Source organism: Citrobacter sp. Cy070, from assembly GCF_030332245.1.
GTDB lineage: Bacteria > Pseudomonadota > Gammaproteobacteria > Enterobacterales > Enterobacteriaceae > Citrobacter > Citrobacter youngae.
This window is the reverse complement of sequence record NZ_JAOWIG010000043.1, coordinates 1-57,671: the sequence shown is the minus strand read 5'-3', so window position 1 is coordinate 57,671 and position 57,671 is coordinate 1. Positions and strand designations below refer to the sequence as shown.

Sequence of the window (57,671 nt, the reverse complement as noted above, 5' to 3'; positions counted from 1 at the left end):
CGACGGCGATCCATTTATCGGTCAGGTACAGCGCGTCCTGCACATACGCAGAATAGCTCTCTTGTTGAATAGTCTGATCGCTATCAGCGGCAGAAACGTTAGTACATTTATCCAACGTACCGTAGACAGGATTATAAATATTGAACCCTTTTACGTTCTTGCAGCGGATCATGTCGGTGCGTAGCAGATCGTAGTTCTCATAAGAGACACCGGTGAGGATCTCGTTATAAAAACCCGCGATATCGACGTTGCCCTGTAAATCGGCACGTGTGGCGTGCATGCGCTGGGTGGAGCCTTGAGTGGCATCGACACGGCGGGTCAGATTTCCGGTTGCAGAATCATACGCCATTACGCGAGCCTGATTATCGCTGTATTTATCCTGGCTAAAGCTGTAGTCGAATTTCGCTGTCCATTCGCTGTTGAAGCGGTATTCGGCATTCAACTGTGCCAGATCCGATTTGCCGTCGGTGATATTAAACGGCTCATCAAAGCGGGTTTTGCGATCCACATTCACCGCGTGTTTGGTGTTGAGATCGAAAATGGTGCCGCGATCGAATGGCGCTTTGTAGTCGCGGTGTGAATAGAGCACGCTGACGGTGGCGTTGTCGCCAAACCAGGTCAGAGAAGGGGAGATAAAGCTGCTCTGATTGGTGCCAAAGTTGCGCCAGTAGTCCTCGTGTTGGTACTCGCCAATCAGACGATACGCCAACGGCGTACCTTCAATCGGCCCTGTCACGTCAAACTGCCCCGTACCGCCGCCAAAACTGCTGGAGGTTGCTGAAATCGACCCGCCAAACTGCGTTTCCGGACGTTTGGTGACGACATTAATCAGGCCGCCGGGATCGAGAATCCCGTACAGGGTTGAGGCCGGGCCTTTCAGCACTTCCACGCGTGAGGTTGCGGCGTTAAAGCTGCGCGGCAACACGGTTTTCAGACCGTTGGTCATCACCGAGCCGTCACGGTTTGCGCCGAAGCCACGGCGGACAAACGCATCCTGTGTGCCACCTAATGTGTTGGTTTGCACAACGTTACTGACGTTATACAGCGCTTCGTCCAGCGTCGTGACATGCTGATCTTCCAGCACTTTATCGCTGACAGTGTTCACCACTTGTGGGATATCCAACAATGGCATGGATGTCAGCGTCGCGGTGGACGAGCTCAGCGGTTGATAACCCGATGTTACGGCCTGATCGGCAGACGACGCATCTGCCCGAACGGTGATGGTATCTTCCCCTTTAGGCGGAGTCGTCTCTTTCTCCGCTGCAAATACCGTAGGTGTTGTTGTTATGCCCAGAAAGAGAGCAGAGCACAATGCCCGCCCTTTCATCCCCGAAAAGTAAGTCGTTAACTCAGCCATTATTTTATTTATTCCGCAAAAGACCCTGCCAAAAATGGGCAGGGAAACAGGTTGATTCAATTCATTGCCCGGCTTGCCAGCCCTGCATTTATCCATCTGTAAGCCGGCGTTACTGGCATCAGATATGTAATTGAGAATCATTCAATCATGGGCGTTTGTAGTAGTAAACGTAAAAATGAAAAAGAAACTACAGGCGATTCGACACAACTTAACCGTCGTTTTTTTAAGGGTATTTAATTTCCAATGCATTGAAAAAGAATGGTTTTTATTGATTTTTCGGCATTTTTTATTTGTGCTTTGGTTGTTGGCAACAGGTGATGTAACTACAGGGTGTAATTGCTTGACTACTACAGCGCAAGCCAGCAAGATCACAAAGAGAATGAGTTTTATTTTTATTTAGAGAATTACGCATGCAGGCTTTGCCATGCGGCGGCGCAGGAGTGAACATGCCACAGCATGTGGAAAATACCGCCCACAGAACGGGCATTGAACTACAACAGCTTTCTGCGGGTTATCGCCATAACACCATTGTCCACGGTATCTGTCTCACTATTCCGCAAGGCAAAATGACGGTGCTGGTGGGGGCGAACGGCTCGGGTAAATCAACGTTGTTAAGCACCATGGCTCGGATGTTGAAACCGCACGGCGGCAGCGTATTGCTGGATGGCAAAGCCATTCATCAACAGCCCACCAAAGCGGTTTCACGCCAGCTCGGCATCCTGCCGCAATCCCCATTGGTGCCAGAAGGACTTACCGTTTTAGAACTGGTATCGCGTGGGCGTTTTCCCTGGCAGAACATGCTTTCGCAATGGACGGACGATGACGAACGCGCCGTGGAGCAGGCGCTCCGGTTAACCGGAACTGCTGATTTTGCGCATTTGCCGGTGGAGAGCCTTTCCGGTGGGCAACGTCAGCGCTGCTGGATTGCGATGGCGCTGGCACAGCAAACGCCGGTCATCTTGTTGGATGAGCCGACTACGTTTCTCGATCTGCGCTATCAGGTAGAGATCCTTGAACTGTTGCATTCACTGACTCGCCATCATGGTCGTACAGTGATCGTGGTCCTGCATGACCTGAATTTTGCCGTGAATTACGGGGACATGCTGGTGTTCCTCAAACAGGGGACGTTGCAGGGCGTCGTGCATGATGGCGAAAACTGCACGCCCGAGTTGATTAAGCACGTGTTTGACGTCGACGTGCAGATGTCGGTGAATCCTCTCACCGGCAAACCGTTCTTTATGCCGTTCCGCGCGCCGGGCGGGCAAGAGCAATGACGGTCATGACAAGCACACTGGCTCGTCGCCGTGGCCGGTTTATGCTGGCACTCCCCGTGTTAACGCTGCTGTTGTGTGTTCTGGCGGTGGTGCATCTGGGTGTTGGCGCACGCACTATCAGCCCGCAGACCGTCGTGCAGGCGCTGTTCCACTTTGACGCGAAAGATTTCGACCACCGGATTATTGTCTCCTTACGTCTGCTGCGCATGACGGCGGCGATGCTGGTCGGCGCAGCGTTAGGTGTGGCGGGTGTGCTGTTGCAGGCGTTGATTCGTAATCCGCTGGGAGAGCCGCATATTCTGGGACTGAACGCCGGGGCTGCTTTTGTCGTTGTGTTGTGCACCGCGCTTGGCGTGACGGGGGTAAGCCAGCCATTGCTGGCGGCTGGAGGCGCAGCGGCATTGTTCTCGTTGGTCATCGCGCTTTCTTCTGCCGGACGGGGGGGGTTAACGCCGCTGAAGGTTACGCTGTGCGGCGTGGCGCTGTCGGCCATGGTGTCATCGCTTACTGCGGCCATCCTGATTCTGGATGAACAAACCCTGTTGGCAATGCGCACCTGGCTGGTGGGCGATCTTTCTGGTCTGCACTGGGAAGCAGTCAAAAGCGCCGTTCCTCCGTCGCTAGCTGGTATGGTTTTGGCGCTCGCTATCGCGCCGGGCCTGAATATTCTGGCTCTCGGCGACCGTATGGCCTGTGGGTTAGGGGTGAACATTCTGCGCATACGCTTGCTGGCGATGGTAGCCATTGCGCTGTTGTGCGGTGCGGCAGTCTCTGTCGTGGGGCCGCTGGGGTTTATCGGTCTGTTAGTGCCTAACGTTACCCGCCGTCTGGTAACAGAAGATATTCGTCAGATGCTACCGACGTCGGCATTGCTGGGTGCGGCGCTGCTGCTGTTGGCGGATATTGCCGCCCGCACGGTGCTGGCTCCGCAGGAGCTGGCTACAGGGATCATGACCGCCCTGGTGGGCGCGCCGGCGTTTATTTTCATTGCGTCGAGGTTTTTGAAATGAACGATATGCTGCAGCGTGCAGGGCTTCGTGCATGGCGGGTGGGGGGATTTTCTCGTGTCATTCGTCCCAAAACCGTGCTGTACAGCCTCAGCCTGACGGTGCTGGCAATCGCATTACTGCTGTTCGGCGTGATGCAGGGTTCGCTCCCGGTTCCGGCTTCCGCTATCGGACGGGCGGTGTTTGACCCTCAGGCGTTGACGGCTCAGCAACAGTATGTCGTTTGGGATGTACGACTGCCGCGACTGCTGATGGCGCTTCTGTGCGGGGCGATGCTCGGATTGGCTGGGGCGGCGATGCAATCTATCACCCGCAACGGGTTGGCCGATCCCGGGCTTATCGGTGTCAAAGAAGGGAGTTGCGTGGTGGTGCTGGCCCTGGTGCTATTTTTCCCGTCCGCAAGTCTGGTCTGGCGGCCCCTGGTAGGAATGGCCGGTGGCGCACTGGTCGCTGCACTGGTGATGCTGCTGGCCCGTGATTTCTCCCGGCCTCGCTTCGTGTTGATAGGCATTGGCGTGTCGTGGTTCTTTGCCGCGGGAATGGGCGTATTTATGACCACCGCGGATGTCCGTGACGTTCAGACTGCACTGGTCTGGCTGGCGGGCAGCCTTCATGCCGCCACCTGGCCGCTACTGCTGGTGGCGCTGGTCTGGACGTTGCCTGCGGCCATCATCTTATTTGCCACGGCGAGAGCTTCAGATGTGGCGCTACTTGGCAATGCGACGGCAACGGGGCTGGGTGTACGTTTACCCCGGCTGGCGTTGTTGCGTTTTCTCGCGCCGGTTGTACTCACCGCCGCCAGTGTTGCCTGCGTGGGCAGCCTCGGTTTTGTCGGGTTAATGGCGCCACACATGGCACGATTCTGGCTGCGTGGCGGACAAACAGCGCTGCTGTGGGGAAGTGCGTTGATCGGTGCATTGCTGGTGCTGGTCACCGATACCGTGGGGCGTCTGGCGTTTGCCCCACTGCAAATCCCCGCCGGGATCGTCATTGCCCTGGTCGGTGGACCGTTCCTTTTACTGTTGCTCTGGCGTCGCCGGGATCGTTTGTAATTGTTAAGAGGGTATATGCGTTTAATCTTTTCATTGCTGCTGCTGGTCGGCTGCACCGCCCATGCGGCGGTGCCTGTTCAGTCATTTACTGACGATCTCGGTCGAGTGGTGAACGTGCCGCTACATCCGCAGCGCATTGTGTCATTGCACGATCTCGACATCACTATCCCGCTGATCGAACTGGGCGTGCCTCCGGTGGCCAGCCACGGCAGAACGCGTCCTGACGGCAGCCATTTTTTACGTTCCGGCGTGCTGCTGACCGGCGTGGATTTTGATAATTCGAACATGACGTATATCGGCACGGCGGATATTGATATTGAAGCCATTGTCGCGGCAAAACCGGATTTAATCATCACCGAACCCAGCCGTAACACGCCGATTGAGCAACTGGAAAAAATAGCGCCGACGGTCAGCATCGATCATCTTGATGGCGGTGCGCCGGAAATCTACCGCAAGCTGGCGCAGCTTACAGGTACGCAGAACCGGCTGGCATTGCTGGAACGGCGCTACCGTGAAGAAATTGCCCAGCTCAAGCGGACAGTAGATACGCAGCACATCTCTGTGGCGGTAATACAGGCTAATCAGGGAAAAATCAACGCGTTACACACCTATCACTCCCTGGGGCGAGTTTTACGCGATGCTGGCTTCACCTTCCCGAAGCTTATCGACAGTATTCCGCCGGGTGGGCGCATTGATGTCAGTGCGGAACGTCTGCCTGAACTGGATGCCGATTTTGTCTTCGCGACCTGGCGTGGCGATACCGGCGGTAAACCGCAGGATGAAATCGCGGCGATGGATGCGGTGATGCCTGGCTGGTGTGAGTTCCTGACCGCCTGCCAGCGCGGACATTACGTTTTACTCTCCCGTGAAGAGGCGATATCCAATTCCTATGCCTCGCTCAGTCTGATGGTGGCGCAGGTGCAAACGCATATCGCCGGACGATGGCTACCGGAGGCTAAATAACCATGCTGACGGCGAAAAAAGCCAAAAACCGTATTGATGTCTATGGTGACCGTTTTCGCGCCCGGGCGCATTTACTCTCGCCACGCATGCAGGCCGTGGCGCGTTATATCAACGAAAATCGCGAAGTGGTGCTGGAGTTTACGGCGATAGAAATCGCTGCCGCCACGCAAACCTCTGACGCGACGGTGGTCAGGGCAATCCAGGCGCTGGGGTTTGCCGGGTTGCGCGATTTAAAGCAGACCATTGAGCACTGGTTTGGTCCTGGCGTGACCTCAGAAGAGAAGATGACCACCACGGTGAATACGCTTTCTTGCGATGTGAACTCAAGCATTGACTTCGTCCTGCAGGGGCATCAGCGTACCTGCGAAGCGCTTTCTACACCGCAAAACCGCTATGCGATTGCCCAGGCGGTGGCGTTATTGGTAGAAGCCCGTCAGGTGGGGATTTTTGGTATTGGCGCATCCGGCGTATTGGCGGATTATACCGCTCGTCTGCTCAGCCGTATTGGCCTGCCTGCGGTAGCATTTAATCGCACCGGGATTAACCTCGCAGAGCAACTGATCGCATTGCAGCGGGGAGATGTGCTGATCATGATGGCGCAGAAATCACCGCATCGGGAAGGGCTGACGACCATTCGCGAGGCCAGGCGGTTGGGTGTCCCGGTTATTTTACTGACGAACGCGCTGGATTCCCGTTTTAGTAAAGAAGCGGATGTGGTGATTAACGTGCCACGCGGCGGCGAGAATGGGAAAATGCCGCTTCACGGTACGGTACTGGTGTGTCTGGAAATGATCGTCCTGTCCGTTGCTTCGACTGCGCCGCAACGTTCAATTAAGTCCGTGAAACGGATTAACGAACTGTATCGGGGCATTGGTAAATCCGGGGCGAAGAAATAAACCGGTTATACCCGATGTGTAGGCCGGGTAGTGGGACGTCGCCACCCGGCATAAAGGCAGACAATCAAACCATTAATGGCCGATCATTCTGGCCTTCGGGATCAGCTGGAAATACATATGATCTGGCACCGGCGTCTGCCAGACGTTGGCGTACACCGCATAACCTATGGTGGCAAACAGAATACCGAGCAGCAGTAGCGTCATTGTCCACCCTGATAACCTACCTTGTCGCCACCATGGTGTCGGCGCTGCGCTATGCCCTGATTGTGCGCCAGGCGGTGTCTTCAGTGACATAGTCAGCGTCGAGGCTACCGGACAGGATTCCACACAGGTCATACATCCTGTGCACTCAACGGTGCGTACCTGAATTAAGCGATCGACCGGAATATTCGACGGGCAGTTCTTTGCGCATTTGCCGCAATCGATGCAACTGTCGGCATTACGGCGGATCTTAAACGGCGACAGCAAAGAGAACAGGCCAAGCAGTGCGCCATAAGGGCACAGATAACGGCACCACGCATTGCGAATAAACAGGCTCATGATGCTGATAACCGCCACTACGATGAGCGTCGTCGTGCCGATATTACGAAAGAAATCGAGCATCTTAACGTCGATAATCATGCCGTAGGCTGACATCAGAAAATACTGAATCCCCTGTGCTGGCATCGACAGGGCGATATACAGAAAGAAACTCAGCAGCAGATATTTCAGGCTCAGCAAAGGGAGGTCCAGCCAGCGCGGCAGGGTGAAGTTGCGACCCGTTATTTTTTTGCCCAGATTCCCTATCAGCTCAGACAGCGTACCCACCGGGCACAACCACGAGCAGAACGCTTTTTTTAACAGCAGACTCATCAGGATAAAGGCAACAAGCAGCAGCATGGAAGCGGCGTGAATAGGGGGAAGAAAGCCGGTTTCCAGTGTGTATCTGATATTCATCAGACCGGCAATGGGAAGCCATCCCTCAATACCGCCGGGTCTTGATATATAAACGCTGGTACCGGCTGTTTCGAAATAGCGAACCCAATACCAGAACGTCACGCCAATATAGATATTGATAGCCAACAGGAGAAACTGGGTGGCTTTTCTCCAGCTACTGGCATTGCGCCAGTCATTCCACGGCAGTTTTCCTCCGACGGTACCAGGGCGGCGCTGCCAGCGCGTTTTCTTCTTCCCGTTCATGATCTTTTATTATCCCTCATATTTCCCCCTGCATTCAGGAAGACTCATCACCGGGATATGCTACCGCTATAAAGATATAGTGTATTTGATTTGCATCTTATTAATCGGCTGCCATTTTTATCACGCTAATGGGCATGTATAAAAATAACAGCACGATATTTATCACAGGTCAGATAAATACCCTGAACGGGGTATTTATTTATCTGTGGGGGACGACGGTCATTCCCGGTACGTTTCTACGCGGTTACGGCCATGGCTTTTCGCCAGATAGAGCGCGCGATCGGCTTTATCAACCAGTTGTTTGTAGTCGGGGTGATAGTCATATTCGGCAACGCCGATACTGACGGTAATAGAGAAGGATTCAGTCATGGAAGCGGCGATACGCAGCTCGGCAATTTTCTTGCGCAGTGTTTCCAGAATAATCGAGGCCTGCGATTCGTCTGATTCGACGAGCAGAATCATAAACTCTTCACCACCATAACGGAATACGTAATCGCTACTGCGGATGTGCTCATAAATAACGGCCGCGACGTTTTTCAGCGTCATATCGCCAGTGTTATGTCCGTAGCTGTCGTTGATCTGCTTAAAATAATCAATGTCCAGCATTGCCAGGGTAAAGGGTCTTCGTGAATGTAACGCCAGCGAGATTTCACGGCGCATAATCGTCGGAATAAAGCGGCGATTAAGCAACTGGGTCAGCGAGTCTTTGCCATTTTCCTGTTTGACCAGCGCTTCAAACATTGAGGCGAGGAGAAAATGGATTTTGGCCGAGAGCTGTCGGATATCCTGCAATAAGCTCATCCGTTCGGTTTCGCCAGGTTGTTGCTGATTCGAGAATGCCTGTGTCAGACGGTTATCGATTTCAGCGATCACGGATTCCATTTCTGCCAGCAGATTACCGCTGCCAAGAATGTGTTTTCCTTTATGGGAGAACCACATACCAAAATCTGAGTCCGCCAGGAACACCAGATCACCGGACGGTAAGCCGGTCGCAATGTTGTAGATAAACTGATTTTCCCAATCGGTAAACGAACGGATTTGCCGTTCGCGCTCGACGTTGACGTCGTCGTAAATGGTCTGCAGCCGATACTGCTCCTGCGTGTGCAGCGAGTTTTGATAGCTTGGAGAGTAGGAAACGGTCATGGCCTCCAGCGCGGTGTCCATCGCCAGACTGCTGAAACAGATAGCATCGCTCAACAGGCTGACAGAGTAGTCGGCCTTACTTTTCAGCAACTGATACAGCTCTTCTTTTAGCTTACGTGCACCGCGGTTAACCAGATCGATAGGCAGGCCGATACGGGCGTGTACCACACCAATTTCACGCTGTTTTGCCAGCAAGAGCGGGAGGTCTTCATATGCGCTGCCGAGCACGCTGCGCAACCAGTCAAACATACTGCCGCTCAGTCGCGTACTGACCTGCTCCGTATTCAGAAACAACGCGCTCTCCGCATGAGAGAGCATGTAGTCATAAAAAACGGTCACTAAATGGCGGATCTCATCGTCGCTTAACCCTGTGAGGATCGTATGAACGTCAGGGGATGTCTGGCGTATTAGCGCCCGCCATTCTGTAAGGAGTAATGTGTCGTTTACGGGATCAACCTGTTCCATCTCACAGCCACTCAAAATGTGATTGAAAAATTCAGGCGGTATTACGGACAATTACGTCACGATGGTCAAGTGAAACTCTCTTTACGCATTAACGATGGCGAATACCTTCATAAATCAGCCTTAAGGCGAAGACGCCGATAATGGCGCCAATTACCCGGCTGGCAACGCGCTGAATGCGACCATATGCACGGCGTACTGCAGGAAGAGAAAACGCCTGGCTGAGAAAAATACGCCAGATAACAGAAGAAAGCACAATGCCTGCCCATGCCATCAGCCTGGCCCAGGTCGGGGTTTCTGCGCTTAAGGTGACCGAGAAAATACTAATAAAAAACAATACGGTTTGCGGATTCGATAAATCCGTTAACAGCCCGCGACGAAAGAATACATACCAGGGGGCGGATATCGGCTGTTGTAACGTGGGCATTTGCGGTGTCGCCTGATGGCGAATGCTGTTCCAGGCAAACCACAGCAGATAGGTTCCGCCAACAATCTTAATCAACGAAAATATCTCTTCACACTGGGTAATAAGCGTTGCCATACCAAACAGGCCAAGGCCGGAGTAAAACGCGTCGCCCAGGGCCACGCCCAGACCGGTCATCACCCCCGCGCGCCGTCCTGATGCCAGGCTGGTTTGCACCACCACAAACAGGTTCGCCCCGGGGTTGAAAAAGGTTAAAACAAACAGGCTGACGGTGAGTACGACGGCGTGTAGCGGTTCCATAGACAACCATTCCTCAAATATTCATAAAGTTAACACTATAATTTCAACGAGCTGGCTGTTCTGAGGATTAACTCACACTGGCTATTGAAACTTTGAACCGGTTGAAGTGCGGATACGCGATGGCTGGTTTTTTCTGTGCCGCAAAATTTCTATATATTTCTGCTGAGTGTGGATTTTTTATCCAGGCTGGACTAGTTATTAATCATCCTTGAATCGCGTTATCTCATGTTCAGGGATCGATGATGGCGTCATAACAAAACCTGGAGCTGGTCTATGAAAACTGGAATTAAAGTACTTATTGGTGCATTAGCTTTTGTCGTGACCAACGCATATGCCGCGGAATTTATGACAAAACTTGAGTTTGAAAAGGTTGAGTCGCAGTACACAAAAATCGGTGATATCTCAACGAGTAATGAAGTTTCTGTCGCAGATGCTAAAGAAGAGCTGCTGAAGAAAGCCGAAGAGAAAGGCGCCGATGTTGTGGTATTAACTTCCGGTCAAACGGATAATAAAATCCATGGCACAGCCAATATCTACAAGAAAAAATAATACGCTGCATTGAAAGATAAAATACCCGCCAGCCTCTGTACTGGCGGGTTATTCTTTTAACCTGCGCCAAAACGTGGTTCGGCTGATACCGAGATATCGTGCCGCCGCTGTTTTATCACCATTGAATTGTGCCAGCACCTGCTGTGGCGTCAGTGATGATGATATCTGGGGTATTTCGGCGACAATCGCCAGTTCTGGCAATAATTGCTGCAAGAAATGGACGTTAAGTTCTGGTTGTGGCTCGACGCTTAAAAATAATGCCAGACGCTCCATCATATTGCGCAGCTCACGAATATTCCCCGGCCAGCCGTAATTCAGCAGCATATGTTGGCTGAGCCCTAGTCCTTTGCGCACAGGCTCAGAAAACGGCACATCTAATTCCGCCAGTGACTGTTTTAAAAAGCCTTCCGCCAGCGGTAAAATATCGGGCAGCCGTTCGCGTAGCGGGGGGAGCTTGAGGCGCAGAATGCTCAGGCGATAAAACAAATCGGTACGAAACTCGCCTTGTTTCATCTCCTGCTCCAGATTGCAGTGGGTGGCGCTAATCACCCGCACATCGACCGGAATCGGCTGGTGCCCACCGACCCGGGTAACCTCTTTTTCCTCCAGCACGCGTAGCAGTCGGGTTTGTAACGGCAGCGGCATTTCGCCTATCTCATCAAGAAACAGTGTTCCGCCGTGGGCGATTTCAAACAGACCCGCGCGTCCGCCGCGCCGTGAGCCGGTAAAAGCGCCATCTTCATAGCCAAACAACTCCGCTTCCAGTAAGGATTCGGTGATTGCCCCGCAGTTGACGGCGACAAACGGTGGTGAGGGTTTACCGCGTCGATTCTCCTGACGGGTGAAATATTCACGATGAATGGCCTGCGCCGCCAGCTCTTTACCCGTGCCCGTTTCGCCCTGAATCAACACCGGTGCGCGAGAACGGGCGTAGAGCATTATGGTGTGCCGCACCTGTTCCATCTGCGCAGAGTGACCGCGCATATCACCGAGCGCATAGCGGGTGCGCATCGTATCGCTAGAAGCGTATTGACCGTTTCGCCGTAGCGTCAGGCGCGTCATATCCAGCGCATCGACAAAGGCCTGGCGCACGGTAGCCGCTGAATAGATAAAGATGCCGGTCATACCCGCTTCTTCCGCCAGGTCGGTAATCAGCCCCGCGCCGACTACCGCTTGTGTACCGCTGGCCTTCAGTTCGTTGATTTGCCCACGAGCATCTTCTTCAGTGATATAGCTGCGCTGTTCAAGCTGCAAATTGAAGGTCTTTTGAAAGGCGAGAAGCGCAGGAATGGTTTCCTGATAGGTAATGACGCCAATCGATGATGTGAGTTTTCCCGCTTTCGCCAATGCCTGTAGCACATCGAAGCCGCTGGGTTTAATCAGAATAACCGGAATTGATAAGCGGCTTTTCAGATAGGCACCGTTGGAGCCCGCCGCAATGATCGCATCACAACGCTCGCTCGCCAGCTTCTTGCGGATATACGTCACCGCTTTTTCAAAACCCAACTGAATAGGGGTGATGGTCGCCAGGTGGTCGAACTCCAGGCTGATGTCGCGAAACAGTTCGAACAGGCGGGTGACCGAAACGGTCCAGATAACCGGTTTGTCGTCGTTCACCCGCGGCGGAAGATACGTATCAGCCATAGCCAACCCAAAAAGTAAGGAACCGAGTATTAGGGTTTAGTTGTGTTTCATAAATGTTGCAATGAAACGTTAAGGCCAGTTTCATGAAACGATAGCTGACACGCTTTTGTACAACAAAGATACAGAAATTGATTTTAATGCATTGTTTTTAAAGGTGAATATATAAATTGATGAAAAATTAAGGTCTTTGGCATACCCCTTGCTTTAGGTAAATCAACTAATGCTAACAAGTTGATAACAAGAGGACGGGATATGTCTCTACACTCCCCAGGGCTGGCGTTTCGCGCCGCGCTCAGCAAAGAAAACCCATTACAAATCGTGGGCACCATCAACGCCAATCACGCTCTGCTGGCCCAACGCGCCGGGTATCAGGCGATTTATCTCTCCGGCGGCGGCGTGGCGGCAGGGTCTCTGGGTCTGCCGGATCTTGGTATTTCTACCCTGGATGATGTGCTGACCGATATTCGTCGCATTACTGATGTTTGCCCGCTGCCCTTGCTGGTGGATGCGGATATCGGGTTTGGATCGTCAGCGTTCAACGTGGCGCGTACCGTGAAGTCGATTTCCAAAGCTGGGGCTGCCGCGCTGCATATTGAAGATCAGATCGGCGCCAAGCGCTGCGGTCATCGTCCGAACAAAGCGATCGTCTCTAAAGAAGAGATGGTCGACAGGATCCGCGCCGCGGTGGATGCGCGTACCGATCCCAATTTTGTCATTATGGCGCGAACCGATGCGTTGGCGGTGGAAGGGTTAGAGGCTGCCATCGATCGCGCCCAGGCGTACGTCGAAGCGGGCGCTGACATGCTGTTCCCGGAAGCCATTACCGAGCTTGCGATGTACCGCCAGTTTGCCGACGCGGTGCAGGTGCCGATCCTCGCCAACATTACTGAATTTGGCGCTACGCCGCTGTTCACCACCGATGAACTGCGCAGCGCAAACGTCGCGATGGCGCTGTATCCGCTGTCGGCTTTCCGCGCCATGAACCGCGCAGCGGAAAAGGTTTACAACGTGCTGCGTCAGGAAGGAACGCAAAAGAGCGTGATCGACATTATGCAGACGCGTAACGAACTGTACGAAAGCATCAATTACTACCAGTTCGAAGAGAAACTCGACGCGTTGTATAGCAAAAAGTAACCGTCGTAGGCCGGATAAGGCACAGCCGCCATCCGGCAATAAATTTGTACCCTACATATTATAAAAATGACGAGGACAACATGAGCGACACAACGATCCTGCAAAATAGTACCCATGTCATTAAACCTAAAAAATCGGTTGCGCTGTCAGGCGTTACCGCCGGAAATACCGCGCTGTGTACCGTCGGTAAAAGCGGTAACGATTTACACTATCGTGGCTACGATATTCTCGACCTGGCGCAGCAGTGCGAATTTGAAGAAGTCGCGCATCTGCTGATCCACGGGAAATTACCCACCCGCGATGAACTCACCGCCTATAAAAGCAAACTAAAAGCGCTGCGCGGACTGCCCGCTAATGTGCGCACCGTGCTGGAAGCGCTGCCTGCCGCCTCGCATCCGATGGACGTGATGCGCACCGGCGTCTCCGCGCTGGGCTGTACGCTGCCGGAAAAAGAAGGTCATACCGTCTCCGGCGCGCGCGATATTGCCGACAAGCTACTGGCGTCGCTCAGTTCAATCCTTTTGTACTGGTATCACTACAGCCATAACGGCGAGCGTATTCAGCCGGAAACTGACGATGATTCCATTGGCGGTCACTTCCTGCACCTGCTGCATGGCGAAAAACCGTCGCGAAGCTGGGAAAAAGCGATGCATATTTCGCTGGTGCTGTACGCCGAACACGAATTTAACGCCTCCACCTTTACCAGCCGCGTGATTGCCGGAACCGGCTCCGATATGTATTCCGCGATTATCGGCGCGATTGGCGCACTGCGTGGACCGAAACACGGCGGGGCGAATGAAGTGTCGCTGGAGATCCAACAGCGCTACGAAACGCCGGACGAAGCTGAAGCGGATATCCGTAAACGCGTGGAAAACAAAGAAGTGGTGATTGGCTTTGGTCATCCGGTTTACACCATCGCCGACCCGCGCCATCAGGTGATCAAACGCGTGGCAAAACAGCTTTCCCAGGAAGGTGGTTCGCTGAAAATGTACAACATTGCCGACCGTCTGGAAGACGTAATGTGGGAAACGAAAAAGATGTTCCCCAACCTCGACTGGTTCTCGGCGGTCTCCTACAACATGATGGGCGTCCCGACCGAAATGTTCACCCCGCTGTTTGTTATCGCCCGCGTCACCGGCTGGGCGGCGCACATCATCGAACAGCGCCAGGACAATAAAATTATCCGTCCTTCCGCCAATTACACCGGCCCGGAAGATCGCGAATTTGTCCCGATTGAAAAACGTTGCTAATTCAAAAACCTCTAAAGATAAAAAACAGGAAATGTACCCTATGTCCGCACATATTTCGAACGTCCGCCCGGAATTTGACCGTGAAATCGTTGATATCGTTGATTACGTCATGAACTACGAGGTCACCTCGAAGGTGGCGTATGACACCGCGCATTATTGCCTGCTTGATACCTTAGGCTGCGGCCTGGAAGCGCTGGAATATCCGGCCTGTAAAAAACTGCTGGGGCCGGTCGTCCCAGGTACAGTGGTACCGAACGGCGTGCGCGTACCTGGCACCCAGTTCCAGCTCGACCCGGTGCAGGCGGCGTTTAACATCGGTGCGATGATCCGCTGGCTGGACTTCAACGATACCTGGCTTGCCGCTGAGTGGGGTCATCCTTCTGATAACCTCGGCGGTATTCTGGCCACGGCTGACTGGCTGTCACGCAATGCGGTGGCGGCGGGGAAAGCGCCGTTGACCATGAAAAAAGTGCTGACCGGTATGATTAAAGCTCATGAGATTCAGGGCTGTATCGCGCTGGAAAACTCCTTTAACCGTGTTGGTCTCGATCACGTCCTGCTGGTAAAAGTGGCCTCCACGGCGGTGGTCGCTGAGATGCTTGGCCTGAACCGGGATGAAATTCTCAACGCCGTGTCGCTGGCGTGGGTCGACGGCCAGTCGCTGCGTACTTATCGCCATGCGCCGAATACCGGCACGCGTAAATCCTGGGCCGCAGGCGATGCGACCTCGCGCGCGGTACGCCTGGCGCTGATGGCGAAAACCGGTGAGATGGGGTATCCGTCTGCGCTGACGGCGAAAACCTGGGGCTTCTATGACGTCTCTTTCAAAGGCGAATCGTTCCGCTTCCAGCGCCCGTACGGCTCATACGTGATGGAAAACGTGCTGTTTAAAATCTCCTTCCCGGCCGAGTTCCACTCGCAGACCGCGGTAGAAGCAGCAATGACGTTGTACGAGCAGTTACAGGCCGCAGGTAAGACCGCTGCCGATATCGAAAAAGTCACCATTCGCACGCACGAAGCCTGTATCCGCATCATCGATAAAAAAGGCCCGCTGAATAACCCGGCGGACAGGGATCACTGTATCCAGTATATGGTGGCCATTCCGCTGCTGTTCGGGCGCTTAACGGCGGCAGATTACGAAGACGGCGTGGCGCAGGACAAGCGCATCGATGCCCTGCGCGAGAAGATCAACTGCTTCGAAGATCCGGCCTTTACCGCCGATTACCACGACCCTGAAAAACGCGCCATCGCCAACGCCATCACTCTGGAATTCACCGACGGCTCACGCTTTGAAGAAGTGGTAGTGGAATACCCAATCGGCCACGCGCGTCGTCGTACTGACGGCATGCCGAAGCTGGTCGAGAAGTTCAAAATCAACCTGGCGCGTCAGTTCCCGACCCGCCAGCAGCAGCGCATCCTGGATGTCTCCCTGGACAGAACTCGCCTGGAGCAGATGCCGGTCAATGAGTATATGGATCTCTTCATTATTTAAACCAGCGTGCAGCAAGGCGTAAGTTCAACAGGAGAGCATTATGTCTTATAGCGAGTTTTATCAACGTTCTATAACGCAACCGGAGTCGTTCTGGGCCGAGCAGGCCCAGCGTATTGACTGGCAGCAGCCGTATACGCAGGTGCTGGACCACAGCAACCCGCCGTTTGCCCGCTGGTTTTGCGACGGCACGACCAATCTGTGCCATAACGCCATCGACCGCTGGCTGGAGAAACAGCCCGAGGCGCTGGCGCTGATTGCGGTGTCATCCGAAACCGAAGAAGAACGCACGTTTACCTTTCGTCAGCTGTATGACGAAGTGAACGTCGCGGCGGCGATGCTATTGTCGCTGGGCGTACAGCGTGGCGATCGGGTGCTGGTGTATATGCCGATGATCGCCGAGGCGCACATTACGCTACTGGCCTGCGCACGCATTGGGGCGATCCATTCGGTGGTGTTCGGCGGCTTCGCGTCGCATAGCGTGGCGGCGCGCATCGACGACGCCCGGCCGGTGGTTATCGTCTCGGCGGATGCCGGGGCGCGCGGGGGCAAGATCCTGCCGTATAAAAAGCTGCTCGATGATGCGATCGACCAGGCGCAGCACCGACCGCGTCATGTGGTGCTGGTCGACCGCGGTCTGGCGAAAATGGCGCGAGTTGAAGGACGTGACCTCGACTTTGCCGCCCTGCGCCAACAGCATCTCGGCGCGCGGGTACCAGTTGTCTGGCTGGAATCAAACGAAACCTCCTGCATTCTCTACACCTCCGGGACAACCGGGAAACCGAAAGGCGTGCAACGCGATGTTGGCGGTTACGCGGTGGCGCTGGCGACCTCGATGGACACCATTTTCGGCGGCAAAGCGGGCGGCGTGTTCTTCTGCGCGTCGGATATCGGCTGGGTAGTTGGGCATTCGTATATCGTGTATGCCCCGCTGCTGGCGGGGATGGCGACGGTAGTTTACGAAGGTCTGCCAACGTATCCGGACTGCGGCGTGTGGTGGAAAATTGTTGAGAAGTATCAGGTCAGCCGGATGTTCTCGGCCCCGACAGCTATCCGTGTGCTGAAGAAATTCCCCACTGCGCAAATCCGTAATCACGATCTCTCCTCGCTGGAGGTGCTGTATCTGGCGGGGGAACCGCTGGACGAACCAACCGCCAGTTGGGTAACCCAAACGCTGGGCGTCCCGGTTATCGACAACTACTGGCAGACTGAATCCGGCTGGCCGATTATGGCGATTGCCCGCGGGCTGGACGACAGGCCATCGCGTCTGGGCAGTCCCGGCGTGCCGATGTACGGCTACAACGTACAACTGCTCAATGAGGTGACCGGTGAACCTTGTGCGGCAAACGAGAAGGGCATGCTGGTGATCGAAGGGCCGCTGCCGCCGGGCTGTATTCAGACCATCTGGGGCGATGACGAACGCTTTGTGAATACCTACTGGTCGCTGTTCTCCCGCCAGGTGTACGCCACCTTTGACTGGGGCATTCGCGACGCCGATGGCTATTACTTCATCCTGGGGCGTACGGATGACGTGATCAACGTCGCCGGACACCGACTCGGTACGCGAGAGATCGAGGAGAGTATTTCCAGCTATCCGAACGTTGCGGAAGTGGCGGTGGTCGGCGTGAAGGATGCGCTGAAAGGGCAGGTAGCGGTCGCGTTTGTTATTCCGAAACAGAGCGACAGTCTGGAAGATCGCGACATCGCCCATTCGGAAGAGAAGGCGATTATGGCGCTGGTGGACAGCCAGATTGGCAACTTTGGCCGTCCGGCACACGTCTGGTTTGTGTCGCAGTTGCCGAAAACACGTTCCGGTAAAATGCTCAGACGGACGATCCAGGCGATCTGCGAAGGCCGCGATCCTGGCGATCTGACCACCATTGACGATCCAACATCGTTACAGCAAATCCGCCAGGCGATCGAGGAGTAGGGCGTTGCCGGGTGGCGGCTTCGCCTTATCCGGCCTACGAAACCGCGCACCGTAGGCCAGATAAGCCGCGAAGCGGCGCCATCCGGCAAAAGCAACGTGATTAGCGCCAGCTCAGCTGATAATGATAACGCCCTGCGCTCAACTGAAATTCTGGTGACACTGAAGGGCTCCACGAATCATCCCCGCCGACGCCCATATGGAAACCATCAATGTTGAGCCATGTTCCGGCTTCAGGCTGCAGCAGATGGCGATGGCTGGTTGCCATCAGTTGCTTCTGGCTGTAACGGCTGATGTTGAACTGGAAGTCACCACGCCACAGATGATCCCCGTAGCGTAATTCGCGTGTCCCGCAGCGCAGGCCATTTTCACTTGGGAAAACATACGGGGTGTACATTTCATCGAGCGATAAATCCCAACGGTCGAAACAAGCGGCGTTCAGCCTGTCCGGGTAGTTCTCATGCGGCCCAAGGCCTAACCAGTTTACCCGTTCAGCCACCTGCGCCAGCTGGCAGCTCAGGCCGATGCGGGCCGGATGCGGCGTACCGCTGGCGATGTCGACATCCACCGTTATCTGCATTTCACCCTTGCCGTCAATACGGTAGCTTTTTCGGCTGATGAACAGCGTTTCGCCCCGATACTGCCAGGCATGCGCGGTGGTGATAAGGATGCTGTTCGACAGCGCTTCGGCCTCGCATTGCAATAGCCATGGCTCAGCATGGTAATGGCCCGCAGCCTTCCAGCGTTCGACCCAGGCATTAGGATCGATGCGCGTTACTTCGCTGATGCCGATGTCGTTATCCAGCGGCGCACGGGTAAACTGATCGATTAACGGTGCTAACAGCTGTGCTTTTTCGACCAGCCAGTATTGCGTCAGTAAGCCTGTACGGCGGCAGAATTCCCAGCGTTTATCACTGACGATTACCGTAAACGTGTCATCGCGGATCGTCAGCTGTGGCGCTGTGCTGGCGCGAGGTTTAAGCGCCAGACTGAGTTTATCTTCCAGCTTCCATTGCTGCCAGGCGCTGATGTGCCCGGCGTCTGACCACGCGGTTGCCTGAGGTTGTTCGACGCGCACCGTCAGCCACAGCTGACCTGCGGTTTCCGGCATCGGGACATCTGGCAGGGTAATCACCTGGCGGCCTTGTGGGGCGATATCCAGAACGACCTCTCCGGCGGCCAGCGGGTTGCCGTCCTGGGCGATGGACCAGTGCAGAACTTCGTTATCGCTGCGGCGGAACAGATATTCACTGGTCACTTCAATCTGGCGTTCAGCGCCCGGCAGTAACGTGAACTGGAAAAACTGCTGTTCATGTTTGGCCTCATATAACGCCGGGTGTGGGGTGCGATCGGCGAACACCAGCCCGTTCATGCAAAACTGGCGATCGTTAGGCGTGTCGCCAAAATCGCCACCATAGGCTGACCATGCTTTGCCGTTCTCATCATATTTGGTCAGCGACTGATCCACCCAGTCCCAGACGAATCCTCCTTGCAGACGCGGATACTGGCGGAATGCCTGCCAATATTTGGCATAGCCGCCGAGGCTGTTACCCATCGCGTGGGCATATTCACAAAGGATCAGCGGACGCTGTTCGCCGGGCATCGACAGCCACTTTTTAATCGACCATTTGGGTACGGCGGGGAAGGGCTGATCCTGATCGACGCGGGCATACATCGGGCAAATAATATCGGTCGCTGCGGTATTTGCGCCGCCGCCTTCATATTGTACCGGGCGTGACGGGTCTTCTGATTTTATCCAGCGGTAGAGCGCGTCGTGGTTCGCGCCGTGACCGGATTCATTGCCCAACGACCAGATGATGATACTTGGGTGATTGCGGTCACGCTGTACCATGCGCGTGACGCGCTGGCTCATGGCGGGAAGCCATGTTGGGTCATCGCTCAGGCGATTCATGGGCACCATACCGTGGGTTTCGATATTGGCCTCATCCACCACATACAGGCCGTAGCGGTCGCACAGGGTGTACCATAGCGGGTGACTTGGGTAATGCGAACAACGCACGGCGTTAAAGTTGTTCTGCTTCATCAGCAGAATATCCTGCACCATCGTTGCCTCGTCCATCGCCTGACCGTTGACCGGATGGTGCTCATGACGGTTGGTACCGCGAATCAACAGCGGCTTACCATTGAGTAACAGCAGTCCGTTTTCAATGCAAACCTGACGAAAGCCGACGTCACAGGCCTCGGCTTCAATCAGCGTACCGTCAGCGGTATGTAGCTGCACAACGGCGCGGTACAGATTAGGCGTTTCGGCACTCCACAACGCCGGGTGTTCAACGTTGAGGCGCAGCGTAGTACGGTCGTGATAAGCGCCGCGTTCATCAACAATCTCGCTGCCGGGCGGTGAGGTGAGCTCGCCAACCAACGTTTCGCCGTTCCACAATTGCAGGGTCACGCGTACATCTTCACGCTCGTCGCCTGCTATCCGGACTTCCGCTTCCAGCACCGCGCGGCTGAAATCATCATTAAAGCGCGTGTTGATGCGTAGGTCACGGATCTGTGTTGTGGGTTTATGCAGTAAAGAAACATCGCGAAAGATGCCGCTCATGCGCCACATATCCTGATCTTCCAGATAGCTGCCATCGCTCCAGCGCAGCACCATGACGGCCAGGCGGTTTTCGCCGCGCAGCAGATAATCGCGAAGATCAAATTCAGACGGCAGACGGCTGTCCTGACCGTAGCCGACCCAACGACCGTTGCACCACAGATGAAACGCGGAGTTCACGCCGTCAAAAATAATCCGCGTCTGACCCTCATCTAACCATGCATCTTCAACACTAAATGTGAGCGAATAACATCCGGTAGGGTTCTGCGTCGGAACAGAAGGCGGATTGACCGGGAACGGATAGGTTATATTGGAGTAGATTGGCGCATCATAACCGCTCATCTGCCAGTTAGACGGCACGCAGAGGGCAACGGCCTGCGGTAAATCATGCTCAAGCCAACTTTCTGGCACTGCCTCTGGTGTGGCAAACCAGGCGAACTGCCACTCGCCGTTTAACGAAATTCGTTGGGATGAAGGCCGGTGGTTACGGGCATCATCCACGCAGCGCCAGCTACAAAACGGCGGATGTGCCTCCAGACGGTTTATCTGTGTGACGCCGGGGTTTTCCCAGTCACGGCGCGCCAGTACGGCGGCGAGTGAGTCCGAGCTCAGAGTCATAGCGGTATCTCATGTTTGTTATTCGCTCACAATTTAATAAACATAAGGCCTGCGGTGAGACGCTGTAAAGCCGGGCGGGTTTAATGGGTGAACTGACTCACAGTAATTAGCGCTCGCCGGATGGCAGCAGAGAGACCTGACGCGCCAGTTGCATCAACGACTCCGCCAGCACCTGAGGCGTGGTGGTTTGTGCGTCAGGCGGCAGTACGGTTTTCCGTTCGACCAGCGTGACCGGCAGCAGCAGATTGCCGGGGGCGGACATACCCAGCGTAAGCTGCAACAGCCTGTCAACGCTGGTCTGTCCGAGAGTGGGGAAATCCTGCCTGATGGTGGTCAGCGGCGGGATGTAGCAGGCGCTGTCTTCGGTGTCGTCGTAGCCGATCACGGAGATGTCCGCTGCAACTCGCAGCCCAGACTCGCTGATTGCCCGCATTGCGCCCAGCGCCATTTGATCGTTAGCGACCAGCATAGCGGTTGGAATGATACCGTCGTTAAGCATGTGCATGGTTTGATGAAAGCCGGACATGGCGCTCCAGTCACCTTCACGTTCTACAATGGGACGTAGTTGGTAGTGCGCCAGATATTTATGCCAGCCCGCACGGCGAAGCCTTGCCGAAACTGAAGTGTGCGGCCCACTCAGCAGGGCGATTCGCTGATGACCATGCTGTACAAGATGTTCAACGCCGAGCCGAGCGCCGTCATCATGGGAGAAAATCACGCTGTTAATCGGCGTCTGGTCAGAGACATCGAGAAACAGTACCGGCACTGTACCGCAGGCGGCGGCCATGGCAATGGCGTCTTCTTCATCCAGCGGATAGTTGATGATAAGCCCGGTTACGCGCTGAGAAAGCAGGTTGTGGACCGCGGTTTTACACGCCTCAACGCCGCTGCGCTCGACCATGGCGATCACCACGCTGGCGCCGGACTGGTCGGCGCGGGATTTTATGGCGGCAACGATTTGTGAGGGGGCATGCAGGGCAAGGTTCGCCGTTACAACGCCAATCAGCGGCGTCTGTTTGCCTGCCAGTTGCTGTGCGACGCGGTTGGGGATGTAATTGAGTTCCGCCATCGCGGCCTCAACTTTCTGTCGGGTTTTTGCGGAAACGTGGCTGGCCTGATTCACGACGCGCGAGACGGTCTGGTAAGAGACGCCTGCATGGTCTGCGACATCGTATAGCGTTACCGGTTTCACGTTTATCACCCCTGTCATGATGTTATCTGCGCGCTATGATGCCACAGCGGGACGATTTTGGGGGATTTACGCATAGGTTCTGCGAGGCGCATTCCAGGGTTGCGGATCGTGTGCGGGAGGATTTATCGTCGTTAAACTTATCAGATTAAAAAGTGAGGACATCGTGAGCGACTCTGCGGCAAATAATATCCTGTCCATTTACCGACGCCATGCGGAGGCTTTTGCCCGCCAGCGCTCACGCGCCTTGTTTGAGAAAAGCTGGCTGGACAAGTTCATCAACGTGATGGGCGGGCAGGGCCATATTGTGGATATTGGCTGCGGAAACGGTCAGCCGATTGCGGGTTATTTTATCCAGCAAGGTTTTCAGTTGACGGGGGTTGATGGTTCCCCGGAAATGCTGGCGCGGGCGCGGCACTCTTTTCCCGCACAGCGCTGGCTGGAGCAGGATATGCGTGAGCTGGCGCTTAACGAGACATTCGACGGTCTGATCGCCTGGGACAGCTTTTTCCATTTAACCCAGTTGGACCAGCAAAAGATGTTCCCCATTTTTGACCGGCTCAGTCATCCCGGCAGCGCGCTGATGTTTACCAGCGGCACGGACAACGGCATTGCGATGGGGGAATTTGAGGGTGAGCCGCTGTTTCACGCCAGCCTCGCGCCTGATGAGTATCACGCATTGCTGTCGATGCACGGTTTTACGGTGATTGAGAGGGTGATGGAAGATCCGCACTGTACCGGGCACACCATCTGGCTGGCGCAAAAAAGAGGTTAATCGCCGCGAAAGGTTTTACGCCATTCAGCCGGGCTGACGCCGAAGCGGGATTTAAAATGCTGCCGCCAGGTGACGGGGGAGAGAAAACCTACCTGTTCGGCGATGCGTTCAACGGGTAACTGACTGGACTCCAGCAGGATCTGGCTGCGGTGTAGGCGCTCGGTAATCAGCCATTCAGCCACGCTTGACCCGGTGGCCTTCATAAAATGACGGGTTAGAGTGCGACGACTCATCATCACCCGCTGTGCCAGCTCGTCGAGATTATGCGGTTCGTGGAGATGCTGGCGCAAATAGTCGAGCAGGGCGTTAATGCGCTGATCCTGGGTATTTTTCGCTACCGGTTGTTCGATAAACTGCGCCTGACCGCCCTCACGATGCGGTGGCACAATCATCCGTCGGGCAATCTGATTCGCCACCGTGCTGCCAAAACGCTGGCGAATTACGTACAAGCAGCAATCCAGCGCGGCGGCGGTACCTGCTGAGGTAATAATACCGTCGTCATCCACGTACAGTGCGTTGATATCCAACTGGGCCGCCGGGAAGCGCGCCTGAAAATCCTGCTCGAACTCCCAGTGCGTAGCCGCTCGTTTACCGTCCAGTAACCCCGCATAGCCGAGGACAAACGCGCCCAGACACAGCCCGACAATCTGCGCGCCGTTTTGTCGCGCGCGGTTGAGCGCACCAAGCAGGCTTTGTGGTGGACGATGCGCGGTGGTGCCCCACCAGGGGATCACCACGATGTCGGCAGCCTCCACCGCTTCATAGCCGTGGGTTGCGGTAATGGAGAAACCATCCTGCGAGGAGATGATGCCCGGTTTTTCGCCGCACATCTGCACCTCAAAGCGCTTTTTCACCGCCATTTTGTCACTGAAAATGATACACGGCACCGAGAAGTGAAACGGGCTGAAATCTTCCACGGCAACAATGGCGACGTTAAGCGGCTGCATACGATTCCTTTGTAGAGATTAAAATGCCAGGGTTTCACCATCTTCCGGCACGTTGACATATTGCGCAATCTGGTTGTCGCGGGCGTACTCTTTCAGGGCCGCGCGGGTCAACAGACAATGGTTAATCGCCTCCATATGGGTCGCCACAATGTGTGCTTCGGGTAAGGTGAAGTGGGTTTTCAGCACATCTTCCGCACCCATGATAATTGGGCCAAAACCGATGACGTGGGCAAAACCCGCATTCAGAACCACCACGCCTGGCTGGAAGGTATGCATGTTGGCTTCCACCTCGTCGCGCCAGAGGGTGTCCCCGACCAGATACAGCGTTTTTTCCGCCGGATGCATAAAGATAACGCCACAGGCATCACCCAGGCGTTCTGCCATTTGTGGAATGGCATAGGCGCGATCTGAGCCGTGCTGGCCACCGGTTTTACGCAGAGTGATAGCGCCGACCACGGTATTTTGCGTCAGCACGGTGAGTTGTGTGAAACCCTGCCCCCGCAGTATGTGTGCATCATGGTCATTTTGCACATAGATTGGTTTGTCTTTCGGCACGATGCGCGCCGCAGCTTCATCCCAGTGGTCTTCATGCAGATGGGTGACGATCAGCGCATCGACATTAAGCAGGGTATCAATGTCGATGGGCAGATCGACGGTTGGGTTGCGAATTTCGGCACGTGCTGTTCCGGCAAAACCCGGATATGCGCCTTTCGCAGCCAGCATAGGATCGACCAGAAAAGTCATTCCACCAAAGGTGATGTGCTGTGTGGCATTACGGATTTGCGTGATGTTCATGGTGTGCGCTCTGCGTGTTGGGTCAGTGGTATCATCGTAGAGTGTTGTCCAGAAGATGAATGTGGGCAAATGGGCGACTAACGATGGGATTGGGCCAATCGCATCCAGCCTGCAGAGAACGTTATTTATGGCGTTTAATCGCCGTCTCATTATCTAAATTAATAAACGTATACTTTCCTTTTTTCTGCATTATTTACTCTGCGGCTATTATACCGAGCTAAATAAAGAAACAGTCATTTTAATTCAGGAGAATTAATTAAATGCGAAGTGGTTCCAGACAATATTGTTGATTTATGCAACACATTACAGCCAGGAAACAGATCGCGAACCATGAAATAACAATGCTATCATTCGCTCCAGACGCGGCAGGCAACTGCTGGCACACGCACTTACCCCGGAGCACCTGATGAACAACGACATTCCGCTAAAATATTATGATATCGCTGATGAGTACGCGACCGAGGCTGCAAAGCCGGTGAACGATGCCGAACGCGATGCGCTGGCGCACTACTTCCAGCAGCTGATCACCCGTTTGATGAACAACGAAGAGATCAGCGAAGACGCGCAGCAGGAGATGGCAACTGTCGCCGGCGTCGACGCACAGCGTATTGATGACATTGCGGAGTTCCTCAATCGCTGGGGTAACGAGTAGCCAAAGACGGGGCCTGTGTTTTACACTGCGCGCAAATTGAGTAGGTATACTCTACGAGTATTCGGTTTAATCAGACGGAAACAGCAATGAACGGAACAATCACAACGTGGTTTAAAGATAAAGGCTTTGGATTTATCAAAGATGAAAACGGCGACAACCGCTATTTTCATGTGATTAAGGTTGCTAATCCTGAGCTGATCAAGAAAGACGCGGCGGTGACTTTTGAACCCACCACCAACAACAAAGGCCTGTCTGCCTATGCGGTGAAAGTCATACCCGACAGCAAGTACATCTATATCGCGGGCGAGCGCCTGAAGCTCACGGCGATCAAGTCATACCTGGTGTACAGCGAAGAAGTGCCGGTTGAAACCCGTATCGACAAAGAAAACGCGGTGCTGTCTGTCGGCGTGCTGATGAACAGCATCCGACCGAAATCAGACGTGAAGCCTGGCGAAATGCGCACACTGAAAAAGCTGGCGATCACTACCTTCCAGGGCACGACGCTGATCTTCTCGGAAGATGAAATCGACATCGACGAGACGGTGAAGCTGCTGAAAGTCTGACGTCCTTCAGAGTGAATGAATGCCGAAACGCTGCTCTTTTCAAAAGCAGGGTTTCGGTTTTTTTTTGCATTCAGTCAGATCGGGTAGGTATATGGGGGCAAAAGCTTCTTTGTGTCAGAAGCAGATGTGAACGTTTTATATAAGAAGTGAAAGTGGTACTTTGCCGGGGTTATTACTTTTGATTCTCTTGTCTTATCTATTATTGTTGCTGCGCCAGTGTTAAAAATAAAAATAGAAAAATCAGCAGAAAGTTATGTAGTAACTTATCCATAATGTTAATTATTGATGAAATTAAAGTAACACTCCGTAAGGTTTGGATGTTTTTATTTCTCATAGACGAGAATTTACATATAGTGATATAATATGGCGGGAAAAACAGGCAGCTTATTAAGCTGCCTGTCATGTAAATAAATTTTCGAGGAGACTATTCCAGTGGGACGTAAATGGGCCAATATTGTTGGTAAAAAAACGGCTAAAGACGGTGCAACGTCTAAAGTATATTCCAAATTCGGTGTGGAAATCTATGCTGCGGCTAAACAAGGTGAACCAGACCCAGAATTAAACACAGCTTTAAAATTCGTTATTGAACGTGCGAAACAAGCCCAGGTTCCAAAGCACGTTATTGATAAAGCTATTGATAAAGCCAAAGGTGGCAGCGACGAAACGTTCATGCAAGGGCGTTATGAAGGCTTTGGTCCAAGTGGTTCCATGATTATAGCTGAAACCCTGACTTCAAACGTTAACCGCACGATTGCTAATATTCGCTCAATCTTCAATAAAAAAGGCGGGAATATTGGCGCGGCGGGTGCTGTCAGCTATATGTTTGACAATACTGGCGTGATTGTATTTGCGGGAACAGACCCTGACCGTATTTTTGAAATTTTGCTTGATGCTGAAGTGGATGTACGTGATGTTACCGAAGAAGAAGGCAACATCATTATTTATACTGAATCTACAGATCTTCATAAAGGAATTGCAGCCCTCAAAGCAGCTGGGATTACTGAATTCTCAACCACAGAATTAGAAATGATTGCTCAATCAGAAGTTGAACTTTCACCAGAAGATTTAGAAATCTTTGAAGGACTTGTTGATGCCCTTGAAGATGATGATGATGTTCAAAAAGTATATCATAACGTTGCAAATCTCTGATTATAAATTAAAGAAATCTGTCATTATGGCAGATTTTATAAATTGTAAGTTTGTTATGATCAACATGTCTGATAAGATGTGTTGATTATAATGAACAGATAAAAATACTATCGCTAAAAGAAACGCATTAATTGAAATTCCTGGCCTAAACTATCTGATAATAAATGGCAAAGGCGCTCCTGCAAGTTCAGGTCTTCAATACTGAAGCGTATTATCTTGAGTAAGGACAGTGCTGATATGAATATTATTGAAAGTGGTATTCGTGACGTAAAACAAGGTGAAAATGTCACAATAGTCATGCCTGTGAATCTTTATGAATGCGAGTTGGGTCATGATGTGTTTGTCGGGCCATTTGTTGAGATACAAAAGGGATGCGTCATAGGCGACAGAACTAAAGTGCAGTCCCATACTTTCATCTGTGAAAACGTTACCTTAGGCGAGGACTGCTTTATAGGGCATGGCGTGACCTTTGCTAACGATCTTTTCAAGAGCGGAAGTCCTGACGCTTCTGCAAAAAGCTGGATTAATATTGTATTAGGTAACGCAGTAACGGTGGGCAGTGGAGCCACAATTTTAACAACGGAAATTTGCAGTGGTGCGGTGATTGGTGCCGGTAGTGTGGTGATAAAGCCCGTGCTGGTAAAAGGCGTGTATGCTGGCAATCCGGCCAGACTTTTGCGAAAGCTTTAAGTATTACCCTTGCCATTGCGAACCCAAATTTATGTTCTTCCCAGACCGTTCATGTCGACTCCTCTTGTTTGCGGACATGGCGACTATTCTTGCTGCTCACGCCATATAAAGAAACGTCTGCTGCATCAGACGTTGCGTTCCTCTGAATGGTGCCGTAGGTCATGACTCATTTCCTGTAGTTCATTGATTAATCGTGCTAAATGGAAGCCATCGCACACGGAGTGATGTACCTGAACGGCGAGAGGTAACACTACTTTCCCATCTTGTTCATAGTATTTCCCAAGTGTGAACATGGGGGCAAAAAAGTTCTGCATGTTCGCAATGTTGATATTAAAACTGGTAAAACTTACCCAAGGGATAGCCGATACAAAAAATACATTTTCCGGAGACTCTCCCTTCGGCCAATAAGAAAGATTATTACAATAGCGTGCAACGTCTTCTGAATAAGTGTTTTGGAAGTGATGAATATTGCCATCGTAGCGGCTCCATAATGATGAAAAAGTCTCAGTTTCATTATGGAAAATGGTATAGCTTGGATGAATTTCATTCCATATGACAAGCTCATTGTTCTTTATAGCCATACGGAATTCAGTATGCTTGTTGACAACTTTAGCAAGGAGGGAAATCATAGTAGGGTAAAATTTCCAGCCAATCTCTTTTATATGTTTTAGTACTGCGGTAATGTCTAACAGAACAGTTTGGTTAATTGTACTTTGAGCAAAAGACTGAAATACGAGCCTGTAAATAATTTTGTGTAATTGCTTTTCATCAATTTAAAGGTGATTGCTTAAGCGGTCACCGAATTCAATAATAAAGCGGCTCATGGCTAAACGCCAGTCGCGAATCGGCATATTCCACTTTTTAGATGCTGCATCAATGGCCAGGTAAATCACTTTACGTACAGAATCATCCGTTGGAAAGACTTTACGCTTTTTGATCGCCTGACGTATTACGCTGTTTAATGATTCGATCGCATTGGTGGTATAGATGGCTTTGCGTATCTCGGCTGGATAAGCAAAGAAGGTATTTAGATTCTCCCAGTGTGTACGCCAGCTTTTGCTGATCTGTGGGTACTTGTCATCCCATGTTTGGGCGAATTGATCCAAGGCCATCAAGGCTGCCTCTTCAGTAGGTGACTGATAAACGGCTTTTAAATCCTGAGTGACCGCCTTGTAATCTTTCCATGATACGTATTTCAAGCTGTTACGCAGCATATGGATAATGCACAGCTGGATATGGGTTTGCGGGTATACGCTGTTAATGGCATCAGGAAAGCCTTTTAGTCCATCCACACAGGCGATCAGAATATCCTGCAACCCTCGGTTTTTAAGCTCAGTCAGGACATTCAGCCAGAACTTTGCACCTTCATTCTCAGCCATCCACATGCCGAGCAGTTCTTTCTGTCCATCAAGATTAATGCCTAAGGCAAGGAATACAGCCTTGTTGATAACACTGCCATTATGACGGACTTTAACTACAATACAGTCCATATAGACGATGGGATAGAGTGCATCCAGCGGACGGTTTTGCCATTCAGCGACTTGCTCCTTAACAGCATCAGTCACCTTGGAAATAAGCGTTGGCGATACATCAGCATCGTACATTTCTTTGAAAGTAGCCACGATTTCACGGGTAGTCATGCCTTTGGCATAAAGGGATAGAATTTGGCTATCCATTTGCGTGATACGAGTCTGATTCTTTTTAATTAGCTGTGGCTCAAATGTGCCATCACGATCTCGTGGTGTGGTGATCTCAATCTCACCATCATCGCTCAGCACGGTCTTACTGGAATAACCGTTACGAGCATTTGAACCGTTCTTACGAGCATTCTTTTCATGTCCGAGATGTTCGGTAAGTTCGGCATTGAGAGCCGTTTCAACAGTGAGTTTAGTCAACAATCGGGTGAATTGATTGAGATCGTCTTCTGTTTTGATTCCTTTAGCAAATTCTGCTGCAAGGTCTTTTAGTTTTTGTTCGTTCATCATGTTGCCTGACTCCGTTGTGAATATGAACATAGCAAATTCAGGCAATTACACAATTTAATTTACAGTCTCTGAAATACCTCAAAATGCTCTTTCCTTGGCCAACGAGACAAGTCAACAGCCGTATATTCTGGAGTTGTTTTTTTCACTTTTTATCCTTTGATTTGCAATCAAATATCATATTTTAGCCTAAGTCTTTCCATGACGTAATCAGGCTGCATGTCCCGAAGCATGTTACCAGCGAACGCATTTGCGAGAGTAGCGTATCCTTATACAGGAAGAAGGATTAAAGCCTCTTCACAAGAGACTTTGCGCCCCTGGATTTACGATGTCATTCATCAGTGTGTAACGTGCTTCTTTGCGCGTGTATTGATCGATTAACGGCACAAGTCGCCGGAAATGCTCACTGGCACAATGTTCATCGAGAGCCGCGTGGTCTGGCCATTCTTCGATGAAAATAAAATGGCCCGGATCTTTTTCATCAATATAGAGGTCATAAGCAATGCAGCGCGGTTCTTTCCTGGTGGCCGATATTAGCTCACGATACAACGGGAGAACGGTTTCAATATACTCAGGTTTGATGAAATCCTCGGCAATGACCTTTAACATACAGCCTCCTGGCAAAAATGAATGCACACTCTGCAATGAAGATATCATTAAAGCAAGATGACACCGCGTGATATCGGCTGATGAGTGAGTCATCCCAACTATCAATCAGATGATGCGCATAACTGTGATCCACTTCACCTCCCGGCAACCAAAATCTCCTGCGACTCGACGCCGTCCTCAATCTGTTTCGCCACCCTTTGTAAGGCCGGAAGATGCTTTTCTGCGGCCTGTTCGATGGTCATGGCGCTGGCCATATACACCAGATTCAGGCAGCCGATCACCCGCTGTCCGCTACGGATGGGGACGGCGATAGAAGCGATTTTCTCCTCCTGATCCCAGCCGCGATAGTTCTGACCAAAACCGTCTTTCCGCGCCCGGGTCAAAATGGCGTCGAGCTTTAAGGGTTCGCGCGCCAGCTGGAACTCTTCTCCTGGCCGGGAGGCCAGCATTTCAATCAGTTCCTGACGTTCATTCTCCGGGCTAAATGCCAGCCAGGTCAGGCCGGAAGCGGTTTTCAGCAATGGCAAACGACGCCCGACCATCGCCCGGTGAAACGACAGGCGGCTGAAGCGGTGAGTGGTTTCACGTACCACCATCGCGTCCACATCCAGCGTGGAAACGTCGGTCGGCCAGATCACCTCGCGCAGCAAATCCCCCAGCAGCGGGGCGGCCAGCGCAGAAATCCACTGCTCGTCACGAAATCCCTCGCTAAGCTGACGGACCTTGATGGTTAAGCGAAAGCTGTCATCGGACAGGCTGCGTCGGACGTAACCCTCATCCTGCAACGTTTCCAGCAGCCGCCTGACCGTAGTGCGGTGCAGGCCGCTCAGCTCAGCCAGCAGGCCAACGCTGGCTCCACCATCGAGCCGGTTTAACATATTTAATAACATTAATCCGCGCGTTAATCCGCGTACGGTTTTGTATTCAGTACCGTCATCATTTTTCATATTTATTGACAAATCTAAAGGTAAAACAACGTTGTGCACTTAGTGCACATCCAGGCATGTTTTGATTGTAGCGCAAAAACTCACTCCTATACTGACCGCACAATAAAAAATAATTTACATCTTTTTAACAAAATGAATTGCGCCTCGCCAGGGTCTGCAATTGCGTTTTGTCCGAGTCGTGAGGTTCTGAAATGACAACAATAAACCCTGATATCCAACCCGCTGTGCAGCACACCGTACAGGTCGCGATTGCCGGAGCCGGCCCGGTGGGGCTAATGATGGCCAACTATCTGGGCCAGATGGGCATTGAAGTGCTGGTGGTGGAGAAGCTCGACACGCTGATCGACTATCCCCGCGCTATCGGGATTGACGATGAAGCGCTGCGCACCATGCAGTCCGTTGGTCTGGTCGAAAACGTGCTGCCGCATACTACGCCGTGGCACGCGATGCGCTTTCTCACCCCGAAAGGCCGCTGCTTTGCTGATATCCAGCCGATGACCGACGAATTTGGCTGGTCGCGCCGCAACGCGTTTATTCAGCCGCAGGTGGATGCGGTGATGCTGGAAGGGCTGTCGCGTTTTCCCAGCGTGCGCTGCCTGTTTTCCCGCGAACTGGAAGCCTTCAGCCAACAGAACGGTGAAGTAACGCTGAATCTGAAAGCGCCGGACGGCCAGCGCGAAACGGTGAAGGCCCAGTGGCTGGTGGCCTGCGACGGTGGGGCCAGCAACGTCAGACGTTCGCTGAATGTGCCATTTGAAGGCAAAACCGCGCCAAATCAGTGGATTGTGGTGGATATCGCCAACGATCCGCTCAGCACGCCGCATGTGTATCTGTGCTGCGATCCGGTGCGCCCGTATGTCTCCGCTGCGCTGCCACATGCGGTACGCCGCTTTGAATTTATGGTGATGCCGGGAGAAACCGAAGCGCAACTCAGTGAGCCGCAAAATATGCGCCAGTTGCTGAGCAAAGTGCTGCCGAACCCGGATAACGTCGAACTGATCCGCCAGCGTGTGTATACCCATAACGCCCGTCTGGCCGAACGTTTTCGCATTGACCGCGTGCTGCTGGCCGGCGATGCGGCGCACATTATGCCGGTCTGGCAGGGGCAGGGGTACAACAGCGGCATGCGCGATGCCTTCAACCTGGCGTGGAAACTGGCGCTGGTCATTAAGGGCAAAGCTGGTGATGCGCTGCTGGATACCTACCAGCAGGAACGCCGCGACCACGCCAAAGCGATGATCGACCTCTCCGTGACCGCAGGCAACGTACTGGCACCGCCAAAACGCTGGCACGGTGTGGTACGCGACGGGGTTTCCTGGCTGCTGAACTACATTCCGCCGGTCAAACGCTACTTCCTTGAAATGCGCTTTAAGCCGATGCCGCAGTACCACTCCGGGGCGCTGGTGCGTGAAGGCGATGCGAAAACGTCTCCGGTCGGCAAGATGTTTATCCAGCCGAAGGTGACGCTGGAATCGGGTGAAGTGACGCTGCTCGACAATGTCATCGGGCCGAATTTTGCGGTGATTGGCTGGGGTTGTAACCCGCTGTGGGGCATGAGCGAGGCGCAGATCCAACAGTGGCAGGCGTTGGGCACGCGGTTTATCCAGGTGGTGCCGGATACGCAGATTCATACCGAGCAGGATAACTATGACGGCGTTATCCGCATTGGCGATACGCAAAACCGCCTGCGCACGTGGTTTGCCCAGCACAACGCTTCGCTGGTGGTGATGCGCCCGGACCGCTTTGTGGCCGCCATCGCTATTCCGCAAACTCTGGGCAGTACCCTGAATAAACTGGCGTCGGTGATGACGCTTACCCGCGCTACTGCCGATATTCCTGTTGAAAAGGTGGCCTGATATGCACGCTTATCTTCACTGTCTTTCCCACTCGCCGCTGGTGGGCTATGTCGACCCAGCACAGGCTGTGCTCGACGAGGTCAACGGCGTGATCGCCAGCGCCCGGGCGCGCATTGCGGCGTTTGACCCTGAACTGGTGGTGCTGTTTGCCCCCGATCACTACAACGGTTTTTTTTACGATGTGATGCCGCCGTTCTGTTTAGGCGTGGGAGCCACGGCGATCGGCGATTTCGGCAGCGCGGCGGGGGAACTGCCGGTGCCGACAGATCTCGCTGAAGCCTGCGCCCACGCGGTGATGAAAAGCGGCATCGATCTCGCCGTGTCCTACAACATGCAGGTCGATCATGGTTTCGCCCAGCCGCTGGAGTTCTTGCTTGGTGGGCTGGATAAGGTGCCTGTGCTGCCGGTGTTTATTAACGGTGTCGCCACGCCGCTGCCAGGCTTTCAGCGTACCCGCATGCTCGGGGAAGCGATTGGCCGTTTCGCCAGCTCATTGAATAAACGCGTACTGTTTTTAGGCTCCGGCGGGCTGTCGCATCAGCCGCCGGTACCGGAGCTGGCGAAGGCCGATGCTCATATGCGCGACCGTCTGCTTGGCAGCGGTAAACAACTGCCCGAAAACGAGCGCGAGCTGCGCCAGCAGCGGGTGATCAGCGCCGCCGAGAAATTCGTGGCCGATCAAAACACGCTGCATCCGCTGAACCCTGTCTGGGATAACCGCTTTATGAGCCTGCTTGAGCAGGGGCGTTTGCAGGAGCTGGACGCGGTCAGTAACGAAGAGTTGTCCGCGATGGCGGGCAAATCAACGCACGAAGTAAAAACCTGGGTTGCCGCCTTCGCCGCCATTTCTGCCTTTGGCAACTGGCGCAGCGAAGGCCGTTATTACCGCCCGATCCCGGAGTGGATCGCCGGATTCGGCTCCCTGAGCGCCACCACACAGAACTAAAACAGAACTGAATATGCAGGAGAAAACCATGACTTATCAACCGCAAACCGAAGCCGCGACCAGTCGTTTTCTGGAGGTGCAGGAAGCAGGCGAAACACTACGCGTGCATTTCAATGACTGTGGACAGGGCGAAGAGACCGTCGTGCTGCTGCACGGCTCCGGTCCTGGCGCGACGGGCTGGGCAAACTTCAGCCGCAATATTGATCCGCTGGTACAGGCCGGATACCGGGTGATCCTGCTGGATTGTCCTGGCTGGGGCAAAAGCGATGGGATCGTTAACCGCGGTTCGCGATCCGATCTCAACGCTCGCATCCTGAAAAGCGTGGTTGATCAATTGGATATTCAAACAGTCCACCTGCTGGGTAACTCGATGGGCGGCCACAGTGCTGTGGCGTTTACCCTGAGCTGGCCGGAGCGCGTGGGCAAACTGGTGCTAATGGGCGGCGGAACGGGCGGCATGAGCCTGTTTACCCCGATGCCGACCGAAGGTATTAAGCGGCTGAATCAGCTGTACCGCGCGCCAACTATCGAGAACCTGAAGCTGATGATGGATATCTTTGTCTTCGATACCAGCGATCTCACTGAGGCGCTGTTTGAAGCGCGTCTGAACAATATGCTGTCGCGCCGCGATCACCTGGACAACTTTGTGAAAAGCCTCGAAGCCAACCCGAAACAGTTCCCGGACTTCGGCCCGCGCCTGGGGGAAATTAAAGCCCAAACTCTGATTGTCTGGGGACGCAATGACCGCTTCGTGCCGATGGATGCTGGTCTGCGCCTGCTCTCCGGGATTGCCGGTTCTGAGCTGCACATCTACCGCGACTGCGGACACTGGGCGCAGTGGGAACATGCGGATGCCTTTAATCAGCTGGTGTTGAATTTCCTCGCACGCCCTTAAGGAACGGACATGACCAATCTTAATCTTGAGCAGTTAGCCGCCGATTTACGTCTGGCGGAGGAAAAAGGGGAAGCTATCGCCCCGCTGCGTGAACTGATCGGCGTGGACAACGGCGAAGCGGCCTACGCCATTCAACGTATCAATGTGCAGTACGAGGTGACGCGCGGGCGGCGCGTGGTCGGGCGCAAAGTAGGGCTGACGCACCCGAAAGTGCAGCAGCAGCTGGGCGTCGATCAGCCGGACTTCGGCACGCTGTTTGCCGACATGTGTTACGGCGATAACGACACCATTGCGTTTGAGCGCGTGTTGCAACCGCGTATTGAAGCGGAAATCGCGCTGGTACTGAACCGCGATCTGCCCAATGCCGACACTACTTTTGACGAGCTGTATAACGCCATCGAGTGGGTGCTGCCCGCGCTGGAAGTAGTCGGCAGCCGTATCCGTGACTGGTCAATCAAGTTTGTTGATACCGTGGCGGATAACGCCTCCTGCGGGGTGTATGTGGTCGGCGGCCCGGCACAGCGTCCGGCAGGATTAGATCTGAAAAACTGCGCGATGAAAATGACGCGCAACAACGAAGAAGTGTCCAGCGGGCGCGGCAGCGAATGCCTGGGACATCCCATCAACGCCGCCGTCTGGCTGGCGCGCAAAATGGCCAGCCTTGGCGAGCCGCTGCGTGCCGGAGATATCATTCTCACCGGAGCGTTAGGCCCGATGGTGGCGGTGAATGCGGGCGATCGTTTCGAGGCCCATATCGACGGTATTGGTTCAGTTGCCGCCACTTTTTCCGCGGCGGTTACAAGAGGAAGTCAGTCATGAGTAAGCGTAAGGTGGCCATTATCGGCTCCGGCAACATCGGTACCGATTTGATGATAAAAATTCTGCGTCACGGGAAGCATCTGGAAATGGCGGTGATGGTCGGTATCGACCCGCAATCCGATGGGCTGGCGCGCGCCAGTCGTATGGGCGTCGCCACTACCCATGAAGGGGTGATGGGGCTTATTGCGATGCCGGAGTTTGCCGATATCGATATCGTATTTGACGCCACCAGCGCGGGCGCGCATGTGAAAAACGACGCCGCGCTGCGTGCTGCTAAACCGGGGATCCGCCTGATCGACCTGACGCCCGCGGCAATCGGCCCGTACTGCGTGCCTGTGGTGAATCTGGAGGCCAACGTTGATCAGCAGAACGTTAATATGGTGACCTGCGGCGGGCAGGCGACTATCCCAATGGTGGCGGCAGTTTCTCGCGTGGCAAAAGTCTATTACGCCGAAATTATCGCCTCGATCGCCAGTAAATCTGCGGGTCCAGGCACGCGCGCTAATATCGATGAGTTTACCGAAACCACCTCGAAGGCGATTGAAGTGGTTGGCGGCGCGGCAAAAGGTAAAGCGATTATCGTCCTTAACCCGGCCGAGCCGCCGCTGATGATGCGCGACACGGTGTATGTGCTGAGCGAAGCGGCCTCTGAGGTTGAAGTTGAAGCATCGATTAATGAGATGGCGGCGGCGGTACAGGCGTACGTACCGGGCTATCGCCTGAAGCAGCGCGTGCAGTTTGAAGTCATCCCGCAGGATAAACCGGTCAATCTGCCGGGCATCGGTCAGTTCTCCGGGCTGAAAACTGCCGTCTATCTGGAAGTGGAAGGCGCGGCGCACTATCTGCCAGCCTACGCGGGCAATCTCGATATTATGACCTCCAGTGCGCTGGCGACCGCTGAGAAGATGGCGCAGTCACTCACTCGTCAGGCAGGAGAAGCAGCATGAACGGTAAAAAACTCTATATCTCTGACGTGACCCTGCGCGACGGCATGCACGCTATTCGTCACCAGTATTCGCTGGAAAACGTGCGCCAGATTGCCAAAGCGCTGGACGACGCACGGGTCGATTCCATTGAGGTGGCGCACGGCGACGGTCTGCAGGGTTCCAGTTTTAACTACGGCTTTGGCGCGCACAGCGACCTGGAGTGGATTGAAGCGGCGGCGGACGTGGTCAAGCACGCTAAGATTGCCACGCTGCTGTTGCCGGGCATCGGCACGATTCATGACCTGAAAAATGCATATCAGGCTGGGGCGCGCGTCGTGCGCGTGGCGACCCACTGTACCGAAGCGGACGTGTCGGCCCAGCATATTCAGTATGCGCGTGAACTGGGCATGGACACCGTCGGCTTTCTGATGATGAGTCATATGACCACGCCGGAAAACCTCGCACAGCAGGCGAAGCAGATGGAAAACTACGGCGCGACCTGTATCTATGTGGTCGATTCAGGCGGGGCGATGAACATGTCTGATATCCGTGACCGCTTCCGCGCCCTGAAAGCGGTGCTAAAGCCGGAGACGGAAACCGGGATGCACGCCCACCACAACCTGAGCCTCGGCGTGGCGAACTCGATTGCCGCGGTGGAAGAGGGCTGTGATCGTATCGATGCGAGCCTGGCCGGTATGGGCGCAGGCGCAGGCAACGCGCCGCTGGAGGTATTTATCGCCGCGGCGGATAAGCTTGGCTGGCAGCACGGCACCGATCTCTATGCGCTGATGGACGCTGCCGACGATCTGGTGCGTCCGCTGCAGGACCGCCCGGTGCGGGTGGACCGCGAAACGCTGGCGCTGGGCTATGCCGGCGTGTACTCCAGCTTCCTGCGCCACTGCGAAGTGGCGGCGGCGCGTTATGGCCTGAGCGCGGTAGATATTCTGGTGGAACTGGGCAAACGCCGGATGGTGGGCGGCCAGGAAGATATGATCGTCGACGTGGCGCTGGATCTGCGTAACAGAAAATAAAAATGATTACGCGGCTGGCAACGTATCAGCCGCGATTCACCTGCATCGTGACCTCAGAGGTACATCTTATGACTACTCGTACCCCCGCATCCTCATCCCGCCTGACGTTGACCGTCGGGCTGTGTTTTTTAGTCGCCCTGATGGAAGGGCTGGATTTACAGGCTGCCGGGATCGCTGCCGTCGGTATCGCTCACGCGTTTGCGCTGGATAAAATGCAGATGGGCTGGATCTTCAGCGCGGGCATTCTCGGGCTGCTGCCCGGCGCGCTGGTGGGCGGCATGCTGGCCGATCGCTATGGCCGCAAACGCATTCTTATTGCCTCTGTGGCGCTGTTCGGTCTGTTCTCGCTGGCAACAGCGATATCCTGGGATTTCTCATCGCTGGTGTTTGCCCGCCTGATGACCGGCGTCGGGCTGGGCGCGGCGTTGCCGAACCTGATCGCGCTGACTTCTGAGGCGGCGGGTCCGCGTTTTCGCGGTACGGCGGTGAGCCTGATGTATTGCGGTGTGCCGATTGGCGCGGCGCTCGCGGCAGCGCTCGGGTTTAGCGGTCTGGCCTCCGCCTGGCAAACGGTGTTCTGGGTTGGCGGGGTGATCCCGCTGCTGCTGGTACCGCTGTTGATGCGCTGGTTGCCGGAATCGCAGGTTTACGCCCAACAAACGCAGGTGGCTGCCGCGCCGCTGCGCGCGCTGTTTGCGCCAACCACCGCGACAGCCACGCTGCTGCTGTGGCTGTGCTATTTCTTCACCCTACTGGTGGTGTATATGCTGATCAACTGGCTGCCGATGCTGCTGGTCGGGCAGGGCTTTCAGCCCTCGCAGGCGGCGGGCGTGATGTTTGCCCTGCAAATTGGTGCGGCCAGCGGCACCTTAATCCTCGGGGCGTTGATGGACAAACTACGTCCGGTGGTCATGTCGCTGCTGATCTACACCGGGATGCTGGCATCATTACTGGCGCTGGGCACGGTATCGTCATTGAGCGGCATGTTGATGGCGGGATTTGTGGCGGGGATGTTTGCCACCGGGGGGCAAAGCGTGCTGTATGCGCTGGCACCGCTGTTTTACAGCACGCAGATCCGCGCCACCGGCGTGGGTACCGCTGTCGCCGTCGGGCGTCTGGGTGCGATGAGCGGTCCGCTGCTGGCAGGGAAAATGTTAGCGCTTGGCACCGGAACAGTGGGGGTGATGGCAGCTTCAGCGCCGGGTATTTTAGTGGCGGGCCTGGCGGTATTTATTCTGATGAACCGCAAATCGCAGATGCCGGTCCCGGCCAGCGGTGCTTAAGCGCTCATTCGGTGGTATGAGTGGGGGAGATACGGTTCCCACTTCCGGGTGAACGCCAGTCGGTGAGGACGTTGCCAGAGTTTACATAAAGCCTGGCAACGGAGGCGTTATGAGCTGGCGACCCTTTTTGTATCTGATTATTAATCCCCACCCGACATTAAGCGCCCGGCGCGGGCATCTGCGCCTGGTGCAGGGTTGACTTTGCATTCTGTTAACAAACGCGGTATAACAAACCTTCTTTGGATGTTTAGATGTCCATACGTTCAGAAGGTTATATGCAAACAACACAACAAAATGCGCCACTGAAGCGCACAATGAAAACGCGTCACCTGATAATGCTCTCCTTAGGCGGCGTGATTGGCACAGGGTTATTCTTCAATACCGGGTACATCATCTCCACCACCGGGGCGGCGGGAACGCTGCTGGCTTATCTGATTGGCGCGCTGGTGGTCTGGTTGGTTATGCAGTGTCTGGGCGAGCTGTCGGTCGCGATGCCGGAGACCGGGGCGTTTCACGTCTATGCTGCGCGTTATCTTGGCCCTGCAACGGGATATACCGTGGCCTGGCTCTACTGGCTGACCTGGACTGTGGCGCTGGGGTCGAGCTTTACCGCCGCCGGATTCTGTATGCAGTACTGGTTTCCACAGGTGCCTGTTTGGGTCTGGTGTGTGGTGTTCTGCGCGATTATTTTTGGTCTAAACGTCATCTCCACGCGCTTTTTTGCCGAAGGGGAGTTCTGGTTCTCGCTGGTAAAAGTGGTCACTATCATCGCCTTTATCATCCTCGGCGGGGCGGCGATTTTTGGTTTTATCCCGATGCAGGATGGCTCGCCCGCGCCGGGACTGAGTAATATCACGGCGGAAGGCTGGTTCCCACACGGTGGCTTACCGATCCTGATGACGATGGTGGCGGTGAATTTTGCTTTTTCGGGAACCGAGCTTATCGGTATTGCCGCCGGAGAAACAGAAAACCCGCGCAAGGTCATTCCGGTGGCGATTCGTACCACCATCGCGCGACTGATTATTTTCTTTATCGGCACCGTGTTTGTGCTGGCGGCGCTGATCCCAATGCAGCAGGCGGGCGTGGAGAAAAGCCCGTTTGTGCTGGTGTTTGAGAAGGTGGGGATTCCGTACGCCGCCGATATTTTTAACTTCGTGATCCTGACGGCTATTCTTTCCGCGGCGAACTCCGGACTGTATGCCTCCGGGCGCATGCTGTGGTCGCTGTCGAATGAACGCACGCTGCCAGCCTGTTTTGCCCGAGTGACGAAAAACGGCGTGCCGCTGACGGCGCTGTCGGTCAGTATGCTCGGCGGCGTGCTGGCGCTGTTTTCCAGCGTGGTGGCCCCGGACACGGTATTTGTCGCGCTGTCGGCAATCTCCGGGTTCGCGGTGGTGGCGGTGTGGCTGAGCATTTGCGCTTCGCACTTTGTCTTTCGCCGCCGTCATCTGCAGCAGGGTAAGGCATTGAGTGAATTGCATTATCGCGCGCCGTGGTATCCGCTGGTGCCGGTACTGGGATTTGTGCTGTGCCTGGTGGCTTGTGTCGGGCTGGCATTCGATCCAGCGCAGAGAATTGCGCTGTGGTGCGGGTTACCGTTTGTGGCAGTGTGTTATGGTGCTTATTTCCTTACTCAACCGCGTAAAGCCAAACAGGAGCCCGAACATGTCGCAGAATAATCCGTTAAGCGCCATCCTTGATAAACAGGATTTCCTGCTGCTCGATGGTGCGATGGCGACGGAGCTGGAAGCGCGTGGCTGTAACTTAGCCGACAGCCTGTGGTCAGCCAAAGTGCTGGTCGAAAATCCGGAGCTTATCCGCGAAGTCCATCTCGATTACTACCGGGCGGGGGCGCAGTGTGCGATTACCGCCAGCTACCAGGCGACACCGGCGGGGTTTGCCGCCCGTGGCCTGGATGAAGCGCAGTCGAAAGCGCTAATTGGTAAAAGCGTGGAGCTGGCGCGTAAAGCCCGTGAAGCGTATCTGGCCGAGAACCCGCAGGCGGGCACGCTGCTGGTAGCAGGATCGGTCGGGCCTTACGGCGCGTATCTGGCGGATGGTTCTGAATACCGTGGTGATTACCAACGTAGCGCTGAAGAGTTTCAGGCGTTTCACCGCCCGCGCGTGGAAGCCTTGCTGGATGCCGGGGCCGATCTGCTGGCCTGTGAAACCTTGCCAAATTTTGCCGAAATTAGCGCGCTGGCTGAGTTATTGACTGCATATCCGCGTGCGCGGGCGTGGTTCTCATTTACCCTGCGCGACAGCGAGCACCTGAGCGACGGTACGCCGCTGCGTGACGTGGTTGCGTTGCTGGCGGATTATCCGCAGGTGGTGGCGCTAGGTATTAACTGCATTGCGCTGGAAAACACCACCGCTGCGTTGCAGCATTTACACAGTTTAACGGCGCTGCCGCTGGTAGTGTATCCGAACTCGGGCGAGCAGTATGATGCCGTGAGCAAAACCTGGCATCATCACGGTGAGCATTGTGCGCATCTGGCGGATTATCTGCCGCAGTGGCAGGCCACTGGCGCACGGTTGATTGGCGGGTGCTGTCGCACCACGCCTGCGGATATTGCCGCGCTAAAAGCGCGAAGCTGAGAGTTTATCGGGCTTACATCGTTCAATGTAGGCCCGATAAGCGCAGCGCATCAGGTATTGCCGGATGGTGGCACAAGCGCCTTATCCGGCCTACAAAGCCACAAAACGTTATGCCGCATCCGCCAGAACAAACATGCCGTACGGATGGATTTCGAGATAATACTGCTCGCCGACGTCCGGCTGTAAACGCGTAGCGTTGACCTGCAATAAGATTTCCTGCCCGTGCCATTCCACCGTGACTTCATACTGGGGGCCCATATAGGCCACGTGGCGGATCACGCAGCGCTGACTCTCTTCGCCGCGATCGCTGAGCGTGATCGCTTCCGGGCGCACGCCGACCATACCTTCGCCTTGTGTACCAAAGTGCAGCGGGCGTGGCAGGTGATAGCCATAGATATCAACGTATTGGTCACTGAAGGTGGCCGGGAACAGGTTGGCATCGCCCATAAAGCTCGCCATAAAGCGGGAGGCGGGCTGGCGATAGAGATCCTGCGGTGAACCGATCTGCATGATGTGCCCCTTGTTCATCACCAGCACGGTATCGGAAACCGCAAAGGCTTCGCTCTGATCGTGGGTAACGTACAGCGAGGTGATATCAAACTGCTTTTGCAGTTCGCGGATCTTGTCGCGCATGCTGCGACGCAGGTTGGCGTCGAGGTTACTCAACGGCTCATCAAACAGCAATACTTTCGGTTTGAGGATCAACGCGCGGGCCAGCGCTACGCGCTGTTGCTGACCGCCGGATATCTGATCGACAAAGCGGTCTTCGAAGCCTTCCAGATCCACCATCGCCAGTGCCTCTTTGACACGGGCTTTCACCTCAGCGCGGGACACGCCGAGCATCTTCAGACCGTAACCCACGTTCTCTCCCAGCGACATATGCGGGAACAGGGCATAGGACTGAAACACCATACAGATATCACGCTGCTGAATTGAGCGATGGGTGACGTCTTCGCCATCAATGAAAATCTGCCCTTCGCTCGGTTTTTCCAGCCCGGCGACCAGGCGCAAAATGGTGGTTTTACCACAACCGGATGGGCCGAGCAGCGTCACCATTTGCCCCTGCGGGATGGTGAGGTTGATATTGTCGATAACCGTGTTGCTGCCAAATCGTTTGGTGACGTTGCGCAGTTCAACGAAATTTTTCTGAGTCATAGTGCGCTCCATTACGCCTGGTTTTTGGCTTTTGAACGGGAGGTACGTGATTCACCGATCAGCCAGTCAAAGATGAAAATAATCGCCAGCATCACCACGATCAGAATGGAACCGTAGGCAATCGCCACACCGTATTCGCCATCTTCCACGCGGTTCAGGATGTAGGCCGTCGCTACACGGGTATCCGGCGTGACGAGGAACACAATGGCGCTGACGGTGGTAATGGCGCGCACAAAGCTGTAAATCAGCGCCGAAAGGATCGCCGGGCGTAGCAGCGGCAGCAGGATATGCGTAATGGTACGCAGCGAACCGGCGCGCAGGCTGAGCGAGGCTTCATCCAGTGATTTATCGATCTGGCCGAGTCCCGCGATACCCGCGCGAATGCCGACCGGGACGTTACGCATTACCATCGAGATAATGACAATCGCCGCTGTACCAGTGAGGTAAACCGGGGCGCTGTTAAAGGCCAGAATGTACGATACGCCCGCGACGGTGCCTGGAACGGCAAAGCACAGCATAGTGGTGAACTCGATGGTCTTTTTGCCCTTAAACTGCTGGCGCACGACTACCCAGGCGATCAGCAGGCCGAAGATGGCGGTGATCGGCGCGGCAATACCGGCGTAGAGCAGGGTTTCGAGCAGTGAAGGCCATGCGCCGTCGCTCATCCCCTGACCGAACAGTTTGGTAAAGTTCGCTAACGTCAGGGTGTAGTCCACGCCCCAGTTAACGGTGAAACTGCCGTAGAAAATGCTGCCGTACAACAGGGCGTTAAAGGCAATCCACACCGCCAGCAGCGCGACCACGCTCCACACCAGCGTCACCGGCAGCGGCTGCACGTCGCCCCGGTAGGATTTACCGGAAACGGTGACGTATGAGCGTTTACCAATCCACATATATTGCACGCAGAACACCAGCAGCGAGAACAGCAGCAGGAAGGCACCCAGCGTACTGGCGGCCTGGTAGTCGAGCTGCGAACCGGTGATGTAGAAGTAGATTTGCGTTGCCAGCACGTCGAAGTTTCCGCCGAGCACCAGTGGGTTACTAAAGTCGGCCAGCGATTGCACAACCACAATCAAAAAGGCGTTGGCCAGCGCGGGTTTCAGCAGTGGGACAAACACGCCGTTAAAGGTCTGCCAGCGGCTGGCACGCAGGGTGTATGACGCTTCTTCCAGCGACGGATGAATGGTTTTGATTGCTCCGTCGAGGATCATAAACGCCATCGGCGTGAAGGCCAGTACCTGCGCCAGCCAGATGCCGGTAAAACCGTACAGCCAGTTGGTGTTGGTTAAGCCAAACCATTCGACCATAAATTCGGTGATATAGCCGGAGCGCCCCATCATCAGCGTGACGCCTAAACCTACGACAAACGGCGGGGTGACGATTGGCAAAATCGAGAAGATACGTCCGATTATGGCGCTGCGTTTGGCGATCCGGGTGGTGTAGATCGCCAGCACCAGGCCAAAGAAGGTGCAGCCGACGCCGACGGCAATCGACAGCATAATTGAGTTGAGGATCACCTGAATGATGTGCGCCTGCGACAGCACATTCATAAACGCCAGCGGGGCAAATTCCCCTGCGTCGTTGGTGAACATCGGAATAAAAATAGCGATACTCGGCCAGACGATAAAAATACCGATCAAGGCGACAATCGCGGTGAGCGAGCCGATGACGAAACGGTCGCCACCCAGCCACTCCAGGCGGGTGAGCGCCAGGGTCATGATCGCGCCAAGTGCGATAAACAGCACGATGGTGGCATAGCCTAAGCCGCGCCCTTCAAGGGTCGCGCTGGTGACGATAAACGCCATACAGAAAAATGCCCAGCCCGCATCAAGATAATGGCGGCCGCGCTGTTCGCGTTTAGCTTCATGGAACGGGCGAACCAGTAGCAGGCTCGGCAGCAGATACCACAGCCAACTGATATTCAACTGTGACCAGCCGTAGGCGGCGAGTATTTCCTCGCGCGTCGACTCCAGCAGACCGTAGTCCAGGCTCCAGCCTGGCAACAGGGCAAACGCCAGCCAGCCAAGCAAAACCCAAAGAAATATCGCATCCCGTTTTTTCACGGGATGGAGTGCAAGTGTGTGTGACATAGCGGTTCCGGTATTCCAGGCCGGATGCGGTATTTACGCCGCACCCGGCAAATGATCGCCGATGTAGGTTTATTTACCCATCTTCACTTCGCTGACCCACTTATTGATCAACGCTTTACGCACGTCGGTCGAGCCGTACTTATCCATGTCGTAATTGATAAGCTTCAGATCGTCGAGTTTCAGCGAGTTAGGCGACGTCTCGGCGGTGGTGTTGGTCAGGATCTGATAGGACTTCCCTTTTTTCCAAGCCAGTTCCTGCGCATCTTTTGACAGTACCCAGTCAACGAACAGTTTGGCGTTATCGAGGTTGCGAGCGCCTTTCAGAATGCTGACGCCGCCAATCTCATAGCCAGTACCTTCGCACGGTGAAATTAGCTCCAGCGGTGCGCCCTGTTCTTTTTCCAGCGAGTAGTCGTGCAGGAAGCCAATGCCAATCGCCGTTTCGCCACGGGCGGCGTTACGCGCCGGAGCAATGCCGGATTTGGTGTATTGGGAGACGTTGGCGTTGAGCTGTTTCAGGTAGTCAAAGGCCTGATCTTCACCCCACAACTGGGCAAAAGTCGCCAGTGCGGTGTAGGCGGTACCGGAGCTTTGCGGGTCAGCAATCTGGATTTCACCTTTGTATTCCGGTTTGGTCAGATCCTTCCAGCATTTTGGCACCGGCAGGTTTTTCTCTTTCAGGCGCTGGGTATTGACGCCAAAGCCCAGAATACCGACGTAAACCGCCGAGGAGAGATTGCCTTTCACCTTCGCGGGATCGCGGAATTTCTCCATGATCTGTTCGAGATTGGGTGATTTATACGGCTGCAGCAGGCCCATTTCACCGGCCTGGGACTGCGGATCCAGCGTACCGCCGTACCAGACATCCGCCTGCGGGTTTTTCTTCTCGGCATCCACTTTCGCCAGCGTACTGCCCGAGCCGTTGCGAATGAATGAGGTTTTCACATCATATTTTTCACCGAAGGCTTTGGTTTCGGTTTCGCACATCTCGTTAGTGGCGCTGCAATACACCACCAGACGGCCCTGCGCCTGAGCTGCATTGCTAAAGGCCGCCAGCGTCAGAGCGGAAGCAATCAGGGTAGAGGTAAGCGTCAGTTTCATTGTTTTATCCTTTGACTGAGAGAAGGGGTAATGCCTGCAATGAGCAGTGGCATCAGCAATAAACCCATAAAGACAGCGGCGACCGAGAGCAAACTGAACATTCCCGACCAGCCGTAGTGTTCTATGACCAGCGACAGCGGCCAACCCGCCAGCGCGGCCCCCAGATAGGCGAACAGCCCGAGAAAACCGGTAATTGAACCTGCCGCCGCTTTGTGTCCGCACTCCACTGCCGCGAGGCCAATTAGCATCTGTGGGCCAAACACAAAAAAGCCCACCGTAAAGAAACACATTGCCAGTAGCGCGTAGTGGTGTACCGGCGCCAGCCACAGCGCGGCGACGGAGACCATCAGCCCCAGCGTGAACAGCAAAATCATCGGCGCACGCTGACCGCTGAACAGCAGATCCGATCCCCATCCGGCAAATAGCGCCCCCAGCAAACCGCCAACTTCAAACAGCATCACCGTGGCATTGGCGCTGAGCAGATTCACGCCGTGGCTTTCCGTCAGCCAGATGTTGCCCCAGTCGTTGAGCGCAATGCGGATCAAATAGACCAGCACATACGACACGCCGAGGAGCCAGATCATCGGGTTTTTCAGCATGGTTATGCGCAACATTTGCCACAGCCCCATCGGCGGGCTTTGCTGCTCCTGGCGCAGCTCCAGCGGATCATGCCGCCATTCCCCAACCGTCGGTAATCCCTCTTCCCGGGGCGTGCCTTTCAGTTGCAGGGTGAGCCAGATACCTAACGCCATGCTGATAATCCCCGGTGCCAGCATCGCTGCCTGCCAGCCCCACCAGTGGGCGGCAAAGGCGCTAATCAGTGGGATAACGGCGCCACCGATGTTGATCGACATATTCCAGCAGCCCCACCAGAATCCACGTTCGTTGCGCGAGTACCAGTGGGTCAGCAGGCGAGCGCAGGGCGGCCAGCCCCAGCCCTGAAAAAATCCGTTCAGCGTCCAGACCACCAGCAGCAGCGTCAGCGATTCACCAAACGCGAACACCACGTTCAGGATGCCGGTAGCGAACAGGCCAATGCCCATAAATGCGCGCTGCCCGTGGCTGTCGTGCCAGAGTCCCGCGGTAAACTTCGACAAACCATAGGTCAGGTAAAACAGCGATCCCAACAGACCGATATCACTTTTATCCAGTCCCAGATCCATTTGCAGTGCCGGGAGCACGTAGTTAACGCTTTTGCGCGTCAGATAAAACGCGGCGTAACCAATTACCATACACATCAGCAATCGGGGGCGTAGCGCCCGGTATTGTTGATCTGTTTCGCTGGCTGAGCGTGTATGCATGGCAGTCTCCGTTTGTGCTGACTATAGGAAAGTGAAAGCAAAAGGGGATGAGAGAAAGTCCAGAGTGGCTAAGACTTTTTCCTGGTTAGTGGCTGATTTGTTGCAAATTTGTGGGCAGGTTAACAATTACCCGCGTGCCGCTGTTCGATTCGAGCGTCAGTTCACCGCCAAGAGCGCTGACTCGCTCACGCATTCCCTGGATACCGAAACCGGGAATTTTTTCCGGCAGAATACCCACGCCGTTGTCAGCGACGTCCAGAAACAAGCTATGTTCCTGCTGACGCAGCGTAATCGATACTTCGCTGGCGTCGGCATGTTTACAGACGTTATTGAGTAGCTCCTGCAACAGGCGATACAGCGTGAAGCGCACCGTTTCGTTTTCTGGCGTATTCTCTAGCTGATAATCAAAGCGACAGCGAATACCCCGTTCAGCAAAAGCAAATTCATTCACCAGATGATGTAGTGCATCTTTAAAAGACAGTTCATCGAGCGCGGGTGGGCGCAGCTGGCGCAGCAGCTGGCGGGTGGAGTGGTGAATACGCCGGGCCAGGTCGTTGATCTGATTTGCCGCCTCAAGCGTTTGCTCGCGACCCGGTGTGCGTTTGACCAGTTGTGATTGAATTTGAATGGCGGTGATGTTCTGACCAATTTCGTCGTGCAGTTCCCGCGCCAGGCTTTTGCGCGTGTTTTCTTCGGTGCGGATCAGCTGTTCGGTCAGCGCGCGACGCGCCGCCAGTTCGCTTTCCAGACGCTGGCGATAATGGTGCAGGTTTTGCGCCAGATGCTGCTGGCGGCTGATGGCGATCCCCAGCCCTATACCCAGCAGCGCCTGGGTGGCGAGGAAAATCTCCAGCTCCAGTAAATTACTGAACCCGACGCCGATTTGCCGGGCGATGGTGATCATCATACTGCCGAGCAATCCGGACAACACGCCGCCCTGCCAGCCAAATTTCCACGCCATCACCACGTTCGGTAAGAACACCACGATCAGCAACAGGCGCTCGATCTCCGGCGACAACACCATCTGGGTGCCGATGCCAATAATAAAAAACAGGCTGCACCAGATGATAAGCGAGGTGCGCAGCGGGGGATTGCTGGTATCCAGCCCGAGCAAATGGTAGCGGTGCTGCTGGCGCAGAAATTCATAGATCAGATAGACAAACGGCGTCAGCAGCACGCCGCCGGTAAACGACGCCAGGCCAATTAACGTTGCCGGGCTTTGAATAAAAGGTGAAAGCAGGGCGGTATTGAGCAATGAGGTGAGCGTCACCGCGGCCAGCAGCAGCGTTAAGCGCTGCCAGTAAAGGGGGAAGCGGTGCCAGTATGACTGGCCGATGCTCGCCGGAATCAGGCTAATTAACGGCGCAGCCAGCAGGATATAGCCATTCAATAATTGCTCGCTGTGCAGCCAGAACAACATCAGCACCGGCGGCAATACCAGCGCGGGCCAGTAGCGGCGAGACAGCAGGATCAATAGCGCGAGATACACGCCGTGCGGCAGAAATAATGCCGCCTGCTGACCATTGTGGGTCAGGTAAAAACCTAACGTCCACAGCATTAGCCAGCCCGAACCCCAGGCCAGCAGAATAAACAGAGAGATAACCCAGTGGCGAGCAGAGCGAGACATTAATGCCCCGTCAGTAACTGGTGGTCGAGGGCAAAATGCACCAGATCGATGGTGCTGTGGCATTGCAGCTTGCCCAGTACATTCGCGCGATGAACGTGCACCGTCTTGTGGCTGAGGTCGAGCTTGAAGGCGATCTCTTTTACGCTGTCGCCTTTGACCAACAGCTCAAACACTTCGCGCTCGCGTGGGGTCAGTACTTCCAGTACCTGTGCGGGCTGTTCGCCGCCGCGTAGCGCCCGCAGCGCATCGGCGCACAGGTAATGCCCGCCCATACCGACCGATCGTACTGCCTGCACCAGTTCCTCTGGTCCGCAGCGTTTGGTCAGGTAGCCACTGGCCCCGGCATCCAGCGCGCTTTGTACAAACGTCGGCGCGTCATAAATACTGAGAATAATGGCGCGAAAGCCGGGTTTTTGCGCCCGCAGCCGTTTTAGCAGACTCAGACCATTTTCATCCGGCATGGCGATATCCATGACCGTAACATTGACGTCCTCGCGCAGTAATGCCGGCCAGGCCTCTGCCGCGCTGCTGTACTGGCCGATAACGGCGAGATCCTCTTCGAGACCGAGTAATTGCGCAAAGCCGGAACGCACCACCACATGGTCATCTACCAGCACAACATGAATCATGATATTGCTCTTTTGCCTGACAAGAATATCTATGATGCCTGCCAGCGCCACGCTGGCAATCATCCAGACGCAGTTATGTAACGAATGTAACAAAATCGCAATAATTTGCCGGGTGTTGTAGGCCGGATAAGGCGCTTGCGCCGCCATCCGGCAACAGTGCCTGATGGCGCTGCGCTTATCAGGCCTACGAATTCCATCTGTAATGAGCAAAATCGCTAACCATTGCCGCTTTTTTTCTAAAAACGCTTTGTTCTTAGCCAGAATTTTTAATTCCTTTATCAAATTGTGCCGCAACGAAATACTGCCTCCATAACAAGACAGGGGAGCAGACAATCATGGCTATTTCATCGCGTAACGCACTTCTCGGTGCACTGGCATTCATCGCATTTCAGGCGCAGGCGGTGAACGTCACCGTCGCCTATCAGACCTCCGCTGAACCCGCCAAAGTGGCGCAGGCGGATAACACCTTTGCTAAAGAGAGCGGAGCCACCGTTGACTGGCGCAAATTCGACAGCGGCGCGAGCATCGTCCGGGCGCTGGCTTCCGGCGACGTGCAGATCGGTAATCTTGGCTCCAGCCCGCTGGCGGTCGCCGCCAGTCAGCAAGTACCCATTGAAGTTTTTCTGCTGGCGTCAAAGCTTGGTAACTCAGAGGCACTAGTGGTGAAGAAAAACATCAGTAAACCGCAAGATTTGATTGGCAAACGCATTGCGGTGCCGTTTATCTCCACCACCCATTACAGCCTGCTGGCGGCGCTAAAACACTGGGGCATCAAGCCCGGTCAGGTGGAGATTGTGAACCTGCAGCCGCCGGCGATCATTGCTGCCTGGCAGCGCGGGGATATTGACGGCGCGTACGTCTGGGCTCCTGCGGTCAATGCACTGGAAAAAGACGGCAAGGTGTTAACCGACTCATCGCAGGTTGGCGAGTGGGGCGCACCGACGCTGGACGTGTGGGTGGTACGCAAAGATTTTGCCGAGAAGCATCCTGAGGTGGTGAAAGCCTTTGCCAAAAGCGCTATCGATACGCAGCAACCTTATATCGCTAATCCCGATGAGTGGCTGAAGCAGCCGGAGAATATCAGCAAATTGTCGCGTTTAAGCGGCGTGCCGGAAGCGGATGTGCCGGGACTGGTGAAAGGTAACACTTACCTGACGCCGCAACAGCAGACTGCCGAACTGACCGGATCGGTGAACAAAGCCATTATCGACACCGCGCAGTTCCTCAAAGCGCAGGGCAAAGTCCCCGCTGTCGCGACGGATTACAGCCAGTACGTTACCGATCGCTTCGTGCAATAAAAGGAGGCGCTGATGCTGCAAATCTCTCACCTCGCAGCCAGCTACGGTGGAAAACCGGTGCTGGATGATATCAACCTGACGCTTGATAGCGGCGAACTGCTGGTGGTACTCGGACCTTCCGGCTGCGGCAAAACCACGCTGCTAAATCTGATTGCCGGGTTTGTGCCGTATCAGCACGGCAGCATTACGCTGTCAGGTAAGAAGGTGGAAGGTCCGGGCGCGGAACGCGGGGTGGTATTCCAGAACGAAGGTCTGCTGCCCTGGCGTAACGTGCAGGATAATGTGGCCTTTGGTCTGCAACTGGCAGGGGTAGAGAAAGTGCAGCGTCAGCGTATCGCCCAGGAGATGTTGCAGAAAGTAGGGTTGGACGGTGCAGGAAAACGTTTTATCTGGCAGCTTTCTGGCGGCCAGCGCCAGCGTGTTGGTATTGCCCGGGCGCTGGCGGCCAATCCACAGCTCCTGCTGCTCGATGAACCGTTTGGTGCGCTCGACGCGTTTACCCGCGAGCAGATGCAAACTCTGCTGCTGAAGTTGTGGCATGAGACGGGTAAACAGGTGCTGTTGATTACGCACGATATTGAAGAAGCGGTGTTTATGGCGACAGAGCTGGTATTGCTGTCGCCAGGCCCGGGCCGGGTACTGGAGCGTCTGCCGCTGAATTTCGCCCGGCGCTTTGTGGCTGGAGAGTCGAGTCGCAGCATTAAGTCCGATCCGCAGTTTATCGCCATGCGCGAATACGTGCTAAGTCGCGTCTTTGCGCAACGGGAGGCATTTTCATGAGCGTGGTGATTAATGATAAACCGCGACAGCGCACGCTGAACTGGCGCTGGCCGTTTTCACGTCAGATAACGTTAAGCCTTGGTACGCTGGCCGTCATTCTGGCGGTGTGGTGGACGGTGGCAGCGCTGCAATTAATCAGCCCGCTGTTTTTGCCGCCGCCAGGGCAGGTTTTGCAAAAACTGCTCGTTATTGCCGGGCCACAGGGATTTATGGATGCCACGTTATGGCAGCATCTGGCAGCGAGCCTGGCGCGAATTGTCATTGCCCTGCTGGCGGCGGTGCTGCTGGGCGTTCCGGTTGGGATCGCGATGGGGCTGAGTCCGACGATGCGCGGTATTCTCGATCCGATCATTGAATTATACCGTCCGGTTCCGCCACTGGCCTATTTACCGCTGATGGTGATCTGGTTTGGTATTGGTGAAACCTCCAAGATCTTGTTGATCTACCTGGCGATTTTCGCGCCTGTTGCGATGTCGGCGCTGGCCGGTGTCCGCAGCGCGCAGCAGGTAAGAGTACGCGCCGCACAATCACTAGGGGCCAGCCGTGCGCAGGTGTTGTGGTTTGTTATTTTACCCGGTGCATTGCCGGAAATACTCACCGGGCTGCGCATCGGGCTGGGTGTCGGCTGGTCAACGCTGGTGGCCGCAGAGCTGGTTGCCGCCACGCGAGGTTTGGGTTTTATGGTCCAGTCCGCCGGTGAATTTCTGGCAACGGATGTGGTGCTGGCGGGGATCGCAGTGATTGCCGTTATCGCGTTTATTTTAGAACTGGGTCTGCGCGCGCTTCAGCGCCGTCTGACGCCCTGGCATGGAGAAGTACAATGAGTGAACGTCTGAGCATTACCCCGCTGGGGCCGTATATTGGCGCACAAATCACCGGTGCGGATTTGGCGCGCCCGCTGAGCGATAACCAGTTTGAGCAGCTTTATCACGCCGTACTGCGTCACCAGGTGGTGTTTCTGCGTGAGCAGGTGATTACGCCGCAACAACAGCGGGCGCTGGCGCTGCGTTTTGGCGATCTGCATATTCACCCGGTCTATCCGCATGCCGAAGGAGTAGAAGAAATTATCGTGCTGGATACCCATAACGATAATCCGCCGGATAACGACAATTGGCACACCGATGTCACCTTTATTGACACGCCGCCTGCCGGGGCGATTTTAGCGGCGAAAGAGCTGCCATCAACCGGGGGCGACACCCTGTGGACCAGCGGGATTGCCGCTTTTGAAGCGCTCTCTGAACCGTTTCGTCAGTTGCTGAGCGGCCTGCGGGCAGAGCATGATTTCCGCAAATCGTTCCAGGAGTACAAATACCGTAAGACGGAAGAAGAGCACCAGCGCTGGCTGGACGCGGTGGCCAAACATCCCCCGTTACTGCATCCGGTGGTGCGCACGCATCCGGTAAGCGGTAAACAGGCGCTGTTTGTGAACGAGGGATTTACCACGCGGATTGTGGATGTCACGGAGAAAGAGAGCGAAGCGCTACTCGGGTTCCTGTTTGCGCATGTCACTAAACCAGAGTTTCAGGTGCGCTGGCGCTGGCAGCCTGACGATGTGGCGATTTGGGATAACCGCGTGACGCAACATTACGCCAATGCGGATTATCTGCCGCAGCGGCGCATTATGCATCGGGCCACGATTTTAGGGGATAAGCCGTTCTATCGTGCGTCGTGAGTTCCTGACCGGTGCCGATTGTGGGCCGGATAAGCGTAGCGCCATCCGGCACCGTGCCGGATGGCGGCGTAAACGCCTTATCCGGTCTACAAACCTAAATGCGGTCCGATATACCGCTGGTAGCGATTTGCCTTCAGATACGTTAAATCCACCAGTACCAGACCATCCACGCAGTTGTTAAAGTCCGGGTCGCTGCCAAAGTCGATAAACTGTACGCCACCTGGCTCACACACTTCGGAATATTGCTTGTAGAGTGGTGGAATACCACAACCAAGGTTGCCGAGCAGCGACTTCAGCCGCGTCAGGTCTTCACTGTAATTTTCCCCGCCAAACTGCGCCAGTGCGTCGGGTAACGAGGCCGGGTACGGTCGGCGTGACTCCGCCAGCGGATGTGTTGCCGGAAACCACAGGCGATAAAAGGCAACCAGCAAATCGCGGGCCGAAGGCGGTAGCCCACCAGAAATAGAAACCGGGCCAAACAGGTAGCGATAGTGTGGATGGCGCGCCAGATACGCGCCGATACCGGACCACAGATAGTCCAGGCCGCGGCGTCCCCAGTAGCGTGGCTGAATAAAGCTGCGCCCCAGCTCAATGCCGTGCTGGAGGATATCGTCCATCCGTTCGTCGTAATGAAACAGGCTATAGCTGTAAATGCCGTCCAGCCCGCGCTTTTCCATCTGTAGGGCGGTCGGCATAAAGCGGTAGGCACCGACGATCTCCAAATCGTCTTCATCCCACAGGATCAGATGCAGGTAGTCATCGTCGTAACTGTCGATGTCGCGGCGCTTACCGCTACCTTCGCCTACCGCGCGGAAGGCGATTTCCCGCAGACGGCCCAGCTCACGTAGCAACGGAACCTCTTCCTGACTATTACGCTGCCATAGATAGATAACCTTACCGTCTGCTGTACGCCCCAGGCACTCGGCCTGGTGTAGCTCGCGCTTGAGCAGGGCACGGGGTTCCGGGCGAGCGATCGCGCTTTCGGTTTTAAAGACGCCCGGCCGTCCTTTTCCCAGTAGCTGAACGTGTCGGTAGCACTTGTCTGTCATTTCTCGCGGCGTAGTTTGTGGGTTGCACCATGTCGTCCACGCAATTTGCTCGCCAATGGTCACCGGCAGGTTGCTGTTCCGGCGGCGAAACATCTGCTGCATTAACAACAGCATCGGCAGGTTTTGCGATACCAGTGCGCTGGCATAAAACAGCGTACTGTTGCGTGCCTCAATCCACGCAGGTAAGAGCGGTGCACGGTATTTGGCGGCGAGCTTAATAAAGCCGGAGTGCCATTTTTTATCGTGAATGCCGCGCCGGGTTATGCGCGAAACTTCACCGGCCGGGAAGAAGATCAGCACACCGCCGTTTTGCAACTGTCGATCCATCAGCTGTAGCGCTGCTTTAGCGGTGCGGCCATTGATATTATCCACCGGAATAAACAGCGAACTGAGCGGTTCGAGATGAGTGAGCATGCGGTTGGTGACGACTTTAACATCGCGGCGAACGCGAGAAACGGCGTACAGCAGGGCCAGGCCGTCGAGTGTGCCGGTAGGGTGGTTGGCGATGATAACCAGCGGCCCTTGTTCGGGAATTTGTTCCAGACTACGGACCGGAATTTGACAGTGAATGTTGAGATGCTCCAGCACCTGTTCGACGGTATCTAACCCTTTCAGATGGCGGTGACGAGCGGCAAACTGTTGGAATTCCTCTTCATGTAACAGTTTTCTCAGCACTTTTTTTTGCCACGGGGCGGGCCTCGCCTCTGGCCACAGGTCGTCGATGACATTGTCGAGACTAAACATAGCGGCTCCTCCTCTGTCCTTTTGTGACAGTAGAAGGGCGATGTGTCGGTTAGATGGCGGTTTGGTGACGTTTTATGATAAAACGCCCCGCAGTGCGGGGCGTTGAAAGGAATTAACGCAGGATTTTTTTCTCAGCCAGATCGAGTGCGAAGTAGCTGAAAATCAGATCCGCGCCAGCGCGCTTGATCGAGCCTAAGCTTTCCAGCACCACTTTCTCTTCATCTATAGCACCCGCCATCGCCGCGAATTTGATCATCGCGTATTCACCGCTGACTTGATAAGCGCCAATCGGCAGCTCGGTGCGCTCGCGGATATCGCGCAGAATATCGAGGTATGCGCCAGCCGGTTTGACCATCAGGCAGTCTGCGCCCTGGGCTTCATCCAGCAGCGATTCGCGGATCGCTTCCCGACGGTTCATCGGGTTCATCTGATAGGTTTTACGATCGCCTTTCAGCGCGGTGCCTGCGGCTTCACGGAACGGGCCGTAGAAAGAAGAAGCAAATTTGGTGGAGTATGACATGATCGCCGTATCGGTGAAGCCCGCGGCGTCCAGCGCCTGGCGAATCGCCTGCACCTGGCCGTCCATCGCGGCGGAAGGCGCGATGAAGTCAGCACCCGCTGCGGCAGCAACCACCGCCTGCTTGCCAAGATTGGCCAGGGTTAAATCGTTATCCACGCCGTGCTCGCATAATACGCCGCAGTGACCGTGCGAGGTGTATTCACAGAAGCAGGTATCGGACATGACAATCATTTCCGGCACGGTCTGCTTACAGATACGCGACATGCGCGCCACCAGACCGTCTTCTTTCCATGCATCGCTGCCGGTGTCATCGGTGTGGTGGGAAATACCGAAGGTCATGACTGAGCGGATGCCTGCATTAGCAATGCGTTCAATTTCGCGTGCCAGATGCTTCTCTGGAATGCGCATCACGCCTGGCATGGCCTCGATGGCTTTGTAATCGTCGAGTTCTTCTTCAACAAAGATCGGCAACACCAGGTCATTTAAGCTCAGTGTTGTCTCTTCAAACATAGCGCGCAGCGCAGGTGATTTGCGCAGGCGGCGAGGGCGTTGGATTAGGTCTGTCATGGTATGCCTGATGTTTGTGAAATCGAAGGCCGTAGTATACCCGAACCTGAGGGCGGGTGGTTTACGAAAGTTGGCTTTATATTTGGATTTCCCGTGGCGAAAGGCTGAATCATTAGAGCAATTTATTTATATTCATTATTTTGTTTTTTTTGTTTTTATTATTTTAAATGTTGATGGATTTATTTGTTTATCACGTAACATAACTCTAGCTTATTTATTTTTTATTTGTTTGAGTATTGGGTGGATTATTTGATAATTATATGCGTTAGATGTTGTGTGTTTTATATCTTGTTGAAAATATTTGTATTTTTGTTTTATTGTTAAGACCTGGTTAATTCATGATGTTGTCCGATTTCGGACAGTGAGCAAAGAATAATTGAACCTTTCCGTTGTGAAACAGCATAATCGGCCCTGCGAAACATAAAATGTTTTCTTTGCATTGATAATTGATGGATCAACTATATTACGTCCCTGAGGAGGGATGACAAATGCACATCTGGAAAAAGAAACTTGTAGTCTCACAATTAGCATTAGCCTGCACTTTGGCAATCACTTCTCAGGCGAATGCTTCAACCGATATTTCTGGAACCACGTACACAACGTTCACCCATTATAATGACGCATCTTATGCAGATGGTGTTTACTACGATGGGTATGTCGGTTGGAACAATTACGAAGCTGATAGTATTTATAACGGTGATATTTATCCAGTAATCAATAACGCTACTGTTAACGGCGTTATTTCTACTTATTATCTGGATGATGGACTATCTACTAAGGAAGGTGCGAATAAGCAGGTCATTTCTTCCCAAGCTGACTCGCTGATTAAAATTTCGCGGATCTGGGCCGATTTTTTTCCCGCAAACACATCGAATCAGCCTATTTAGGCTATTTTTTCCACCATTTCTGGCGTTATTTCCGGTTTTTACTGAGATCTCTCCCACTGACGTATCATTTGGTCCACCCGAAACAGGTTGGCCAGGGTGAATAACATCGCCAGTTGGTTATCGTTTTTCAGCAGCCCCTTGTATCTGGCTTTCACGAAGCCGAACTGCCGCTTGATGATGCGAAACGGGTGCTCCACCCTGGCACGGATGCTGGCTTTCATGTATTCGATGTTGATGGCCGTTTTGTTCTTGCGCGGATGCTGCTTCAAGGTTTTTACCCTGCCGGGACGCTCGGCGATCAGCCAGTCCACATCCACCTCGGCCAGCTCCTCGCGCTGTGGCGCTCCTTGGTAGCCGGCATCGGCTGA

General features: G+C 54.5%; 50 protein-coding genes and 2 pseudogenes (1 of these 52 running past the window's edge). 29 read left to right on the top strand and 23 right to left on the bottom strand.

The genetic code is table 11. The annotated features are described in order from the left end of the window. Window positions 1–1,357: the 5' portion of a TonB-dependent siderophore receptor gene (locus OGY19_RS04330; RefSeq protein ID WP_115600894.1), read on the bottom strand. It extends 806 nt beyond the left edge of the window; the window shows 1,357 of its 2,163 coding nt (coding positions 1–1,357); it begins with the start codon at window positions 1,355–1,357; the stop codon falls past the left edge of the window. Window positions 1,358–1,803: 446 nt separating this feature from the next. Between OGY19_RS04330 and OGY19_RS04325 the strand changes: the two genes are divergently transcribed. The 5 genes from OGY19_RS04325 to OGY19_RS04305 are packed head-to-tail and all read left to right on the top strand — an operon-like array spanning window position 1,804 to window position 6,549. Next, window positions 1,804–2,631: an ABC transporter ATP-binding protein gene (locus OGY19_RS04325; RefSeq protein WP_115600893.1), complete on the top strand. Its 828-nt coding sequence runs from the start codon at window positions 1,804–1,806 to the stop codon at window positions 2,629–2,631. Next, complete coding sequence (locus OGY19_RS04320) at window positions 2,628–3,641, top strand: FecCD family ABC transporter permease (RefSeq protein WP_048212511.1); 1,014 nt, start codon at window positions 2,628–2,630, stop codon at window positions 3,639–3,641. Before OGY19_RS04325 ends, OGY19_RS04320 begins: the two co-directional genes overlap by 4 nt. Then, window positions 3,638–4,690 (top strand): FecCD family ABC transporter permease, encoded by a 1,053-nt coding sequence (locus tag OGY19_RS04315; protein WP_115600892.1) that lies wholly within the window; start codon window positions 3,638–3,640, stop codon window positions 4,688–4,690. The genes OGY19_RS04320 and OGY19_RS04315 overlap by 4 nt, the downstream gene beginning before the upstream one ends. A gap of 15 nt (window positions 4,691–4,705) precedes the next feature. Next, window positions 4,706–5,653, top strand: coding sequence for an iron-siderophore ABC transporter substrate-binding protein (locus OGY19_RS04310; protein WP_115600891.1), 948 nt, complete (start codon window positions 4,706–4,708; stop codon window positions 5,651–5,653). A gap of 2 nt (window positions 5,654–5,655) precedes the next feature. After that, on the top strand, window positions 5,656–6,549 hold the full coding sequence (locus OGY19_RS04305; protein WP_005127925.1) for a MurR/RpiR family transcriptional regulator: 894 nt from the start codon (window positions 5,656–5,658) through the stop codon (window positions 6,547–6,549). A 72-nt stretch (window positions 6,550–6,621) separates the two neighbouring features. On the opposite strand, the gene OGY19_RS04300 is transcribed toward OGY19_RS04305, so the two are convergent. The 3 genes from OGY19_RS04300 to OGY19_RS04290 all read right to left on the bottom strand — a co-directional run bounded on the left by OGY19_RS04300 (window position 6,622) and on the right by OGY19_RS04290 (window position 10,057). Next, complete coding sequence (locus OGY19_RS04300) at window positions 6,622–7,728, bottom strand: 4Fe-4S binding protein (RefSeq protein WP_115600890.1); 1,107 nt, start codon at window positions 7,726–7,728, stop codon at window positions 6,622–6,624. Window positions 7,729–7,947: 219 nt separating this feature from the next. Continuing rightward, a complete protein-coding gene (locus OGY19_RS04295) occupies window positions 7,948–9,336 on the bottom strand; it encodes a diguanylate cyclase (protein WP_061067374.1) in 1,389 nt (462 codons plus the stop codon). A gap of 88 nt (window positions 9,337–9,424) precedes the next feature. Continuing rightward, window positions 9,425–10,057, bottom strand: a complete 633-nt coding sequence (locus OGY19_RS04290; RefSeq protein ID WP_048212506.1) for a LysE family transporter — start codon at window positions 10,055–10,057, stop codon at window positions 9,425–9,427. A gap of 273 nt (window positions 10,058–10,330) precedes the next feature. Between OGY19_RS04290 and yahO the strand changes: the two genes are divergently transcribed. Next, window positions 10,331–10,606, top strand: a complete 276-nt coding sequence (yahO, locus tag OGY19_RS04285) for a DUF1471 family periplasmic protein YahO (protein WP_003021310.1) — start codon at window positions 10,331–10,333, stop codon at window positions 10,604–10,606. A gap of 48 nt (window positions 10,607–10,654) precedes the next feature. Here yahO and prpR read toward each other — a convergent pair whose 3' ends face one another. Then, window positions 10,655–12,250: a propionate catabolism operon regulatory protein PrpR gene (prpR, locus tag OGY19_RS04280; protein ID WP_115600889.1), complete on the bottom strand. Its 1,596-nt coding sequence runs from the start codon at window positions 12,248–12,250 to the stop codon at window positions 10,655–10,657. Window positions 12,251–12,502: 252 nt separating this feature from the next. Between prpR and prpB the strand changes: the two genes are divergently transcribed. The 4 genes from prpB (at window position 12,503) to prpE (ending at window position 18,053) form a co-directional block, all read left to right on the top strand. Further along, complete coding sequence (gene prpB, locus OGY19_RS04275) at window positions 12,503–13,384, top strand: methylisocitrate lyase (protein ID WP_003021316.1); 882 nt, start codon at window positions 12,503–12,505, stop codon at window positions 13,382–13,384. Between the two features lie 80 nt (window positions 13,385–13,464). Continuing rightward, complete coding sequence (prpC, locus tag OGY19_RS04270) at window positions 13,465–14,634, top strand: bifunctional 2-methylcitrate synthase/citrate synthase (RefSeq protein ID WP_048212504.1); 1,170 nt, start codon at window positions 13,465–13,467, stop codon at window positions 14,632–14,634. A gap of 40 nt (window positions 14,635–14,674) precedes the next feature. Beyond that, on the top strand, window positions 14,675–16,126 hold the full coding sequence (locus tag OGY19_RS04265; RefSeq protein ID WP_115600888.1) for a bifunctional 2-methylcitrate dehydratase/aconitate hydratase: 1,452 nt from the start codon (window positions 14,675–14,677) through the stop codon (window positions 16,124–16,126). 40 nt (window positions 16,127–16,166) lie between these two features. Then, on the top strand, window positions 16,167–18,053 hold the full coding sequence (gene prpE, locus OGY19_RS04260; RefSeq protein ID WP_115600887.1) for a propionate--CoA ligase: 1,887 nt from the start codon (window positions 16,167–16,169) through the stop codon (window positions 18,051–18,053). Between the two features lie 100 nt (window positions 18,054–18,153). Here the strand turns inward: prpE and OGY19_RS04255 are convergent, their stop codons facing one another. Then, window positions 18,154–21,231, bottom strand: coding sequence for a beta-galactosidase (locus tag OGY19_RS04255; RefSeq protein ID WP_286596238.1), 3,078 nt, complete (start codon window positions 21,229–21,231; stop codon window positions 18,154–18,156). A gap of 106 nt (window positions 21,232–21,337) precedes the next feature. Next, the gene (locus OGY19_RS04250) at window positions 21,338–22,432 is read right to left on the bottom strand and encodes a LacI family DNA-binding transcriptional regulator (protein ID WP_147293158.1); all 1,095 of its coding nucleotides are present in this window, start codon (window positions 22,430–22,432) and stop codon (window positions 21,338–21,340) included. Window positions 22,433–22,586: 154 nt separating this feature from the next. Here OGY19_RS04250 and OGY19_RS04245 point away from each other — a divergent pair, with 154 nt between their 5' ends. Next, window positions 22,587–23,195: a class I SAM-dependent DNA methyltransferase gene (locus OGY19_RS04245; protein ID WP_048212499.1), complete on the top strand. Its 609-nt coding sequence runs from the start codon at window positions 22,587–22,589 to the stop codon at window positions 23,193–23,195. Here the strand turns inward: OGY19_RS04245 and OGY19_RS04240 are convergent. Next, window positions 23,192–24,142 carry a GlxA family transcriptional regulator gene (locus OGY19_RS04240; protein ID WP_048212498.1) on the bottom strand — a complete coding sequence of 317 codons (951 nt, stop codon included), beginning with the start codon at window positions 24,140–24,142 and terminating at the stop codon, window positions 23,192–23,194. The genes OGY19_RS04245 and OGY19_RS04240 overlap by 4 nt on opposite strands. 18 nt (window positions 24,143–24,160) lie before the next feature. Then, complete coding sequence (locus OGY19_RS04235) at window positions 24,161–24,937, bottom strand: MBL fold metallo-hydrolase (RefSeq protein WP_115600884.1); 777 nt, start codon at window positions 24,935–24,937, stop codon at window positions 24,161–24,163. Between the two features lie 406 nt (window positions 24,938–25,343). Here OGY19_RS04235 and OGY19_RS04230 point away from each other — a divergent pair, with 406 nt between their 5' ends. The 4 genes from OGY19_RS04230 (at window position 25,344) to OGY19_RS04215 (ending at window position 27,991) form a co-directional block, all read left to right on the top strand. Further along, window positions 25,344–25,589 (top strand): YmjA family protein, encoded by a 246-nt coding sequence (locus tag OGY19_RS04230; RefSeq protein WP_048212496.1) that lies wholly within the window; start codon window positions 25,344–25,346, stop codon window positions 25,587–25,589. An 86-nt stretch (window positions 25,590–25,675) separates the two neighbouring features. Further along, window positions 25,676–26,152: a cold-shock protein gene (locus OGY19_RS04225; RefSeq protein ID WP_048212495.1), complete on the top strand. Its 477-nt coding sequence runs from the start codon at window positions 25,676–25,678 to the stop codon at window positions 26,150–26,152. A 432-nt stretch (window positions 26,153–26,584) separates the two neighbouring features. Continuing rightward, complete coding sequence (locus OGY19_RS04220) at window positions 26,585–27,301, top strand: YebC/PmpR family DNA-binding transcriptional regulator (RefSeq protein WP_048212494.1); 717 nt, start codon at window positions 26,585–26,587, stop codon at window positions 27,299–27,301. A gap of 237 nt (window positions 27,302–27,538) precedes the next feature. Continuing rightward, the gene (locus OGY19_RS04215) at window positions 27,539–27,991 is read left to right on the top strand and encodes an acyltransferase (protein ID WP_048212493.1); all 453 of its coding nucleotides are present in this window, start codon (window positions 27,539–27,541) and stop codon (window positions 27,989–27,991) included. A gap of 125 nt (window positions 27,992–28,116) precedes the next feature. On the opposite strand, the gene OGY19_RS04210 is transcribed toward OGY19_RS04215, so the two are convergent. The 5 genes and pseudogenes from OGY19_RS04210 to OGY19_RS04190 form a co-directional block, all read right to left on the bottom strand. After that, a complete protein-coding gene (locus OGY19_RS04210) occupies window positions 28,117–28,764 on the bottom strand; it encodes a CatA-like O-acetyltransferase (RefSeq protein WP_286596242.1) in 648 nt (215 codons plus the stop codon). Further along, window positions 28,765–29,973, bottom strand: a complete 1,209-nt coding sequence (locus tag OGY19_RS04205) for an IS256 family transposase (protein WP_032028744.1) — start codon at window positions 29,971–29,973, stop codon at window positions 28,765–28,767. A gap of 71 nt (window positions 29,974–30,044) precedes the next feature. Beyond that, window positions 30,045–30,122, bottom strand: a pseudogene (locus OGY19_RS04200) (type A chloramphenicol O-acetyltransferase); the annotation flags it as partial. A gap of 148 nt (window positions 30,123–30,270) precedes the next feature. Beyond that, on the bottom strand, window positions 30,271–30,582 hold the full coding sequence (locus tag OGY19_RS04195; RefSeq protein WP_048212491.1) for a putative quinol monooxygenase: 312 nt from the start codon (window positions 30,580–30,582) through the stop codon (window positions 30,271–30,273). A 134-nt stretch (window positions 30,583–30,716) separates the two neighbouring features. Then, a complete protein-coding gene (locus tag OGY19_RS04190) occupies window positions 30,717–31,529 on the bottom strand; it encodes a DNA-binding transcriptional regulator (protein ID WP_115602358.1) in 813 nt (270 codons plus the stop codon). Window positions 31,530–31,720: 191 nt separating this feature from the next. On the opposite strand from OGY19_RS04190, the gene OGY19_RS04185 reads away from it, so the two are divergent. The 9 genes from OGY19_RS04185 (at window position 31,721) to mmuM (ending at window position 41,883) form a co-directional block, all read left to right on the top strand. After that, window positions 31,721–33,385, top strand: coding sequence for a bifunctional 3-(3-hydroxy-phenyl)propionate/3-hydroxycinnamic acid hydroxylase (locus OGY19_RS04185; RefSeq protein WP_115600882.1), 1,665 nt, complete (start codon window positions 31,721–31,723; stop codon window positions 33,383–33,385). A 1-nt stretch (window position 33,386) separates the two neighbouring features. After that, a complete protein-coding gene (gene mhpB, locus OGY19_RS04180) occupies window positions 33,387–34,331 on the top strand; it encodes a 2,3-dihydroxyphenylpropionate/2,3-dihydroxicinnamic acid 1,2-dioxygenase (RefSeq protein WP_115600881.1) in 945 nt (314 codons plus the stop codon). A 28-nt stretch (window positions 34,332–34,359) separates the two neighbouring features. After that, window positions 34,360–35,226: a 2-hydroxy-6-oxonona-2,4-dienedioate hydrolase gene (mhpC, locus tag OGY19_RS04175; protein WP_115600880.1), complete on the top strand. Its 867-nt coding sequence runs from the start codon at window positions 34,360–34,362 to the stop codon at window positions 35,224–35,226. A gap of 9 nt (window positions 35,227–35,235) precedes the next feature. Continuing rightward, entirely contained in the window at window positions 35,236–36,045 is an 810-nt protein-coding gene (mhpD, locus tag OGY19_RS04170) for a 2-keto-4-pentenoate hydratase (RefSeq protein ID WP_101742697.1), read from the top strand. Next, window positions 36,042–36,992, top strand: coding sequence for an acetaldehyde dehydrogenase (gene mhpF, locus OGY19_RS04165; RefSeq protein WP_115600879.1), 951 nt, complete (start codon window positions 36,042–36,044; stop codon window positions 36,990–36,992). Before mhpD ends, mhpF begins: the two co-directional genes overlap by 4 nt. Continuing rightward, the gene (gene mhpE / locus OGY19_RS04160) at window positions 36,989–38,002 is read left to right on the top strand and encodes a 4-hydroxy-2-oxovalerate aldolase (protein WP_115600878.1); all 1,014 of its coding nucleotides are present in this window, start codon (window positions 36,989–36,991) and stop codon (window positions 38,000–38,002) included. The genes mhpF and mhpE overlap by 4 nt, the downstream gene beginning before the upstream one ends. A 68-nt stretch (window positions 38,003–38,070) precedes the next feature. After that, window positions 38,071–39,285, top strand: coding sequence for a 3-(3-hydroxy-phenyl)propionate transporter MhpT (mhpT, locus tag OGY19_RS04155; protein WP_115602357.1), 1,215 nt, complete (start codon window positions 38,071–38,073; stop codon window positions 39,283–39,285). Window positions 39,286–39,560: 275 nt separating this feature from the next. Further along, window positions 39,561–40,964 (top strand): S-methylmethionine permease, encoded by a 1,404-nt coding sequence (gene mmuP, locus OGY19_RS04150; protein WP_044714461.1) that lies wholly within the window; start codon window positions 39,561–39,563, stop codon window positions 40,962–40,964. Beyond that, window positions 40,951–41,883: a homocysteine S-methyltransferase gene (gene mmuM, locus OGY19_RS04145; protein ID WP_115600877.1), complete on the top strand. Its 933-nt coding sequence runs from the start codon at window positions 40,951–40,953 to the stop codon at window positions 41,881–41,883. Before mmuP ends, mmuM begins: the two co-directional genes overlap by 14 nt. 108 nt (window positions 41,884–41,991) lie before the next feature. Here the strand turns inward: mmuM and fbpC are convergent, their stop codons facing one another. The 6 genes from fbpC to OGY19_RS04115 form a co-directional block, all read right to left on the bottom strand. After that, the gene (gene fbpC / locus OGY19_RS04140) at window positions 41,992–43,038 is read right to left on the bottom strand and encodes a ferric ABC transporter ATP-binding protein (RefSeq protein WP_115600876.1); all 1,047 of its coding nucleotides are present in this window, start codon (window positions 43,036–43,038) and stop codon (window positions 41,992–41,994) included. Window positions 43,039–43,049: 11 nt separating this feature from the next. Then, window positions 43,050–45,128, bottom strand: coding sequence for an ABC transporter permease (locus tag OGY19_RS04135; protein WP_286596237.1), 2,079 nt, complete (start codon window positions 45,126–45,128; stop codon window positions 43,050–43,052). A 69-nt stretch (window positions 45,129–45,197) separates the two neighbouring features. Next, window positions 45,198–46,229: an ABC transporter substrate-binding protein gene (locus OGY19_RS04130; protein WP_003021397.1), complete on the bottom strand. Its 1,032-nt coding sequence runs from the start codon at window positions 46,227–46,229 to the stop codon at window positions 45,198–45,200. Then, a complete protein-coding gene (uhpC, locus tag OGY19_RS04125) occupies window positions 46,226–47,530 on the bottom strand; it encodes an MFS transporter family glucose-6-phosphate receptor UhpC (protein WP_115600875.1) in 1,305 nt (434 codons plus the stop codon). The genes OGY19_RS04130 and uhpC overlap by 4 nt, the downstream gene beginning before the upstream one ends. Before the next feature lie 85 nt (window positions 47,531–47,615). Continuing rightward, entirely contained in the window at window positions 47,616–49,157 is a 1,542-nt protein-coding gene (locus OGY19_RS04120; protein ID WP_115600874.1) for an MASE1 domain-containing sensor histidine kinase, read from the bottom strand. Next, window positions 49,157–49,786 carry a response regulator transcription factor gene (locus tag OGY19_RS04115; RefSeq protein WP_115602356.1) on the bottom strand — a complete coding sequence of 210 codons (630 nt, stop codon included), beginning with the start codon at window positions 49,784–49,786 and terminating at the stop codon, window positions 49,157–49,159. The genes OGY19_RS04120 and OGY19_RS04115 overlap by 1 nt, the downstream gene beginning before the upstream one ends. Window positions 49,787–50,121: 335 nt before the next feature. Here OGY19_RS04115 and tauA point away from each other — a divergent pair, with 335 nt between their 5' ends. Genes tauA through tauD form a run of 4 tightly spaced genes read left to right on the top strand, consistent with a single transcriptional unit; the run spans window position 50,122 to window position 53,536 of the window. Next, window positions 50,122–51,084, top strand: coding sequence for a taurine ABC transporter substrate-binding protein (gene tauA, locus OGY19_RS04110; RefSeq protein WP_286596236.1), 963 nt, complete (start codon window positions 50,122–50,124; stop codon window positions 51,082–51,084). Window positions 51,085–51,096: 12 nt separating this feature from the next. Further along, window positions 51,097–51,864, top strand: a complete 768-nt coding sequence (gene tauB, locus OGY19_RS04105) for a taurine ABC transporter ATP-binding subunit (RefSeq protein ID WP_115600872.1) — start codon at window positions 51,097–51,099, stop codon at window positions 51,862–51,864. Then, window positions 51,861–52,688 (top strand): taurine ABC transporter permease TauC, encoded by an 828-nt coding sequence (gene tauC / locus OGY19_RS04100; RefSeq protein ID WP_115600871.1) that lies wholly within the window; start codon window positions 51,861–51,863, stop codon window positions 52,686–52,688. Before tauB ends, tauC begins: the two co-directional genes overlap by 4 nt. Beyond that, window positions 52,685–53,536, top strand: a complete 852-nt coding sequence (gene tauD, locus OGY19_RS04095; protein WP_115600870.1) for a taurine dioxygenase — start codon at window positions 52,685–52,687, stop codon at window positions 53,534–53,536. Before tauC ends, tauD begins: the two co-directional genes overlap by 4 nt. Window positions 53,537–53,622: 86 nt before the next feature. Here the strand turns inward: tauD and olsF are convergent, their stop codons facing one another. After that, window positions 53,623–55,329 carry a bifunctional ornithine lipid synthase OlsF gene (gene olsF, locus OGY19_RS04090; RefSeq protein WP_115600869.1) on the bottom strand — a complete coding sequence of 569 codons (1,707 nt, stop codon included), beginning with the start codon at window positions 55,327–55,329 and terminating at the stop codon, window positions 53,623–53,625. Window positions 55,330–55,441: 112 nt separating this feature from the next. Next, window positions 55,442–56,416 (bottom strand): porphobilinogen synthase, encoded by a 975-nt coding sequence (gene hemB / locus OGY19_RS04085; protein WP_045440399.1) that lies wholly within the window; start codon window positions 56,414–56,416, stop codon window positions 55,442–55,444. 488 nt (window positions 56,417–56,904) lie between these two features. Here hemB and OGY19_RS04080 point away from each other — a divergent pair. Continuing rightward, window positions 56,905–57,225 (top strand): annotated as a pseudogene (locus OGY19_RS04080) (autotransporter YaiT-related protein); the annotation flags it as partial. A 116-nt stretch (window positions 57,226–57,341) separates the two neighbouring features. Here OGY19_RS04080 and OGY19_RS04075 read toward each other — a convergent pair. Next, window positions 57,342–57,671, bottom strand: a 330-nt coding sequence (locus OGY19_RS04075) for a transposase (RefSeq protein ID WP_202096121.1), incomplete at its 5' end; no start/stop codon positions are given.

Coding starts and splice junctions, on each gene's coding strand:
- OGY19_RS04240 (WP_048212498.1), bottom strand. CDS start 24,142: ATGCAGCCGCTTAACGTCGCCATTGTTGCCGTGGAAGATTTCAGCCCG.
- fbpC (WP_115600876.1), bottom strand. CDS start 43,038: ATGACTCAGAAAAATTTCGTTGAACTGCGCAACGTCACCAAACGATTT.
- yahO (WP_003021310.1), top strand. CDS start 10,331: ATGAAAACTGGAATTAAAGTACTTATTGGTGCATTAGCTTTTGTCGTG.
- OGY19_RS04315 (WP_115600892.1), top strand. CDS start 3,638: ATGAACGATATGCTGCAGCGTGCAGGGCTTCGTGCATGGCGGGTGGGG.
- OGY19_RS04215 (WP_048212493.1), top strand. CDS start 27,539: ATGAATATTATTGAAAGTGGTATTCGTGACGTAAAACAAGGTGAAAAT.
- mhpT (WP_115602357.1), top strand. CDS start 38,071: ATGACTACTCGTACCCCCGCATCCTCATCCCGCCTGACGTTGACCGTC.
- tauA (WP_286596236.1), top strand. CDS start 50,122: ATGGCTATTTCATCGCGTAACGCACTTCTCGGTGCACTGGCATTCATC.
- OGY19_RS04120 (WP_115600874.1), bottom strand. CDS start 49,157: ATGTCTCGCTCTGCTCGCCACTGGGTTATCTCTCTGTTTATTCTGCTG.
- OGY19_RS04265 (WP_115600888.1), top strand. CDS start 14,675: ATGTCCGCACATATTTCGAACGTCCGCCCGGAATTTGACCGTGAAATC.
- prpR (WP_115600889.1), bottom strand. CDS start 12,250: ATGGCTGATACGTATCTTCCGCCGCGGGTGAACGACGACAAACCGGTT.
- OGY19_RS04305 (WP_005127925.1), top strand. CDS start 5,656: ATGCTGACGGCGAAAAAAGCCAAAAACCGTATTGATGTCTATGGTGAC.
- mmuM (WP_115600877.1), top strand. CDS start 40,951: ATGTCGCAGAATAATCCGTTAAGCGCCATCCTTGATAAACAGGATTTC.
- prpE (WP_115600887.1), top strand. CDS start 16,167: ATGTCTTATAGCGAGTTTTATCAACGTTCTATAACGCAACCGGAGTCG.
- OGY19_RS04190 (WP_115602358.1), bottom strand. CDS start 31,529: ATGAAAAATGATGACGGTACTGAATACAAAACCGTACGCGGATTAACG.
- mhpD (WP_101742697.1), top strand. CDS start 35,236: ATGACCAATCTTAATCTTGAGCAGTTAGCCGCCGATTTACGTCTGGCG.
- uhpC (WP_115600875.1), bottom strand. CDS start 47,530: ATGCATACACGCTCAGCCAGCGAAACAGATCAACAATACCGGGCGCTA.
- mhpF (WP_115600879.1), top strand. CDS start 36,042: ATGAGTAAGCGTAAGGTGGCCATTATCGGCTCCGGCAACATCGGTACC.
- prpB (WP_003021316.1), top strand. CDS start 12,503: ATGTCTCTACACTCCCCAGGGCTGGCGTTTCGCGCCGCGCTCAGCAAA.
- OGY19_RS04300 (WP_115600890.1), bottom strand. CDS start 7,728: ATGAACGGGAAGAAGAAAACGCGCTGGCAGCGCCGCCCTGGTACCGTC.
- mhpB (WP_115600881.1), top strand. CDS start 33,387: ATGCACGCTTATCTTCACTGTCTTTCCCACTCGCCGCTGGTGGGCTAT.
- OGY19_RS04320 (WP_048212511.1), top strand. CDS start 2,628: ATGACGGTCATGACAAGCACACTGGCTCGTCGCCGTGGCCGGTTTATG.
- tauC (WP_115600871.1), top strand. CDS start 51,861: ATGAGCGTGGTGATTAATGATAAACCGCGACAGCGCACGCTGAACTGG.
- olsF (WP_115600869.1), bottom strand. CDS start 55,329: ATGTTTAGTCTCGACAATGTCATCGACGACCTGTGGCCAGAGGCGAGG.
- OGY19_RS04195 (WP_048212491.1), bottom strand. CDS start 30,582: ATGTTAAAGGTCATTGCCGAGGATTTCATCAAACCTGAGTATATTGAA.
- OGY19_RS04185 (WP_115600882.1), top strand. CDS start 31,721: ATGACAACAATAAACCCTGATATCCAACCCGCTGTGCAGCACACCGTA.
- OGY19_RS04235 (WP_115600884.1), bottom strand. CDS start 24,937: ATGAACATCACGCAAATCCGTAATGCCACACAGCACATCACCTTTGGT.
- mmuP (WP_044714461.1), top strand. CDS start 39,561: ATGCAAACAACACAACAAAATGCGCCACTGAAGCGCACAATGAAAACG.
- tauD (WP_115600870.1), top strand. CDS start 52,685: ATGAGTGAACGTCTGAGCATTACCCCGCTGGGGCCGTATATTGGCGCA.
- OGY19_RS04295 (WP_061067374.1), bottom strand. CDS start 9,336: ATGGAACAGGTTGATCCCGTAAACGACACATTACTCCTTACAGAATGG.
- OGY19_RS04225 (WP_048212495.1), top strand. CDS start 25,676: ATGAACGGAACAATCACAACGTGGTTTAAAGATAAAGGCTTTGGATTT.
- OGY19_RS04115 (WP_115602356.1), bottom strand. CDS start 49,786: ATGATTCATGTTGTGCTGGTAGATGACCATGTGGTGGTGCGTTCCGGC.
- OGY19_RS04255 (WP_286596238.1), bottom strand. CDS start 21,231: ATGACTCTGAGCTCGGACTCACTCGCCGCCGTACTGGCGCGCCGTGAC.
- OGY19_RS04205 (WP_032028744.1), bottom strand. CDS start 29,973: ATGAACGAACAAAAACTAAAAGACCTTGCAGCAGAATTTGCTAAAGGA.
- OGY19_RS04130 (WP_003021397.1), bottom strand. CDS start 46,229: ATGAAACTGACGCTTACCTCTACCCTGATTGCTTCCGCTCTGACGCTG.
- tauB (WP_115600872.1), top strand. CDS start 51,097: ATGCTGCAAATCTCTCACCTCGCAGCCAGCTACGGTGGAAAACCGGTG.
- OGY19_RS04310 (WP_115600891.1), top strand. CDS start 4,706: ATGCGTTTAATCTTTTCATTGCTGCTGCTGGTCGGCTGCACCGCCCAT.
- hemB (WP_045440399.1), bottom strand. CDS start 56,416: ATGACAGACCTAATCCAACGCCCTCGCCGCCTGCGCAAATCACCTGCG.
- OGY19_RS04290 (WP_048212506.1), bottom strand. CDS start 10,057: ATGGAACCGCTACACGCCGTCGTACTCACCGTCAGCCTGTTTGTTTTA.
- mhpC (WP_115600880.1), top strand. CDS start 34,360: ATGACTTATCAACCGCAAACCGAAGCCGCGACCAGTCGTTTTCTGGAG.
- prpC (WP_048212504.1), top strand. CDS start 13,465: ATGAGCGACACAACGATCCTGCAAAATAGTACCCATGTCATTAAACCT.
- OGY19_RS04325 (WP_115600893.1), top strand. CDS start 1,804: ATGCCACAGCATGTGGAAAATACCGCCCACAGAACGGGCATTGAACTA.
- mhpE (WP_115600878.1), top strand. CDS start 36,989: ATGAACGGTAAAAAACTCTATATCTCTGACGTGACCCTGCGCGACGGC.
- OGY19_RS04135 (WP_286596237.1), bottom strand. CDS start 45,128: ATGTCACACACACTTGCACTCCATCCCGTGAAAAAACGGGATGCGATA.
- OGY19_RS04230 (WP_048212496.1), top strand. CDS start 25,344: ATGAACAACGACATTCCGCTAAAATATTATGATATCGCTGATGAGTAC.